Raw genomic sequence first — 43,210 nt, 5'->3', positions numbered from 1 at the left:
CAAGGTGGATGTTGAATCACCGGAGAAGCTCGTCGTCACATCACAATCGATTCATCGATCACGGGACGTGCTCTAGTTGCAGGCTCTACTCCCGACACGACGGACGTATACCAGGTCTGCAAGCCCCCGAACTCCGCAGAGGCGTTTGTCACACCCCAAGCACTACTTCCATCCGGTTAGGATGATGGAGGGCGAGGGGGAAATGTCTGCCAACTGGCGCATTGCAGAAGTGGCTCCGAACCTGATCGACTTCCGGAGAGCAACCCAAAAGCGGACCTCGTGAGCCATGCATAACGTGTTTATGTGTCGCGGCCTAATAGTGAGGAAAGGTTTTCACGCGTTTCGAAAAATGCCTCTTCAGGCAGACAAATAAGCTTGGATCCATGCCTTGGCCAACCGGGAATAGGGCGCATTGGGCTTCACTAAATCGCGCAACCTCGAGCGGATTTCGTCGATAAAGTACCCGATTTTTTTTGCGATCTTGGCGTCAGTATCAATGTCGTGACGAAGTTCGGCGCGCATTTCCGCCGACACAGTCGCGAGTTTCGCGTTCTGACGACCGATCCGGTCGTCCAACTCGAAAGCAACTTCCCCAAGACTAAGAGCGAGATCGAGGAGGAATTCCATATCGTGCAAGAGTCTCGTGCGTGCCTGGACTAGCCCGAGCCGGTTCAGACCGTAGACTTGAATTGACACCATCCCCATAGGACTGATCCCAGCCTCCTTGGCGGTAGCGGCAAGGCGCTCAGGATCATTGATTGCGTCGGGGAGCAGCGCTGTTTGCCCTACACCAAGCGGCTTTGGATAAACGAGACTGACGAGATGCTCTCTGTCGACATGAAACACAAGATGCTCATCCGGATCATCGCGGCAGGGGTCCAAGAGGAGACGCCTTTCCGCTTCTAGATCCTCGCCTCGTATCATAGCGCGGACTACCCCGCCGATCAGTGGAAACGCACTTTCCTTACCCGTGAGGAGGCTCTTGGAGCGATCAAATTCGCCATTTTCGAGCAACCCGGGTCGACCGTCGGCGCGGGGGCTGGGAATCTTCTGCAGTCGGCGGCGGTTACAATCGATGCAACTCGGCAAAAGGTTCTGCCAATCCATTGCAAGCCACCAATATCCTCGATGGTTTTCAACTCGATCCACCTCGCCCTTGGGCCGATAGTGTTCGACATCGACAGGTTGTGTGCTTCCGAAAAAGGTTTCGCAGTAAGCGCATTTACTGTGAAAGAGCCGTTCGAGGGCGGTCTTGACAGTCGCGTCCTTGTAGCGGCCGAATTCGAACGTCGACCTCATTCCCAACCCTTCGTAGTGTTCGATCGCCAATTGCAATTCGGTTTTGCCGTCGGAGGGACGCGGCTTGTTCAGGTTCGCTGGTTCTGGAACCGTGGTTCGATCAACCTTCCTCATTCAACCAATCCCCGTAGGTAGGCTGCAATTTTTTCCTTCGCGTAGTCGCGAGCTTTGATCGCCGACAGCTTGTCCTTACTCCGTCGCTCCGCCACGTAGCTGGCCACAGCCTCTCGGACGACTTGCGTAATTTCTGTGCGCCCGAATGGCAGCGCCTCTTTGATTTCGTCGACGAAACGCTTCAGCGCAGCATCTTCCTCGCCGCTAAGACGTGGCCCATTTTCCTCGTCCGCTAGCTTTTTCTTTGCAAGGATCGTCGGGATGATGGAAAATGCATCGTCTGTCCAACGATCGTCTGTCGAGAACAGCTGGAACAGGTTCGAAGTCAGTAATTGTTCGACGGTAAGTTCTTCGATGTTGTCGAAATCTGCGACGCGCTCGACGATTTCCGGTAAATTGCTTACATGGTTCGTGCCGTCGTTCTGATACCGGTTCAGCATCATGACTTCGCCGTTGAACATCCCCCTCAGGCAGAGCGGATCGTGCGACGTGACCACAAAGGTCACTCTCGGCATCGCTCGTCGAAGGCCGGCCATGATATTGAGCTTCCAGCGTGGGTGTAGGTGGGCCTCGATCTCATCGATCAGGACGATCGCCTCAGACAGCCGTGCAGTGTGCGCTTCCGCCGAATCCAATTGTTTGCCCAATCCCTGCGGGCGTTCAGACAGGCGCGCCTCCATAAGACCTTGGAGAACGTCACAAACGAGGGCGAGGACGGCGCGGTATCCAGACGAGGCGATGTCGAGACGCTGGCGGACGGTGAAGGTCGAACGGTCCTGCCTTTGCTTTTTGATATTGATGTAGCAATGATCCGCTTCGTCTCCTGGTGCGCGATCGATTGCGATGTCTTCGAATTCCCCATCGATCTGGATAATGTGACGCAGCGCGCTGACGACCTCATTCAGCACCATAGGCTGGGCCTTGGCGAGAGACTGCAACCAATCTGTGGGATTCGAGATCTCGCGATCCTGGCGAAATAGCGTATCGACATGGCGTACTTCTCCCCGCCGAGCCTTTTTGCCGAAGAGCCGATGCGAGCCGTAGGCGAACAGCCTCGGTCGCGGTAGGTTTTCGGGTGACGGATAGACGACGCCGTCCCTTCCCAGTGTTGAGTTGAGATGCGTATCGTTATGAAAATTCACGAGAATTTCCGACGTGACGGCGGTAGTTCCTTCCTCCGCTCCCATATAAAGGGGGTTGAGTGTTAGCTTGGCGGGCTCAAGTCCGAGTTTATCCAACGTTGCCTGGGGCAGACAAGCGATCGCAATTGCCTCGAGAACGCTGCTCTTGCCCGTCGCGTTTTCCCCCAGGATCAGCAGGCATGGGGCCTCAGGCGCATCGCTCGCCGAGTGCAAGTTCGGCAGAAGAGGCTCTCGCTTATGCAATTCGCGTGGAAGCGAGAAGGATATGTTCTCCAAAGACTTATAGTTCTTGATTTCTACCTGCCGCAGTCGGGCAAGAGAGGTGCCGGCAGCCGGAATGGTATCCACCCCGCGATCGAAAGAGAGCGATGGAGTCGCCGCTCGCTCGTCTTCTTCGCGAATTCGCTCGACCGCTCGCGGGTGCCACAGACCTAGATCGGTCTCGGTCGACCAAGCCATCAGTACACCCCTGACAGTGTCGGCTACCCGCGGTACCGGAACCGCTTTCCGGATCCGGCGTGGCAGATGTCCGGAAATCCGACGCAACAGAAGCTGGTGAGCACCTCCGAATTCGGCTTCGGAGAACGTGAGATCTGAATCGGCGAGGGTCGGCGTGGGGCTAAAAAGCAAGTTTACCTGTCCCTCCAGTGCCTCCTTTCGCCGCCTGACGAGATCATCGCGGTTCAAGTTGAAATGTTGGATCGTTTCTGCGGCCCTTTTGCCTTTCGCAGTAAGTACCCCATCGAGTTTTATGCCAAAAGATCGCCATGCATGCCGAGGCTCACCGGGATAGTAGAGAATTGCTCTTTCGCCCTTAGCAGGTTCGAGGGCGAACAAGAGCTTCTCTGGTTCTTTCCACGATGCCGGCACCCGGGCTCTATTCCCCGAGACCGGAAAGCTGGCCTTGTCAGATGGAAGGCAGCCTTCGCAAATCGGAAAGAAGTTGTTCCAATTGAAAGCGAGCCAGAGATAGCAGGATTTGTCGTCCGGACCTTTGCCAGGGCGCGCGTAGGCGGGCGGACGGAAACGGTAGGTCTGGAGCACGACGGACTTTTGTTCGCAAAATGCGCATTTCCCATGAGACAGCCGAGTCAGTTCAGACAAGATGTCGCTGCCTAAAGGCTGTTTCCACACTGGCGGAACGTCCGTCTGACGCCGCTCCCCACTCGCGAGAGCGTAGTAGTTCAAAATCTCACGAACCGGCGCACCCAGAGCGCTCACATCGAGCGAGGCTGGCCTTTGCTGATTTCGTCCAGCATGATCGAAAAAGAACAATTGCGGCCTCCGTTACAAGATAGGTTCTCTATCCTTTGCCGGACCCCGATCGGTATCAGTGATCAGGCGCAGGCGAGAATCCACGGTGGGAACATTGCCCTGGCGAACGGTGAGCTTGCCACCCAACTCAGAGCTCTCTTCGGCGTCGGTCCCGATTGTCGCAAGCGATCGCGCAAAACGCGAAAGAACGCCCTCGCGCCATCTATTGCTGTTCTTGTAGGATTTGGTTTCGGTCCTGGTCAGGACCTCAGCATAGGTCAGCGCAGCATCTTCCGACCCGGCGGATGGTCGATCATAATTTTCCGCGAACGTCAGCAATGTGTCCTCAAGTTCGGGCAAGAGCGAGAGGGCGCGACGCCATCGATGTTCGTCGAAATCAAATGTTTCGACGAGGAGCCGTCCGGCTTCACGCCCGTATCTGGGGAGAGTTGCTCGATTGTAGTCGCTTCCATTGCAAGGTTCAGTCCGCCCTCACGTGAATTGTCGAGGCGAATTTCAACAATCCGTTCGGCGTAGCCTGGAAGGAGGGACTGGAGCGTGTCTTGCCACTCCCTTGCGGTTCCAAAGATTGCGTCGAGGAATTGAGGTAGGTTTCTTATCGGTCCTATGCGCAGATCTGTGCTTTGTCGCCATTTGTCGGGAAGCGACACCCGTTGGTCGGCATGCCGTTCCGCATCCCACGCGACCAACGTGATGCCAAAGGTCGGACGGTTCGGCAAAAACGTGTCGAAGAAGTGAATAGGAAAATTGCTTGAAATGCCACCGTCGGAAAATAAGCAGCGCCTGACCTTCTCTGCGCTGTTCTTCAATTGATCGTCGTACCGGTAGAGCGGAACCGCGCTAATAAGTCCTGGAAAGCTTAGGCTCATGCGGGCGACAAGCAAGACGGGGAAATCCGGACCGATGGGAAGTGGGTAAAGGTCCTTAGGAATATCGGAGCCCGCCACGTCGAGGGGCGATTGATCGCCGACGAGGTAGTCGATCACCCGCTTTGGGAGGAGCGCTTCGAATTCTTCCTTGCTAAAAAAGTGATGAGCAGTTTTGAGAGGCAGTTGGAACGGCCGTCGCGACGAGAGATCGGTCGTCACCGCGGCGACGGTGATGCCCCTTTGTTCCAGTTGGCCGACTGTAAGAGGATTCCCAAGACAGCCGGCGGGGGCGTTTCCCGCTATCCGATCGATCTTGTCGCTGAGCCATTCGGTCAGAGCCGGTTTCTGGGATTGTGCAAGCCCAGAGCAAATCCCGAAATCATTTCTTGGCAGGTCAACGAACACCGCACGGCCAATGGCAAGGCATAGTGCGAGCCCGGTGACGAAGAACGCTGTCACGATGCCGAGGATGGCAAGGGCCAAGTCGCCTCGCAACCAGCCCACGAGTAGCATTGCGAGACCAGCGGTGACGGGCGCTAGAATGTGCCAAGGGTAAACCCTAAGGACGGCAGCGGCGACCGCAGCTACTTTGGTACGTCTTTTCGAAGGTCCGACGGTGGCCAGCAGAATCTCAAAAAGCGGAGCAAGTCGAGCTGTCGGTTGAAAGAGGTCCCGCATGTTAACCGCGAGCTCCTCGGCGAGATCGCGTATCTGCTCGAAGCCCGTAAAGTCATTGCCATTCAATGAAGATTGCCGACAATGCTCGGCGGCAGCTGCAACTACAGCGGCAATAGCACCTGCCGAGGTGCCGCCGACGTTGCGCAGCCGGTATTTCCCAGCGATCTCGACGACAGGCTGTGGGTATACAACTCCAGAGGTGATGCCACCTTTCATGATCAAATCACACTCGATCATAGGTACCCCTCAACTATCTGTTCTGATCAGATACTTCTTTGGACTTGTTGTCCATTCCAACGCACGTTTTGGTCAATTCCAAAATCATCGTCATCATCGACCAGGTGCTGAAGAAATCTGCTCGTGGGATGCAGACGCACGGTGGATCAACCTGCAACAATTGATGTCGTCGGGCTCGCCAGCTCTGTTGAAAAATCGAGAGCCAAGTTTAGGGACACGGGGATCACCGCACCTGAGTGCGTTCTTCCCGACAGCGGATGAAGACTTCCTAGGACGTAGACTCATTCCCGCAGGCTAAGGCGGAACTTTTTCTCGCCCGCCACGATGATCGAAGCTGCAATCTCAGCGAGCTTTGACTCAAGCTTGGCGTCACCGTCATCCTGCCAAGAAACCGTATTCTTGCGGTCGAAACCAGGATCGATCCGCAAAGCAAGCGGGGTTGATGCTGACAGGTCTGGTGCCGGCCGCAGTTACCCCTGCTGACGGACGGTGCGGTGGTTGCCGACTATTCCAATGTCCAAACCGACACATGTGTCTCCGATGGCTGCTCGCGCGTGAATCTCTCCATCGCGCTCGTAGGCATCACCGTCATGGTAGCGCTTGCTGAGCGCCAAAAACAGCGCATTGAAGATTTTCAGCCGCCGCTTGCCAAGTGGATTTGACCTGCCACCGGATTTTCATCCAGCCACAATTAGAGCCTCGGCGGGTTTTACGCCGTATGGCGCGGGTTGAGCAACGGGCGATCGGCGGAGCTGGTCGGGGTTGCGCAGCCGATCGTCCGTTGCGGTGAGATTGACGGCATAGGCCGCGGGCGTGAGATATCCGAGCGCTGAATGTGGGCGTGATCGGTTGTAGTCGTCCCTCCATTCGGCAATCGTCGTGCGGGCATGGTCGAGGCCGAAGAACAGGGTCTCGTTCAAGAGTTCATCCCGCATACGCCCGTTGAAGCTCTCGCAGAAACCGTTCTGCATCGGCTTTCCCGGTGCGATGTAGTGCCATTCCACCTGGTGGTCCTTCGACCAGGCGAGCATGGCGTTCGAGGTGAATTCCGTGCCGTGATCGGAGACGAGCATGCCGGGCTTGCCGCGGCGGGCGATCAGGTCCGTCAGTTCGCGCGCCACACGCCGGCCCGAGATCGAGGTGTCGGGGATCGCCGCCAGGCACTCTCGCGTCACGTCGTCGACGACGTTGAGAATGCGGAAGCGCCGGCCACAGGCGAACTGGTCGTGGACAAAATCCAGCGACCAGCGCGCGTTCGGCTTCGCCTCAACCAGGATCGGCGCCCGGGTGCCGACCGCACGCCGTCGCGCACGCCGTTTGCGCACCGCCAGCCCTTCCTCGCGGTAGAGCCGGTAAATGCGGTTGATCCCCGCCGGCTCGCCATCCTGCCGCAGCAGGATGAACAGCCGCCGGTAGCCGAAGCGGCGGCGTGCGTTGGCGAGATCACGCAGCCGGCCGCGCAACTCCGTCTCCGGCGGCCGCCGCGGCCGGTAGCGGATCATCTTGCGCTCGGCGCCGACAATGGAACAGGCCCGACGCTCCGACAGACCCAGCACGGTCTGCAGATGCGCGACGGCTTCGCGCTTGGCGGCGGACCCTACCATTTTTTTGACAGGAGCTCGCGCAACGCCGAGGCTTCCAGCATCTGGTCGGCCAGAAGCTTCTTCAGCCTGGCGTTCTCCTCCTCCAGCGCCTTCAGCCGCTTGGCGTCGGAGATCCTCCATGCCGCCATACTTCGCCTTCCAGTTATACAGCGTCGCCTCGGAGATCCCGTGCTTGCGGGCCACATCGCCCGCCTTCGCCCCCGCCTCGTGCTCGCGCAAAACCGCGATGATCTGCTCTTCCGTAAAGCGCTTTCTCTTCATCTGTCCGTCCTTCAATCAGGCCGGACTCTAATCAAAGCCGGAGGAAATTACCCGTGGCAGGTCAGATTGTCGAACTTGGGTTCGTCAAAGATCCACTCGCGTTCTGCATTTTTTTCGCGGCGACGCTGCTCCTGCTTGAGCAGTTGAACGAGCCCTTTGTGGGGCCTGTCCAACGTCTGCGGGACAGAAACTTTGCCAATCACCTTCAACTCTTGTGCGTGGAGTTCGTCGAGGTCTTCTGGAACCAGAGCGGATGCAAATGGCCCATTGGATGCAGAGGGGCTGCAATCGACAGCACCTTTTTGAAGCGGGCGTCGACACTTGCTCGGCCCATTTCACCGGGGCGCCGCGGTGGCGCCTTGGGTAGTGCTGGCACCCTCTTTCCTGCACGGATTTTGTTCCAATAGCCTTGCGGCGGCGACGCTACCCCGCATCGCGTCAGCAGCTTCTTCAGGCCGACGTCGGACAGTTCGAGCTTCGCCGCCAAGTCCCGCATCGGTGCAGACCAGGCGAACGCAATCAGATCGTCGGGCAACACAAGAATGTCTTTCTGCCACACGTCGGCTTACCTCCATTTGTTCAGCCAGGTCGCTTCCGACACGTCTTCGCAGTGTCGATATGACAGGGCCAGCCACTCGCACTGGAGGTCAAGCCTGGCATTTCCAACGCGCACTCGACCGTGCCAGGAATGCGCTTCTATCATCAAACCAGCGGCAGATCGGCCGCAGCTGCCGCTTGCCAGCGATCGGGCTCAATGCTGCTTCTGTAGGGGATACCTTGCACCAGCCATGTCCGTCCAAGCGAAAGACACGCCGGTTTGTTGCAGAAGAGTTTGAAAGCGCCGCCGTGTCGCTCGAATCAGTGCCGAGGTGGGTACGACTCCGTCGACCACAGAAATGAAGATCTGGCGGGCGGACCTCATTCGGATCGTGCTGCACTAGTGGCTGGAACGAACGCCTCTTCCGGTTCGAACGATCGACGAGGATCGGTTTTAATCGTCCGAACGAACCTCGCCGCCAAACATTGTATTGAACCTGGTTAGACAATTCGTAATCGCAGGATTGGCCGTCGTCATGACCGAGTAGGGACTGGTTTGCCCCGGAAGCAGAGGCTGGTATTCGACCATAGCGGTTGCGGATTTCACATAATCTCCATTGCTGGAGAACATGCCGACCGCCATCAGATTATCAATTGGCCGGTTCGTCTTATTGGTGACCCTGCCGGTGATTTTGATGAAGCCGTATTCCACCTCACATCTCGATCCTTCGATCTTGAGATCAGGCCTTGCCGCGATCCGTTCGGCCTCATTTTTGGCGTTTGCTCTAGCTCCGTTCTCTTGGGCAATTTTTGCTCTTACATCGGACATCATCCGCTGGAATTCAGCAGCTTCAGCAGCTTTTTGTTCGGATGATTTCAGGCTCTCGGAAACGCGGAAGGTGATGACCGGGAGCGTGATCATCGCAATCACGACGATCGCGGCAATTCGTGTCCAATCAGCCGTCAGGAAATCGAAGATGTGGCGAGGGGTCGATCTGGCGACGGGACTATTCGGCATCTGTACCAGGACGGGCAAAACCGGCGCTGCCGTAGCCCCGCGCCTTCCGAATGATCCCCTTGTCTCGTCCATGTCCAGACCGCCGATTCAACATTTCGGCCAGATTATCCCATACGCGTAAATGGCACCCTAAGCTGGACGATAAAGATGTACTTTCAAGGGAAGTATGTTGTGGAGGGCGACCAAGCTGATGCAGGCCCTTCATCCGGCCGGACTCTCAGCCTTCTAACAGCAGTCGAGAAAAAGCGACTTGACCAAAAATAGATGGTCCGAATTCCTTGCGCCATCCGACTTTCCTTAATACGAAGGAGAGGGGCAACAAAGGAGTTCGAAGCATTGACTGAAGAAGCCGATCGCCGTAATGCAGAATTGATTGAATTAACTGCGGATATCGTCGCCGCGTTTGTCCAGAACAACTCGGTTCCCGTGGCGGGACTGCCTGATCTCATTGCTTCTGTGAATTCTGCCCTCTCGGCGCTCGAAAAGCCTGCAGTCGTTGAGCCACCAGTGCAAACGCCCGCGGTCAATCCGAAAAAGTCGGTGCTTCCCGACTACATTATTTCTTTGGAAAACGGTCGCAAGTTCAAGTCGATGAAACGCCACTTGGGCTTGCTTGGAATGACACCCGACGAATACCGGTCCAAATGGGGACTGGCCAGAGATTATCCAATGGTGGCGCCAAACTACGCCGCACAGCGATCGGAACTGGCGATATCGATCGGATTGGTCGGAAACCTGGTGCATCGGTTAAGAAGGCGCCAGCGAAGCGGAAAGCGAAGGTTTAGCCCGACCTTTCGTGATCGCGCAATTATTTGGAATAGCTAACGCTGGTATCTTTCACGGTGGCGGCCCCCACTCGCTAGGCTGGCGGCTATATAGGCTTCCTACCCCACCCGCCCCCAAGAGGCATCGGCCACCTTCCTTTTACTATAGGTCGGGAACTTGGCAGCTTACTTTAAGGTCGGGAACTTGGCAGCGTCCGATAGACTAGGTGTAAGGCAAGGAAACGGAGAACGAAAGGCGACGGCACTCAACCCCGCGGATCTCGTTCAGCCAGAATGGCTGGCTCGATCGCCGCATGGATGAACGCCGCCCGGGGCAAAACGCGCCTCCTCAGCGCCGAGACAAACTATCCAGGCCGCGAGGTGCATTTTGCCGGTCTTTGTCGATACACTAGCGGCGTCGTCGTTTCCCTGATGCGACGCCAGAAGTAGAAGAATTCCGAAAGTCTGAGCCGTCGGGCCAACCGCGACGCTACCAACAGCAGTTGCGAGCAGAATCCGGAAAAGTAACTTCGGCAACGACAATCGCCGCGGAGCTACATTGCCAAAATCACACACTTGAGCGATGATGGCCCAGAAGAGGATAGGGGGCTTCATCAACTTTTCCTTAATCCGGTGCCGGTCAGGCGTTAGGATTGCATTGGAATCGCGTCTACCTTCTTTATCGCCGAAGCTGGCAATTAGAGTTTATCGTTTGGAAAGCTGCGGCTGAGCATAGGGGTAACTCGAGGAGGGAGTATATGCCCCCTTCCCGAAAAGCTTATACGTTTTTAGGTCTGAGCATTGGGGGATCTATGTGCTTCTGGCGCTGCGTGCTGACGTCTGTCTTCTGCCTTGCCCTTGCCAACTGCGGAACGTACGTTCCGAGCATTCGCGAATGGCCCAACGCAAACACGCTTAAAGAAAGCGACATGATCAGCACGATCATCAGAAGCGTTAGCTGCGAGCTTAGTTACACCGTAACGCAAGTGATAGAGAATGACAGAAGGGACGCAAAATATCGAAAGACACATCAGACCTATACGGATTTCCTCAACAACTGGGGCGTTGAGGTCGCGATCAACCTCACGGTTGTCGAAAAGACGTCGGTAAACCCGACGGTCCTTCTTACCCCACCTTCGGCCCCGTCATCGATATTTACTGCGGCTGGCGGACTAACGGGTTCCGCTGAAGCGACCCGTCTGCAAAAGACGAACGTCTTTTTTACCGTGGCGGATTTGTACAGGCCCCAGTTTTTTTCCGTCGACTCCACCAAAAGAGGGTGCCGCGACCCCCGTGGAAACAAGGAGGGCTCCCTCCTTGTCGACAGTGACTTGAGGCTGTCCTCACTTCTTGAAGGTCGAATCGGCGCCACGATACTCAATGTTGCTGACAGCCCGGGATCTAGCGTGCCGATCACCGGACAGAAAAACGTGCTTTCGCAAACCGTGTCCTTCAAGATCGTCACTTCCGGCTCGATCACGCCGACCTGGAAGCTCGTTCGGGCGAGTGTGAACCCCTCCGGAACATTCTTCAGCACAAATCGAGACCGTACCCACGAACTCGTGTTCACGTTCGGCCCGCTTGATAAATCGGTCAAGGGTAGGCCAACGGGCCTTACGCCTTTGGCTGAGGCTACGCATCTCAATACTCAGCTTCAGACCGGGCTCAGAGGCCTGGTTAGTCCCCTCCAGTGAAGGTGTTGTTCGATGGGAAAATCAAGGAAAACAGTTCCGGAAACGCAGAAAGCTGACAAAGCCAAACGATCGAGTAAGTCCCGTACAAAAGACGACAAGAAGACAAAGAGCCAGGAACGTCTACATTTTGAAGCGTTGGTCAGTGTCAGCGCAGAGGACATAGGCACCCCTGACCAGATTTCTATGATCAAGGAGGCTCTGAGTACCAATCAGCTTGATGAACGCGTGATAACGGAGCTCATGCTTCATTGCGCTTCGGTGTTGGCCTTCAGGCGCTCTCAGGCAATTGGGTTGAAAGAAAAGACTTCGCCGGTCGATGGCAGTTGCTACAAGGGGGTAGGCGGGAGTGACCAAGTTACCATCTGGTCGAACGGGTTTGCAGTCGAAACCTGTTCCCGACAGGAGGCAAGAGATCGGGGAATCCCCGCCTGCGGATAGTGCTTAGGTGTTCGGACTGGCGTTAGGAAGATGAGAGGCCCGAATTGAGGGAGCGTCTTTGCTGAAGAATAAGCCTTTCGGCTCGGGCAAATGAACAATCATGTTGCCGCTCGAGATTGATCTTTTCAGATACAGCCAACCTCACTTTGCTTCAATTACGCGGCCCTCGCTGCTCGGATAGTGTGAAGCATTTCCGGCTTGAGATGTGTATATCGTCGCAACATCTTCCAATCCTTGTGCCCCGTGACCAGCGCGACTTGTTAAATTGTGAACCCAGATTCGAAAAGGCGGCTTGTCCCTTCGTGACGCAAGTCATGGATATGAAGGTCATAGATCTTCAGTTCTGCGCACCCTCGACGAAATGCGGTGCCGACTGACCTGTGATTGAAAGGGAAGTTCGATCATCGTCATTGCTGCGCCTTGCCCGCTGCTCCTCAACAATGGCCCATGCATCGTATCCGGTTGCCGCAAATAGCGGTATGCGCTGATTGTTGCCTTTCTTGTTGCGCGGGTCTTTCCGGTCGCGGATGAGAAGCATCCGCGTGCGAGATTCCAGGTCAGACCAACGCACCTTGCAGATTTCCTCCTGGCGCATCGCGGTCGCGACGGCGAAACGTATGATCTGGCTAACCGGTGCTATCTGACGAGGGTTTGCAGCGAAGTGACCGATGAGTCCGCTGCTTCTCAGCACGCGGTCGGCCAGTTCATAAGTGGAGTTCTGCACATAGAGTCGATGCGTAGCGTCGCTGTTGATGCTCTGATGCTGCACTTTTGCATTCTGCTGACGAAGCATATGAACGCCGGTCAGCCAAATTGTCACCGCGTCGAACGGGCCGGAGGCCTGTAGCGCGGGGAGCAGGTACGGATCGTTGCAAACATCCGACTCCACGAGGACGCAAGAGGCGCCCACGGGCAGCGTCAGAGGGCCGGCCTCGTGTATATAGGAACCGGCCATCCGCTTGACCGTCATCCGGCGAACTGTCGGTGCGTCAATGCCGGCTTTGCGCAGCGTTTCTTGCGTTTCGCTCAGGCAGGCGGCATTTTCGTCCAAGGCAACGATTTGCAGATCGGGACCGAACATCGCGCGTAGCGCCACAAGTCCGTGACCGCTGCCACAACCGATGTCGAGTATCCGTCCGGGTTTCGCCGTAGCGAGCAATTCGGCCAGCCAGTGGTACACGCCATTGTCGAAGTGATGCTGCGCCGTCGGCCTCCCGTTACGGGCATACACCACCTGCGCTGCCCTGTACTTCTCGTCGTGCTTGGCCTCGTCGATCGCGAGATGGCATTGCTTGTATTTACGGCCGCTGCCACACCAGCATTCTTCGTTTCGGCCAGGCGCCATGCTTTCTCTCCTGTTTCCTGAGTCGGCCGCTGGCCGCTCGTCATTGCATAAGCGAAGGGGAGCGTCTTCAGCACCAATTTCCGCCGAGGGAGGCAAAGGCATGCCCCGCAAGTCCGGAGTACCTGCATTCTCCCAAGAATATTGGAGCTGCGAGTCAAATACATTTGTGAAGGACTTTGTCCTAAGTAAGCAAAAACTCTGGGGCCGGCCATTTCCTAAATCAGTCGCATTCGGTATCGTTCTTGAATGGGACGACACAGCCAGGGCCAAAATGAGAGGCGTACCATTTCGCACCTATCAGCGTCCTAACCAACGGATTTCGGAGTGGGCGGAAGCGGAACTCTCAGAGCCGACTAAGGACGCGATAGCCAGACGCACACGAGGGCAGTTAGTGACGGTTTCGCCTTGCAGGTTCGTAGCGCTCCCTCAAGAGATCGAGCCGGGTCGCGTCTGTCGGGCAATTTCCGACCCGCGACCGATGCCGAGTAAACAGCTACCGGCGTGGCCGGCGAGCGGGGGGACGTGACACAGGACGTTCGTATCGAGGATCTTCGCCCGCAGTTGGTTGTCGTCCCCTATCGCGTGGCGGACGGCGTGAGTGCGGAAGCGGTCATTGAGGCGGTGTCCGATCGCTGGGATCATCTCATTGGCGTGAACTCGGCGACGGGAGGCATACGCAAGGACGTGAGCAACATCACGACCATGCCGTCATGGTCCAGCGAGGGGTGGCTCATCACGGCCGCACACTATGCAGTAGAACGACCACCAGCGTGGTTGCGGCGCCATCGTGGCGCAGCCGAAGCCAATGACGAACCGCCTCTCGTCAATCGCACGCACCACTTGGCGCTCGTTGCCGTGCAGGATGGCCTCGCGGCCATCCACGCGACTGAGGATACCCCGGTCACGAACCTCCGCCTCTGGCTCGCCGACGGGCTCGTCGGGGACGTCTTTTCGGCGGATGTGCCGCTCGCGCTCGTTCAGCGCGAGTTGCTCGAACGGACGTTCATTCGGGGCACGTCGAAGCAGCTCTGGATGCAGGGCATCCACCAGCCGACGACGTTCAAGCCCGACCGGAAAATCATCTTTGGCCGCGATCTGCGCGACGCCATCGACTCCTATGGCGACCAGACCTTTGATCCCAGTGGCGTCATCTCCGACATCACTGCCGCGGACGCGGCTGGGATAGTTGCACCTGTGGTCATGGAGGACGGCGAGGAATGGAAGCCGCCCCGACGGATAGGCCTCGCATTTGAACATGGAAAACTGTGGACGACGGCGCCTGCGTCGTTTGCAGGATTTCGACGGAGTCTTGGCGACCTCTTCAATCGGATCCGAGCCACAGAGGGGAGTCCGTTGGTGGCCGAGCAGGGCCGCAACCAGCACGGCTTTCGACTCCTAGCGCAGTCGAGACCGAATAGTGAGCTTGTGCTGGCGCACGAACCCATTGAGGTTTACCTTGGCGCGCTCGCCGACGAGAACGTGCGCGTCACCGCCTATGGCGACCACAATCGTGAAATCGAGGAAAGGTGGGTCGAGTCTGGCAGGGTCGAGCTCGCCGCGCCTAGTGTAACCGCCGAATTTACGATGGCGGTCTATATGTCGGACCGCCGCCTGGTCGACCTGCTCGTTCGCCCGGTAGTGATTGGCCGTGACAGGATCGGTTTTCAGGTCGCGGCAGACCACTATCACGTTGAGCCGGACGATCGCGATCTTGTCCTTTTCGATGAACTGCAGCGCGACCTCGATCGTCGCCTTGCGATCTGGTATGCGAGCGGTCACGTCATCCAGAGCGCCAAACTGTTCAAGCCGGAGTGGCGTGATGTGCCGTTCGATTCCTGGCTCTGGTGGTCTTTTGGGCGGAACGGCAAGCCGTTTGACGTCAGCAAGGAAAAGCCGTCCGCAGGACTGAGCGCGATCGGCAAGGATAATTCACTGTTCGATTTCATTGTTGCCACAGCGAAGCGGTGGTTCGAGCCCCAATCAGACTGGCTCGCGATCTGCGACGATGCGGCTGGCGAAATCGCCGACTTTATCCTGCTGGAGCCGGAGCGCCGGCGCTTATGGCTGATCCACGCAAAGGGCGCATTCTCGGACCGCGAGGGACGCGAGATCGCGGTTGCGCCTTTTGAACAGGTTGTGAGCCAGGCGAAGAAGAATGTCCGATTCTTCGACGCTGGGGCGCTCGCCGCAGAACTCGGACTCCGACTGGAAAGCATAACACCCGAACGGTCGGGACCGCCATGCTGGCGCAATGGCGCGCCCGCGGACACAGACAAGGTGCTGAGGGAAGCCATCGCCTTTCTCAAGTCACGGCCGGCGCTAAGGGAGCCGACGGCGGTGGTGCTGCAACCCCATGTTCAGCGGGGGGCGCTTGAGGATGCAGAGCTTGCCCAGGAAAAGGATCCTGGAGGATCAACGAAGGCTATGCTGCTCCTGCGGCTCAAGTCCCTGCTGGCTGACACCGAGATCACGTTCGAGCGTCTCGGCGTACGCCTGCGCGTCTTCGGGGACGAGACTGAGCGAAGCGCGAGAATCTCCCGAACGCCCACCCTCTCACCACCAGCTAAGAGGAGGCGGAAGTCGGCAAAGGCTACCTAGACGCCGAGGACCTTGCGCGCGGCCGCTGCCGCTCCGGCAGCGTCGAACATGAGAGACGAGTAGCTCAGCCGACGGAGATAAGGGCTCAACAGGTAGTCGAACTTCTCGACGCGTGTGTCCTTGACGTTTCGCGCGAGTTCGGCAACGGGAGGCAGGCGGGTATCAGGTGCCTCCCAACCGGCAATCTGCTCGAGTGCAGGGCCGAGGGCTCCCGCATTGTCGACTGTGATGGCCGTGGCGATCGGAGATGCCGAAAGCCCTAGAAAGCGCAGTGCGGCAATAAGAGTCCGCTGGGCGGTCGCGCCGGCCCACGGAAAGACAATCGCGCCACTACCCCGTTCCAGTACGCCATTCTTGTCTAGACGGAACTCGCTGAATGCACGTCGTCCTGCGTCGAGGCACGCGGCGGCACGCTTGCCGAGCCTGACGTTCAGCTGTGCTGAGAGATGGGAACTCTCAAGGTAGAGTTGCTCCATCCGAGCCACAATCTGTTGCGAGGGAGGAATCGGAGAACCTGCAAACCGCGGCGCGTTACCGCCCTCGCCACCCTCTACGTACACCGTTGGCGGGGAATTCTGCACACGTTGAACGGTCCACTGACGGCCGGCGAAAAGGATTCGCTCGCCCGCCTGAATGCCATGTCCGGCGGGGATCGTTCCGAGTTGAGTGGGCCCCGCCCGCACGACATAAGTGGGACCCGACCGGAAGGCCGCGTAGAGTTGCGGTCCCTTGCGGAGCGACTCCATTCCCGCTGCTACCCGCACGAGAGGGTCCGCGTCCGCTTGCTCCACGGCGATCAGGTCCCTCGTCGCTAGGCTCGCAAGAACCGACCGGAGCAACTCGCCGTCGATAGCCCTGAACGGGCCTGCGCCGATGAGGCGGTCGGACAGCTCCGACAGGCTAATCTCTCCCTCGCCGATGACGACCGATAAGGACTGCTGAATCAAGGTGGACAAGTTGGGCAGATTTTCAGGGGGAGCCTCGAAGCGACGCTCGCTGGCGAGGGCAACCTGGGCAATCGCCTGTACAGTCGGAAGGTGCAATCGTTCGATGGGGTGAAGGTCCTGACCGGGTGCGGTCTCGCGGATATACATGCGGAGGGCGCTGACCTTGCCGGACTTTCGTCCCGATCGTCCTAGTCGCTGGCGTAGCGATGCGACGCTTGGGCCAGCGTCAATTTGGCCGACCTGCTCGATGGCGCCGATATCGATACCGAGTTCGAGCGTCGGCGAGCATACAACAACAACCTTTTCGCGCTTCTCATCCCGCAATGCGCCCTCGGCATCACTCCGAATGGCTCGCTCGAGGGAGCCATGATGCGGATAGACCTCGCCTCGCGATGGATCATCCCCAGCGGCCTGCTTAATCGAAGTAGCAATGAACTCCACGAGACTACGCGAGTTGGCAAAGATTAGACTCTTCCCGCGTCCGAGAAAGTCCTCGGCAACTGCGCTTGCGATCTGCTCAAGTGCACTTGGTTCCCGCTCGCCATCTGGCAGAACGCGCGCTTCCGGCTGGTAGTATGCTTCGATGTGGTAGCTGACCTTGGTGAGAGCGGTCTGGTCGGCGGCGATTTCGACGGATAGCGGGTGGTCGAGCCGGAGAAAGCGTTGGACGTGCGGAAAGATGTCCGGATCGAGCGTTGCCGAGATACCGACCCGGCGAATGCTGCGGCCCAATTGAGTTTCGATTCTCGATATGATCGACTGAAGCTGCACCCCTCGCGCTGTTCCGAAGAAGGAATGGATCTCATCGATCACGATTGCCTGAAGGGGACCGAAGAGCGTCGTGATGTCCTCTCCTGGGCGGATGAACATCGCCTCCAGCGATTCCGGGGTGGTGATGAGCACACCATTCGGAAGGCGCCGCGCCCGTTGCTTGGTGGCGCTGGTAATCTCTCCATGCCACGGCGTCACCTTACGGTTCGAGGCGGCGATCATGCCGCGTAGCCGCTCGTGCTGCTGGTTTATCAGTGTTTTGAGCGGACAGATGTAGAGGACCTCGAACCCATGAGGAACTGGTTTCGAGACGAGTTCGGAAAGGAGCGGCAGAAAGACAGCCTCAGTCTTTCCGGTGGCCGTCGGTGCGGTTACGATCAAGTCGCTTCCCGGCTTCAGGGAGAAGTGTTCGATCACTTTAATCTGAATCGGTCGGAGTTTCTGCCAAGCCTGCTGCGCCGCCCAGTCCCGCAAAACGGGGTTGAGCATGGCCAGCACCTGCAGATCCTGTCGACGCATCAGCCTCATCCCCCCTCAAGAGTCGCACTTTCATCCTACAGCCGCTGTGATTCAATGGCAGCGACTCCACTTCCCTAAGTAATGGCAGTATAGCTTCAACTGTTACGGGGAGGGCGAAGTGGCTTTCGTATTGCGAACGCGGGATGGAACGCTCGACGACGAGGACATGGCGATCTTTGACGAGCTCAAGGGCGCGCTCTCGTTGCCCTCGCCACAGATGCTGTTGCATCTGCATGGCGGGCTGGTTGATGAGGCCAGCGGTAAGGCCACCGCACAGCGTCTGGCGGGATCGGCACCAGACGGGTTGGGGCTTGGCCCCGAATGGCAGCAGGTTTTCGTCGTGTGGCGCACAGGTGCGTTCGAAACTGTGCGCACCAACTGGACGGATCTTTTTGACAACGACGCGCTATACCGGACGCTGCTCAGGCGGCTGATCGGTTTTGCAGCGCGCAAGATCATCTTACCAGCAACGGCCGGTCGTGCCCCTGGCGCGAATGCTGGGCTGCCGCGTGCCGAGATAGCGGCTCGGCTGGACGCGAAACCTCACGGAGACCCATTCGCAGATATTGGGCAGCTCGTCGATGCCGCGACAGCGGGACCTGGCCGTGCGCTCTTTGCACCGCAAGAATCGGAGTACAACCTTTCTCGCGAGTTCCAAAGGGAGATGGAACGGGACCGGGAGTTCAATGATGCTGCAGCAGCCCTGGCCGCGGCGGTTTCAAGCGCGCAAGGCCGGGGTGGCATGATTGCAGATGCCAGCGCGTCGGTTGGTGCGGCCAGTTTGAGGCGTCTGTCGCCCGAAATCCGCGGTGAATTGGACGGCCGAGCGCACGACGTCGAGGGTGGACGCGGCGGCACCATTGCGGTTGCCTTCGCGTTGGTCAAGCATGCCGGCAGCATTGTGCTCCGGATTGTGCGCCGGATGCGGGCCCAGCGTGATCATGGTTTCTACGCAACCATTGTCGAGGAGCTGGCGCGCGAGCTCTATGGCGATCTCGTCGGCAGTGCAGTGTGGTCGATGATGAAGCAGGACGCCGCCGATCATTTCGTTGGAGGACGGCTGGGTCACCAACTGCTCAACGCCATTCCTCCCAACTGTCGCCTGATTGTGACGGCCCACAGCGCCGGCTCGATCTGGCTGGCTGAACTTCTCAAGGCTTTACCCGCTTTGCGCCCCGACGTTCGTATGGACGTCTTGCTGCTCGCGCCAGCTGTACGCATGGACCTCTTTGCGGAGTCGCTGCGTGTCGGCGGTCCAGCGATCGCGCGCCGCCGCATCTACACCATGTCGGATGAACTCGAGAGGGCGGATGCTGTGCTCGGTCATGACAAGGGCTATATTTACCCATCGTCATTGCTCTATCTGGTTTCGGGTCTGTTCGAACAGGAGGGAGCGACGGCTTTTCCGGACGCCCCGCTCGTTGGCATGCAGCGCTTCCTTGCGGGAAACACGCCCTGGCTAACCGAAGAGGGGCAGGCCATCGCTGCCGATGAGGTTATCCGCTTCTTTGCTCCTCCAACAGAGGCGATCGTCTATGCGCCGACTGTCGCCGCGAGTGCTGCCGGATTCCGCACGCAAGCCAACAGCCATGGCGGGTTCGATGACGAGGCCGAGACGATCGCGAGCCTTGCAACCTTCTTTGCCTGAGGGGCGTGGCCTTGAGCAACTTCGCGGTGGTCGTCGGTATCAACCAGTACCCTGCGAGTGCGAACCAGCCGCCGCTGTTTGGGGCAGTGGGTGATGCGGCTGACTTTGCCGAATGGGTCCTGCACCCGGACGGGGGCAACGTCCCGCCGGCTCGACTCTATTACTGGACGTATCCCGCCACGGCAGCCGCGCCCGGATCGCGCCTTGCCCAATTCCTCGCCGCACCGACAGCTTGGTGGAACGGGGCGCCCGTCGTTCCAGACGGGACACGGGGACCAAACGTCGACGAGATCTTCGAGACAGCAAGTGAGGCAGCAGGAATTGCGTACCGAGAGCGCGTCGACCAGCAGCAGGATGGGCGGCTGTTCGTCTTTCTCGCCGGTCATGGTGTGCAGGCGAAGACGAGGGTCGACGTGGAGCCTCAAACCTGCTTTCTAGCCAGCGACTATCAAGGGAACTTGAATGCGATCCGCGGACTGCTGCCGACAAAGGATCTGAGGGTCGCGATGGTTAGCCTCGGCTTCGTCGAGGTGTTCATGTTCCTCGATTGCTGCCGGCTGAACCTTGTTCGAGCAAATCGCGTTGTGCGTGCGCTGAATCCAGACGATACGCCGTACCCCGACGATGCGGTATGGGGGGCTGGCTTCGCCGCTGACAAGAACAGCGTCGCCTGGGAAACGCCAGAGATCAATCCGACCCGGGGTGCATTCTCGAAAATCCTCATCGAAGGCCTGCGGCGGGTGCGCGACGCGAACAACCGGCTTACCGTCCACGCGCTCGAAGACTACGTCTTCAATCGCATTGATGCCGTCGTCCACCCGCGTAGGCAGAAACCGCTCTTCATCGGCGATAAGGCGCTGCGGGATCTGACGCTGGCCAGTGCTCCGGCCATCCCGCTGGATACCGTCAACGTTACAGTCCATTTTGGCACCCTGACGCCAGGAACAAAGGTGCTGCTGAAGGATGCCGAGGGCCAGACGCTCGCGACGTTCTTTGCCACTGTGGCGGACCAGCAATGGCCGCTCGAGGTTGGGCGGCTCTATTCGCTCGAAACCGAGGATGGTGCGGTCGAAACGGGGTTCCTGCACGGTGACGAGGGGGGCAGCTATGTCATCCTCTGATGCCAGCGCACCGCTGACCGGCATGTTGATCGTGCAGGGGCATCCAGGTTCGGAAATTCGCGTTCTGGGCCAGGATTTCGCCGTCCAGGGTAGGGGGACCGTGTCCCTGACGCTTCCGCTCAAGCCCGGCCTCTACGTTGTCAACTGGAAGACTGCCGAGGTTATCCAGAAGGAAATTGTCCGTGTTCACGCGGGGCGAAAGCGCATCGTCGAAGCACCCGTCCCCGCCAGTATCGTGCCCCCGGTGTCCGGCGAGACGCGGGCGGACCTCGAGAAGGCTCTGAGACCCTCCGAAATCCGGCGCGGGCGGTCGGACGTGGTGGTCCTACTCGACGCGCCGCCGGGTCCAACTGTCGACCTCGGAATTCGGCTGTTTGCCCCGGACAACATCGGGACCGCGATGCGCTCTGACGGGCGAGGCGTAAGAGAGGCGCAGGAACACGCGAGCGAAAGCCTCGTTGCACGTATTTATCACGTTCGTCCCGGCGTTTATCGACTCCAGTATCGAAGCACGGCTGGCGAACTCCTCAATCAGAGCGTTCCCGTCATGTCAGGGCGCCAGACGATTGTCTTCATCCGGCAGGCCGAGGGCCACGTCCTCATGCAGGATGGGGACGGTCTCGCCATGCGTAGGCATCTTGGCGTTGAGCCCGGGTTGACGACGATCGTGACCATTCCGCGTCGGGAGCCGATTGAGACCCATCTCTACACAACAAGGTTCGCCTCGATTCTGCTGAGTGACCTCGCGAATAGCCGGACCTCGCTTGGCGCCGATCTGATGACAACGGTTGAGGCTGCGGATTGCGATCCGCTGGTTAAGCTTTATGCCGCCGCAGTGATTGCGAATCGCCTAGAACTCGAGACATCCCCCAGCCTCGACGTCCGTTATCCAGAAAAATCGGCCGAGCAGCGCCGATTCAGGAATGCTTGGTTGCGTCGGGCGCTGGCGCTAGTCACACGACGCGCCGTGAAGGGACTTCCGGAAGACTTTCCCATCGTTCGGCGCCGATGCAAGGACGGACTCGGACGCTCGGAAAGGGTGCCGGCGCTATCCAGTCCGCCGATTCTACAGGTCAGCTGGAAGTGGGCCATTGCGCGCAGTTTCAATCAGCCGCAACTGATCCCGCAGAGCTACAGTTTCCGAGGTGCCGAGCACGGATCGGTCACGGCGCCGCCTTGGCTGATCTGGAGGCCCGCTGCAGCCAAGGCCGGTCAGCCTGAAGGCGGCACTGCGAGTGCGGCAAGCTTGCAGGAAACTCTCGGCAGGCTCGTGGAGACCACTTCTGCCCTCCTCAGGACCGGCGACGGAACGAGGGTCCAGCTGGAGACGCTCGATGCACTGCCGCTGGAATCAGGAGCGTTTGCCAATACGGCAGTCCAACTCGCCACACGGGCGCATTCCGCGCCTGACGGATTGGCGCGCGAGCTTGCTGATACCGTGCAGGTCTCAGCGAGAACCCTGCACTCAGTGGCTACCCAGGCTTTGCTCGATGTCGAGGAGGCGCTGAGCGTCGTCCAGGGGACAAGCACCAAAAGGAGTGCTCCGCCACCGGGTTCGCCGGTTCCACCTGCGCTGTCCCGGCCGGTTGCCGACCCTGACGATCCAAACCGCGGGCGTTTTGGGGGCAATTCCGAGGTGGCGGGGGCAAGGCTGAGCGCGACTTTTCGCTCGGTAGAGGGAAGCACGGACTGGGTCGACCTCTCCCTAAAGGTGACGCATGAGCAACCGATTTCAGGCGAGGTTGCGGAGTTCTTCCTGCATGAGACCTTCGATCCAGACCACGTGGTGGTGCCGTTTGCGGGCAAGACAGCGCAAATTCAACTTGCGGCCTATGGCGGGTTTACGGTCGGAGTCTGGCTCCCGTCCAAGCAGGTTGAACTGGAACTGGACCTTCGCACCGTACCAAGGGCTCCGAGCATCATCCGCAACCGATAGAGATCGCTCTCAGATGGGCGCCGTGGCGGGATTGGATAGTAAGGGAGGTGACATCAACATGCGATCAAGCGGTCCTGAGAATTCACTCATAAGTCAATTGGTGACCGACGGTAGCCACCCCGAACTTCAGGCGACAGGGGGCGGAAACGCTACCGCCGCTGGCGTCCTTTTTCAGCAGAGTCTGGCTGCGATGGTCGGCACATGGATGCTGGCCGATGCGCCGATCGACCCCCATTTCGGCTTGGGACAACCCAAGCCAATCTGGTTACGGCTTGAGACCAACGCCCCGGTCGACGACCTGCTGGTAGCGACGTCGGATGAGGGATACCTGGCGTTCCAAGCGAAAACCTTTCTTTCACTTTCCAGGAAAGCGGACAGCGCATTCGCGAAGACGGTGGGACAGTTTGCCCGGCACTGGCTTGCAGCGAAGTCGGGAACTGGTGCCGCCGGGTGGGATCGACCGCTCGATGCGGCGCGCGATTGCCTCGTACTAGCGGTTGGACCAACAACGCCTGCATCAGTGCGAGTTGACCTTGCCCAAGCGCTCCGGGCGCACGCGCAGCCCGGCGCGGCAATTATGACTAAGCAGCAAATCAAGGCCTACTCGGACTTCGACTATTGCTTGCGCTCCGTATGGTCCACGCTGACATCGGATGCACTTACGGATGAGATCATTCTTGAGATAGTAAGGCTGCTCAGGATCTACGTGTTCGATCCCGAAGGGCACGACCGCGTCGCCCTCGTTGCCATGTTGATGACTGCCGTACCGAATCCCGCTGAGGCCCCGGCGGTCTGGAATCTTTTGGTCAAGCTGAATGCCGAACTGATGTCGGCCCGTGGGGGCGTGACATCAGATGAACTGCGCAGCACCTTGGCTTCAAGGGGAGCCAAGACGGTCGCGCGAAGAGATCCCAGCGTTGATGCCATAGAAAAAGCGCTTCGTGGGATCGCTCCATTCCTGGTCCTGCCGGGCGTGCTTTCTGTCGCAGCGTCACTCCAGGGGATCTATGTTTTCACCGACGTCGTGGCAGGAGTCCTCCGCCAGTGGGCAACCTTCGAGCAGTTGTTCTGGTCAGAGGCGTTTGCACCGCTCTTGGCCCTTTTCGATCTCAAGCTTCAAAGCCAGTTGTTTCGGGGGCTAACGATCCCGACTGTGTGGGCCCTAATTGGAGTGCGGCTCTATGTCTTTGGGTCGGCCAGATCGAAATCAGCATGGGAGAGCCTACCTGCGCGGACCCCTTGGTGGTTGAAGGCTGCTAGCGTGGCTGCGCTCGTCTATTTGCCGGCGAGTTTCTACATTTCACTCAACCTTCAGGGGATGTTTGAAGGGTATCTGGCGCCTGACCCGATGATGACGGTTGGGATGACCCTTCCGCTGTTCTTGACGTTCCTCGTTGGTCTCGGAGGATTGTACTGGCTCATAACGAGGGTTGTCGGATCGCTACCCTTCTCATGGCCAACGTTGCTCTTTCTGGGATACGCCTTCCTGTTGCTCGGTTTCTTCTTGCAGTACCAGTCGTACCTTTCCGGAGCAGCGGCATCCTGGACGATTTTTGGGCTAGACAATCCATTTGAAGCTCCAGCCTTGGCCGAGGTCGATGAGTATGTAGTGCTGTTGCTCTACATACTCTTCGCGATGCCAATATATCTCGTTGGTCGAAGAACCGGTCGTCCCGTCGCCATCGTCGCTTTGGGCGTGATCGGCATTTTGGGTCTCGACGTGGTCCTAAAGGCATTGGTCGCCGCAACAGCCGGAATTACAGCGACGTAGGTCGATTGCGGGGTGCTGGTCAGAGTCAGCTTTTCCGTTAGCGGGCCGAACTCGGCGGACACATGATGGACTGGACGGATAGGAATTAGAAACAAGTGGTTAAAGCCGAGCAGGCGCTCGTTCGGCTCGATCTCGCAGGCGATATGGTGCCTTCCCTCGATTGGTTCATCTATGCCTTCGTGCGCAAGGAGGCAGTGATCTCGTCGCAGATCGAGGGCACGCAGGCATCACTCGTGGACCTTCTCGCTTTCGAGGCCGACGAGGGGCCGGCACCCAATGCCGATGTGGAAGAGGTCACGAATTATCTCGACGCGCTCGCCTATGCCCGCGACCAGCTTGCGTCGAAGGAGGGGCTGCCGATTTCCATGCGGCTCCTGAACGAGGCGCACAAGCGATTGATGCGCGGCGTGCGCGGTTCGAGCAAGCAGCCCGGAGAAGTGCGCCGCAGCCAGAACTGGATCGGGGGGAGCCGGCCAGGCAATGCGGCCTACGTCCCGCCGCCACCTGATAAGCTTCCCCAGCTTCTCAGCGAATTTGAGAAATACATCCATTTCGACGACCCGCTACCGAAGCTGGTGCGGGCGGGTCTTCTCCATGTGCAGTTCGAGACCATTCATCCCTATCTCGACGGCAACGGGCGGATAGGGCGGCTCCTGATCGCGCTGCTCTCGCAGCACTGGGGCTTGCTGAAGGCGCCGCTCCTCTATCTCAGCCTGTTTTTCAAACGCCACCGGGAAGAGTACTACCGGCGCCTCAATCTGGTCCGGCTGGAAGGGGACTGGGAGGGCTGGATCGACTTCTTTCTCGATGGGGTCGCCACGATTTCAGATGAAGCCGTCGCCTCGGCGCGGGAACTGTTCAATCTCGTATCTGCGGACCGGGTGCGACTACTCGAAGCCCAGTCCGCCTCCGTCTCGGCCGTCAGACTGTTCGAGCAACTGCCGCGTCATCCGATCGTGAGTGTTGCCTCGACCATAAGGTTGATCGGCGCAAGCAAGCCGACCGCGATCCGTGCGATCGCGGCTCTTACCGAAGCCAACATTCTCAGGGAAACCACGGGGAGGAAGCGCGACCGCAGCTTCGCCTATCGCGCCTATCTGGAGTGCCTGCGAACCGGAACGGAATTGGACAGCGGCGGCTGATCGCTAACAACCGCTAAGTCACACTACACAAAGCTCACATCCTAGGACCGCTGCATGAAAGCCCCATCGTGTGCAGCGTCCTTGCTTAGGCGCGGAACCCTACGGAATGATACGGGAAGAGTTTTGATTTTGGCCCACGAAAAAGCCAATGAAATCAACGTTCCGGGCACATCCTCCGGGCCCACCAAAATTATTCAATATCAACGAGTTATGGTCAACTTCGCTTAGAAGTGGGCCAATCTAGATTCTATGCCCCAGGAGTCAGGTGCATCGACTCAATCCATGAGCGGGAAGGGCGACTTTTGCCTGCTCTTCAATTCTATTGTCGTCCTGTTCGTCAGTCGGGTTTGTGCAGCCATGTATAGTCCAGCTATTTCAAGGCTGGAAAGACGCTTGGGCGACGCGTGCGGCAAAAGGCGGTAACGACGTGCGAATGGGATGGTTGGCGCGACCGATCGAGAATGCCGCGGCGGCAAGCAAGCTGGTGTCAACACAGCTGGGCGTACTGCCAGCAGTCGAGAGGCACAGCCGTTGCTCGCTGCTCAAAGCGGCGTCTTCCGACGTTCGCGGGATATCACCCATGCTCGCAACGGGTCTGCCATAGACTTTCGCATCGCCTGACCGATGCTTCCGTCCGATGGTGGCGCAGGCCGAGGCGGCGCAACTTTCCTCCGTAGACGCCAGGTGGCGGTCCATGGAGGCTCATGCCAGATCCACGGACGCCAGCGGCGGAGGTGGCCGATACGGCCGTGGTCAGCAGGAGACAAACATGAGCCTGGACAACATTTCACACCCCTCGATCCAGCACTGCGCCGACAGCCTGACGGCGAAGCACGGCAACGGCAGGCCGGAGCCCGAATTGGTTCCGTCGCGCTACGCGCTGCAGGTCGGCGACATCGACGTGCTGATCGTCAGCGATGGAGTGCTGCCGATACCAGCCCCGGTCATGGCATACAACGTCGACCCGGCCGTCAGGGCGGCCTGGCTGGACGAGATGTTCCTGCCGCCGGACGTGCTCGAATGGCCGCTGAACGTGGTCGTCGTGCGCAGCGGCGGCCGGACCATACTCGTGGACGCCGGGTTGGGGGCGGACCCGGACTTGCACTTGCCGCGGGCCGGGCGGTTGGTCTCGCGACTGGAGGCCGCCGGCATCGATCTCGCATCCGTGACCGACGTGGTGCTGACCCATATGCACATGGACCATATCGGCGGGCTGCTCATCGACGGGGTGAAGGACCGGCTGCGTCCGGATCTGCGGATTCACGTGGCGGCCGCCGAGCTCAAGTTCTGGGAGGCGCCCGATTTCTCCCGCGCCTCCATGCCAACGGGGTTCCCGGATGCGCTTCGGCGGGCGGCCAAGCGGTTCGTGAACGAGTACCGCAGCCAGTTGCGGCCGTTTGAGACGGAGCACGAGGTGGCGCCGGGGGTGGTTGTCACGCTCACTGGCGGCCACACCCCCGGGCACAGCGTGGTCCGCCTGGCGTCCGGCGGCGATAGGCTGACCTTCGCCGGCGACGCCGTGTTCCAGGTCGGGTTCGACCAACCCGACTGGCACAACGGCTTCGAACACGACCCTGAGGAGGCGGCCCGCGTCCGCATCAATCTTTTGCGGGAGCTGGCCGCGACCCGTGAGCCGCTGGTGGCCACTCACCTGCCATTCCCGTCCATCTGCCATGTGGCGGTGGACGGCGACGTCTTTCGTTGCGTACCGGCTGTCTGGGACTACTGACCCGCTTGTCGGGTCAGAGCCGCACCAGGTCGGATCGAGACTTATCGCGCCATGATCGTGTGCTCGTGCAATGTGTTGAGCGATCAGGATGTCCGCTCCGCCGTCAAGGCGGAGCGGACGTGCTCGATCCGCCAGGTCTATGGCTGTCTCGGCTGCAGCGCCCAGTGCGGCCGTTGCGCGCGTACTATCCGCCGCATCATTGACGAGGCGCTCGCCAGCGCTCGTGCGGCATCCTGCAACGGCCGCGCGCAGTCCTGACTCGGCCGCCTCGGCCGTCCGGCGCAGCCTTTCAGTCAGGAACCCATAGACCAACGTATCGGATGCATGCGTCCTCGGCATGATAGTTCGAACACTGGAAAGGCTGGCATGCTTGGGTCCTCCACAACCCCAACCAAGGAGCATCGGAAATGACGCTCGGATTCGTTCTTTCGAGGATGCTGCAGATCTTCCTGAGGGTCTGGGCCGTCGACACGACGGCGCAGCCGGTTAGGCGCGGCGGTAACGGGTTTGCGCGCGCGATGGTCCGGCCGATCTACTTACGCGTCCCGTCGAGGAAGGTTCGTGACCGCGAGTGAACCCGCCATCCGTGTTAAAGGACGGCTGGCCAAGGAGCGCCGACCGATATCAATACCGGCAATTTCAAAACCAGAGGCACTCCGATGAGCGGTGGGCATTCCACCTATATTCCCAAGACCAGGATCGGACGCTGGTTCGACGCCCGCCTGCCGGTGCCGCGCCTGGTGCATGATCAGTTCATCGTCTACCCGGTTCCGCGCAACCTGAACTACGCCTATTCGTTCGGCGGCATCCTGTCGATGATGCTGGCCGCGCAGATCGTTACCGGCGTCGTGCTGGCCATGCACTACGCGGCCGACACGACACTGGCCTTCAATTCCGTAGACAAGATCATGCGCGACGTGAATTCCGGCTGGCTTTTGCGCTACCTGCACTCCAACGGCGCGTCGTTCTTCTTCATCGCGGTCTACGTCCATGTCTCCCGTGGCCTCTATTACGGCTCCTACAAGGCGCCGCGCGAACTGCTGTGGGTCCTCGGCTGCACCAACCTTCTGTTGATGATGGCTACGGCGTTCATGGGTTACGTGCTGCCCTGGGGACAAATGTCGTTCTGGGGCGCGACCGTCATCACCGGCTTCTTCAGCGCCATTCCGCTGGTCGGCGAATGGATCCAGCAGCTTTTGCTCGGCGGCTTTGCGGTGGACAATCCAACCCTAAACCGCTTCTTTGCGCTGCATTACCTGCTGCCGTTCATGCTGACGGGCGTCGTCATCCTGCACATTTGGGCGCTTCACGTCGCCGGCCAGACCAATCCGGCAGGCATCGACGTGAAGTCAAAAACCGACGTCGTGGACTTCACGCCCCATGCCACAATGAAAGATGTGCTCGGGGCCGTGGTGTTCCTGCTCGCCTTTGCGTACTTCGTGTTCTACGTGCCGAACTATCTCGGGCATCCAGACAACTACACCGCCGCCGACCCGTTGAAGACGCCGGCGCATATCGTGCCCGAGTGGTACTTCCTGCCCTTCTACGCGATCCTGCGCGCCGTCACCTTCAACATCGGGCCGGTCGACTCGAAGCTCGGCGGCGTGCTCGCCATGTTCGGCGCCATCGCCGTGTTGTTCTTCGTGCCCTGGCTCGACACGTCGAAAGTGCGCTCGGCCGTCTACCGGCCTTGGTACAGGCGGTTCTTCTGGCTGTTTGTCGCCAACGCCCTCTTCCTTGGCTGGCTGGGGTCCAAGCCGGCGGAAGGCTGGTATATCCCCGCCATGCAGGTGTCGACCCTCTACTACTTCGCGTTCTTTCTCGTCGTCATGCCGCTGCTGGGCGTGATCGAGACGCCGCGCCGGCTACCGAACTCGATAACCGAAGCGATTCTGGAGAAAGGCAAGGATTAACACCGAAGGATCGCTCGTCAGGCTCCGAGGCGAGGATTTGTGCGAGGATTTTATGGATTCTTATCCGGTCACGAGCTGGTGGAATGCTCCCCATCTCTACATGGTGCTGGTCGGTCTCGCCGGCATAGTCGTTTGGCACGTCATTCCGCGGCGGCTCTCCACCACCAGGCTGATTGTCCAGATCGCATTCTTCCTTACCATGTCGGTCCTGCTGCTTGACGGAGCCGTGCTCCCCTACGAACCGACACGGGGCACCGAGACAACCGCTAGCGCAATCCTCGTCGGTTCGGCCAAGTTGCTGTGGTGGGTTCACCTCGCCTGGGCGCTGATCGGGTTTGTCCGCATCTATCTCGTGTTCGAGCGAAAGCCGCGCGAGGCGCGCCTTCTGCAGGACCTCGTCGTCGGCGCCGTCTATGTTGGGATGCTGCTGTCGATCCTGGCTTTCGTCTTCGGTGCGCCGGTCGGAACGCTGATCGCCACCTCGGGCGTCTTTGCCATCGTACTCGGACTGGCGCTCCAGAATACGCTGAGCGACGTCTTTTCGGGCATCGCGCTCACCCTCGGCCGACCTTATGTGCTTGGGGACTGGATCGTTTTGAGCGACGGCACCGAAGGCCGCGTCGTGGAGACCAACTGGCGATCGACCCACCTGCTCACTTTGGCGCATAACGTGGTGGCGCTGCCGAACAGCTTCCTCGCGAAGCTAGGGCTGACCAATGTCAGCAGCCCTGAGGAGAGCCATGGGCTGTCCGTCACGATAAGATTGGCGCCGACCAAGATGCCGGCGATCGTCGCGGACGTCATGAACGCGGCCTTACAAAGCAGCAACACAATACTGAGGGAGCCGCCGCCAGTGGTCGCCATCAAAGCTCTGGATGCGACGGCGATCGAGGTCGATTTGTTTTTTCGGGTCGCAAATGTTGGCCAGCGTATTCCAGCGACGAACGAAATCTTCGATCTTGTCTACCGTCATTCCAAGTCCGCGGGTTTGCGGCTGGCAACGCCACCCTCCTCTTCGATTCTCATGAATGACTTGCCGAACGAAGAGACGGCAAATCTCCCAGAAGTCACGCCGATCAAGCTTATAAATGCCATACCAGTATTCTCGGCGTTGACTGACAACGAGAAAAAAGCCCTCGCGGCAACGGTTACGGTGCGCACCTATCGCAAGGGCGACATCATAGCACGACAGGGAGAGATGCTGCCCTCCCTCATGATTGTTCGGACGGGCATCATTGTCCGAGAGCGCGGCGAAGATGACGCCCATCCGCAGGAGATCGGCCACCTCGCTCCCGGCGACTTTTTCGGAGAGACGGGTCTGCTAGCAGGCATCGGCGAGACCTCGACATTGCGCTCAAAGAAACACGTCGTGGTCTACGAGATTGACCAGCAAAGCTTCGCGCCCCTGCTGCTCGACCGGCCCGAAATGGCCGAAGATCTTGCGGCGGTCCTCTCAGCCAGGATGTCCCTCGGCGGTAGCCGCACCGGACAAGAGCACACGGATTCGAAATTCGCGCTGCTCAAGGCCATGCAGACGATCTTTCACCCAGCACCGTTCCGGCGCGTTTCGAGCGCCGGCAGACCGGGCCTACAAGAAGGGAGGTAGCCATGAGCATCCGACAACTGGTGTCGCAGATATCGATTTGCCGGTGTCAAGTGAACCTGTGAGCGGTTTCAAGGTACGGCGCGTATTGCCCTCCAGGGGCGCGCTGTGAGCCGGCACCCTATTGGCTTGCAGTTAATCCTGCCGGGCCTCCATGGCGGGCAGGCGCAATATCACTGTCGTGCCCGAGCCGACGGCGCTTTCGATATCGACGCGCCCGCCGTGGCGCTCGGCAAAATGCTTCACCATCGGCAGGACGCCGCCCAGGCCCGTGCCCTTGGTGGTGAAAAAGAGATCGAAGGCGTGGAGCACGGTCTCCCGCGTCATTCCGATTCCACTGTCTTCGATACGGAGCTCGACGACAGTGCCAGGATCCAGAACGACCGCGGCGGCGTTTATCGAGATCAACCCGCCGTCCGGCATCGCGTCGCGCGCGTTGAATACGAGATTCAAGACCGCGTTCTGCAAACCCAGCGGATCGCATTTTGCAGCGGGTAGATCGCGTCCAAGGCGAACTTCGAGACGAACGTTCGTCTCCCATGCGCTTCGGACAAGGTTTTCGACCTCGGCCAAGCAGGCGCCCACGCTTGCATGTTCCGGCGCTCGATGACTTGCCGCGGCCCGGCCGACCGTCTCCCTGACAAGCGCGGCGGCTTGCTGCAGGGCGGTCCTGGCGCTGGCGATTACGGAGTCGAGAGCTGGAGCCGTCGAGACGCTCGGGTCGCGGGCGACCTGATTCAGTGCAGATGAAGCGACCTGAATTAGATTGCCCAGATCATGAACAATGCCGGCCGTCGACTGCTCTGACGGCGGGTCGGACAGGGGAACATCAGTAGTCCGGTTAAAGACATGATTGTCGGCCGTGCCTGATCTTGTTTCCGCGCCTGACATTTTCATGCCCTCTTTTGTTCGATCGACCCCTGGCAATCCGGTCGTGTGAGGACACTATATTGAGGAGCATTTCCGGGTCGATTGGATGGAGGACGAGGGCGAGCCATACGGCGGTATATGTCTCGCTGCAGTTTTCGCCGATTGATCGCCATGGCACTGACAGCCGACGCCAGTCGGCCGCGCACTCCCTGCCGACCTTGGGCGCGCTGCCTGGGAACGTCGGCGCGGCCGGCGATGCGTTCGATCGATGCCGGGAACCTACCCGTGCGCCGACCACCGGCTACAGCTGCCACTCCCCCGGGTGCATCATCCTAGACTTTCGGATCGCCTGACCGAGCCGTCCGTCGAATATTTTCGCGCGCCAAGTGGGCGCATTCTTCTCGGTATCGGACGACCCGCCGCACAGGAGAAGACACGTGCACAAGATCATCAGAGCTCTGGCCCTTGTTTACGCATGTTGCGTGTCAGACAGCGCGACGACGCAGGCCGCGGACCATCAGGCAAAACCGACGATCGTGCTGGTGCACGGGGCCTTTGCTGAATCGTCGAGCTGGAACGGCGTCATCGCCGAGCTCAACCGGGAGGGTTTCCGGACCATCGCTGCGGCCAACCCACTTCGCGGCGTTGCAAGCGATGCGGCCGCCGTATCGGCCGTCATCGGATCCATCGGCGGACCGGTCGTCCTGGTCGGCCATTCTTACGGCGGGCCAGTCATCACCGAGGCAGCTAACGGGAAGAACAATGTGAAAGCGCTGGTCTATGTGGCCGGATTCGCCCCGGACAAAGGCGAGTCCAGTCTCACGCTTTCGGGGAAGTTCCCAGGCAGCACGCTTGGCGAGGCGCTCCTGTCGGTGGCGCGGCCGGATGGAGGACAGGACCTCTACATCCAGCCGGAAAAGTTTCACCTGCAGTTCGCGGCCGATGTGACGGCAGCGCAGGCCAGCCTGATGGCGGCGACACAACGCCCGGTGGCTGACGCCGCCCTGGCAGAACCCTCCGGCGCGCCTTCCTGGAAGACAATTCCATCCTACGCGATCTACGGCTCGGCGGATCGGAATATCCCGCCGGCGGTCATGAAGTTCATGGCCGAGCGCGCGCATTCGGTGAAGACCATCGTCGTCGAGGGCGGGTCGCACGCGCTTATGGTCTCGCGTCCAGAAGCGATCGCCTTGCTCATAGAGGAAGCCGCATCGGCGCAGTGACGAAACCGGCCGCCTCGCGCCGGCTGCATTCAACAAGTGCAAGCCCCAGGAGACATCGACATGAAAATCGTGGTCATTGGCGGCACTCGGTACATCCGGTTAGCGACCGTCGAGAGGTTGCGTCAACAGGGGCACGACGTCGTGGCGGCGTCGCCGCAACGTCGAGCCCTCACAACAGCGGCACCTCATGATCCCGGCCACGCTGGCAGACCTCTTCGGGAATTCCTCGAGAACACCGCCTCCGTCCTGCGCCACCTATGGCACGGCCGACAGCTTTGGCTTCGGCTACTACGGCAGCGCCTCGGAGGTCGTGGGTCGGGGCCAAGCGAGGGAAGGCTGCGAAGACAGTGTCGCTTGAGCCAAGCCCTTGCGCTGGCGGTCGAGCGAGTCGCGGACGCGCGTCGCTCTCATCGAGGAATTCAGGGCCGGCACGGTTAGAGCCACCGGCGTTGTTCCAAGTAGATCTTTTCGAAGTCAGAACAGGAGAATGAAATGAAAATCGTAATCATCGGCGGCACCGGACTTATCGGCTCCAAGACCGTCGCAAGGCTGAGCGTGAAGGGCCACGACGTGTTGGCGGCGTCGCCAAGTGGCGGCGTCAACACCTTCACCGGTGAAGGATTGGATAAGGCTCTTGCCGGGGCGGAGGTTGTCATCGACCTCGCCAATTCGCCGTCGTTCGAGGACAAGGCCGTTCTCGAGTTCTTCGAAACAGCCGGAAAGAACCTGCTCGCGGCGGAGAAGGCCGCCGGCGTGAAGCATCACATTGCGCTCTCGGTAGTCGGGGCGGAGCGCCTGCCCCGGAGCGGCTACCTGCGCGCCAAGATGGCTCAGGAGAAGCTGATCAGGGAGTCGGGAATTCCCTACACGATCGTTCACTCGACCCAGTTCTTCGAGTTCCTTGGCGGCATTGTGCAGTCGGCAACCGTCGGCGACACGGTCTCGGTATCGTCGGCCTACTTCCAACCCATCGCCGCCGACGATGTTGCAGAGGTGATGGCTGACGTGGCGCTCTCCCAGCCGATTAACGGCGTGATGGAGATCGGCGGCCCCGAGCCCTTCCGCATGAACGAACTGGTCTTGCGTTTTCTGCAGCTCGCCAACGATCCCAGGAAGGTGATCGGTGATCCTCATGCGCTCTATTTCGGGACCGAGCTAGACGACCGATCGCTTGTCCCGGGCGCGGGTGCCCGCATCGGTTCGACGCCGTTCGAAGACTGGTTCGACCACGCCCCGTCTCGGCGAAGCGGTGTTGCGGCGTAACGGCGGCATCTGAAGACAACCCGCAAGGGAAACGACGATGGACCACAAGCTGCCCATTGCGCCTCAGGCAAGTCGCCGAGCCCTCCTCCTCGGCGCAGCGGCCGCCGGCATTGCAACCGGCCTGCCCAAATATGCGCTCGGGCAAGGGACAGCCGGCCAGGAATCGAACTCATCCATCTCTCAAGAAGGATCGAAAGATATGAGCACTACCACCACCAAGGATGGCACCGAGATCTACTACAAGGACTGGGGTCCGAAGGATGCTCAACCGATCGTCTTCCACCACGGCTGGCCGCTCAGCGCCGACGACTGGGACACGCAGATGCTTTTCTTCGTCGGGCATGGATATCGCACCATAGCCCATGACCGGCGCGGGCACGGCCGTTCCGCGCAGGTGAGCGACGGTCACGATATGGATCACTATGCTGCCGACGCGGCGGCGGTGGTCGAGCATCTCGGCCTGAGGGACGCAATCCACGTCGGCCACTCGACCGGCGGCGGCGAAGCCGCTCATTACGTCGCCCGCCACGGCAACGGGCGCACCGCGAAGCTCGTCCTCATCGGCGCGGTGCCGCCAATCATGGTGAAGACGCCGGCCAATCCTGGCGGCCTTCCGATCGAAGTGTTCGACGGGCTGCGCAAGTCGCTCGCCGACAACCGCGCGCAGTTCTACATCGATTTCCCATCGGGCCCTTTCTACAGCTTCAATCGGCCGGGCGCGAAAGCGATCCCGGGCATCATCCAGAACTGGTGGCGGCAGGGCATGATGGGCAGCGCCAAGGCGCACTACGACGGCATCAAGGCCTTTTCGGAAACCAATTTCACCGACGACCTCAAGATCATCGACGTGCCGACACTCGTCATGCACGGCACGGACGATCAGATCGTGCCCATTGCCGATTCCGCGCCGTTATCCGCAAAGCTTCTGAAGAACGGCAGGCTCAAGATCTATGAGGGCTTTCCGCACGGGATGTGTACCACGCATGCCGATGTGGTGAACGCCGACTTGCTCACCTTCATCAGGTCCTAGGCTCGCGCCGTGTCCTGAGGCGAGAGCCCGATCGCCGGCCGTCCTCCCCTCCGGCCGGCGATCACCCCAATCTCAACCGCAAACTGGAGTCAGACAAATGATCCGGAGCATACTCTACAGCACCGCCGCTCTCGCGGCGTTCATCGCCACCGCCGCGCTGGCCGACAATACGGCTGGCGCTTTCAAAAACGTGAAGCTCGTTTATGATCAGCCGCTTCCGAACGTGCCCGGCAAGAGCATGAGAGGTGTGCTTGTCGACTATGAGCCAGGCGGCAACTCGCCCGCGCATCTCCATCCCAAATCTGCCTTCATCTACGCCACGGTTCTCGAAGGGGCGATCAAGAGTCAGGTCAATGATGGCCCGGTGGTCACCTATCGCGCCGGCGAGAGCTGGTCCGAATATCCCGGCGATCGTCACCGCGTCAGCCAGAATGCCAGCGCGACTGACCCCGCCCGGCTGCTGGCCGTCTTCATCGTCGACACCAGCGAAACCGAACTTGTGCTCCCCTACGAAGAATGAGGTCGAATCTATCGCCCTGTTTGAACAGGAAAGCGCCGCGCCGCCGTTGCGTTTGAAGCGCTCCTCGGCACGGCGCGCAACCAAGGACGGCGCAATGCTCATCGACAAACTGCATGCCTTCACGTCGTCGCGGCTGGCCGTGATCGACTTGGATGCAACGGTGCAAGAGGCCGCCCTTTCACTGTCCAGGCCTGGCATCGGCCTCGTTGTGGTATGCAATGCAGGCGGAGGCGCGGAGGGTGTGCTCAGCAAATCCGATCTCGTGCGCCATCTCGCCGGCCCGGGGTCCAAGACACCGCCAGTGTCCGACCTGATGAACAGATCCATTGTCTCCTGCAGTCCGCAGGACGATGTCCACGACGTATGGCAGACCATGGCGGCGCGAAGCTTGCAGAACATTCCGGTAATCGACGTCGGCGCCAGGCCTCTCGGCATACTGGACATACGCGACGCGATGAAAGTGTTGTTCGAGCAGGAAGAAATGCAGGAGCGGATGCTCTTCAATTATGTCGCCGGCGTCGGCTACCGCTAACGGTTTTTGCCGCGCCTCCTCCAGGCATATCCCGAAAAGGATCGTGAACATGAAACTATACTACAGCCCGCTTGCGTGCAGTTTGGCCGATCACATCGCCCTACTCGAAGCTGGCGCGCCATTCGAGCGGGAGAGCGTCAACCTGAAGACCAAGCGGACGGCATCGGGGGCCGATTTCAACGATGTAACGCGAAAGGGCTACGTTCCGGCGCTGGTGCTGGACAACGGAGAAATCCTCACCGAGAACATCGCCGTCCTCGATTGGCTCGCTACGGAGTATCCAACGCTCGGTATTCCAGGAAACCTTGGCCGCACGCGCGTGTTAGAAGCGCTGGTTTTCATCTCGACCGAGGTGCACCGCAGCTTCAAGCCGATGTGGCATGCCAGCAGCGAAACCCAAAAGGCGCAGGCAAAAGCGACGATCTCCAAGCTGCTGGACATACTTTCCGAGAGGCTTGCGGGCAACTACCTGTTTGGCGCAACGCCCAGCGTCGCGGATTTCTATCTGTTCGTTATGCTCTTGTGGGCCGAGCGCTATGATGTCGGCATTCCCGCGCCATTCGTTGCATTGCGTCGCCGCATGGCGAGCCGTCCGGCAGTGCAAGCGGCCATGCGGCAAGAGGGCCTGATCTCATTGATAGACAGTGAAGCGAATGCTCACACCCGTGAAGAGCGCGATCATGTCACTGGATAACAAGGTTGTCATCGTCACCGGAGGAAGCTCCGGCATCGGCCGCGCCGCAGCCCTGAGCTTTGCCAGGCAAGGTGCGAAGATCCTCATCACCGGACGCCGCCCAGCAATGGTGGAGGAAGTGGCCGCTGAGCACCCGAATATAATGAGTCTCGTCGCCGACGCTGCGAAGCCCGAGGATGCCCCTCGCACCATTGCGAAGGCAATCGACACATGGGGACGTCTGGACATCCTCGTAAACAATGCCGGCGCTGGCGCTCTCTTGCCTCTGGGCGATGCTACCGCTGAGCGGATCGCGGACATCTTCGCGGTGAATGTCGTTGGCCCAAGCCTGCTGGCGTCGGCAGGCCTTCCGCATCTGACGGCGGCGAAGGGAGCGATCATAAACATATCGAGCACGTTCGGTCACAAGCCCGCGACGGGTCTGTCCCACTACGCCGCCAGCAAGGCAGCGCTCGAACACCTGACGCGCTGCTGGGCGCTCGAACTCGCGCCACAGGGAGTGCGGGTCAACGCCATCGCTGCCGGTCCAACCGAATCGGGAGCACTGACGGGTATGATGGGGCTCTCTCCGGAACATGCAGCGGTTATCGAGGAAGCGGAGCGAGAGCAGATACCGCTCAAACGACGTGGCAGTCCGGACGACGTAGCCAGGTGGATCGTGCATCTCGCCGATTCGGCGTCCGAGTGGGTGACCGGGCAGGTAATCGCCGTGGATGGGGGCCTTGGCCTCACATGACGGACGTGCCGACGAACAGCCGTTCGAAAATCGCTGAGGAGACTATAGACATGAACCGAGCCAGCCGTCGAATCCTTGGAGGGGTTTTGGTTCCCGATACGCCGCTTGTGCAACGGGCCCTCGACTATGCTCGGCGCGAATGCGAATCCTATCTGTTCAATCATGTCGTCCGTTCTTGGCTATTCGCGGCGCGGATTGGACAGCTTCGGAACATCGATCACGACGCGGAAGTCGTCGCCCTGGCGACGCTGCTGCATGACATCACGCTCAACGAGCGCTTTAACGGCCCGCGCCGCTTCGAAGTCGAAGGCGCCGACCTAGCCCGGATCTTCGCACAGCAAGGCGGTGTCGACGAGCGCCGAGCCCAGCTGATCTGGGACAGCGTCGCCCTAAACTCGACACCGTCGATAGGCCTCTACAAGGAGGCGGAGGTGGCGCTCTGTACTGCCGGCATCTGCCTGGATGTGATCGGCCTGCAATACGAGCTTGTCCCTGCAGCGGAGATCGCAAGGATCGTCAAGGAATTCCCGCGGCTCAAGATGAAGCGTCGCATGACCCGGTGCTTCTGTCACATCGCCGAGACCAGGCCGGAAACGACCTACGACAATTTCGTCCGGGATTTCGGTGAACGCTATGTATCTGGATACCGAGCTCCTTCTTCCGTCGATCTCGTGTCGAACGCGCCATTTGAAGGTTGAATACGGCTGGAGCCGGATTGTCCGGATTCGTCGCACCCGGCGAATTCGGCTGTCTACCTTCGCCCGTGGCCGGCGACTCGTGCCCTTCCGGTGAGCCGCTGCCGGAACTGTTTCATGCCGCTGTCCTGGCCCCGCCGACCTCGCGCATCGGCGCGGGCAGAGTTTCCCATTCCCGGATCAACTCACCGATGGAAGCGGCCTCCATCTTGCGCATGACGTTGCCGCGGTGCAGCTTTACCGTCACCTCACTAATGCCGAGGTCGAAGGCGATCTGCTTGTTGAGGCGTCCCCGCGCAACCTGACAAAGAACCTCCCGCTCGCGTGGCGTTAGCGTCTCAAAGCGTTCGACATTGCGCTTGACGACCGCAGCTTCCGCCCGCAGCGCGGCATCCATCGCAATGCCCGCAATAACAGCGTCAAGCAGCGTTTGGTCCCGCACCGGCTTGGTGAGAAAATCCACAGCCCCGGCCTTCATCGCCTGGACGGTCATCGGAATGTCGCCATGCCCGGTCAGGAAAATGACTGGCTTGGGATTGCCGCTTTGGGCCAGATGCCGCTGCAGATCGAGACCGCTCGCTCCCGGCATGCGCACATCGAGGATCAGACAACCGGCGCTATCCAGTACGTCGGCATCGAGCAATTCGCGCGTCGAGCTGAAACAGACATGCTGGAACCCGGCGGAGAGTATCAATTCGGACAGCGCCTCCTGAACAGACGCATCGTCATCCACAATGATTACGAGTGGCTGCTCCGCGTCGCTCCTGCGCTGCGATGACGACGGCGCCGATCTCCGTAAGTGCGGCAGCTGCTCAACTCTCATGTTCACCTCCATTTTTCGATTTGCGTAATGCATTGCCGATGGTTGCCAGCATGTCCTGCGCATCGAAGGGCTTTCGGAAGCACCCGCTGACGCCCTGGGCTCTGTCCGCATCGGCAATCTCGTGGCGCCCGGTGATCAGGAACACCGGCAGGTCCGGGCGCACCTTCTTCACCAGACCACAAAGTTCGAAGCCGTCCATGCCGGGCATCCCGATGTCGGTTATGAGCACGTCAAGGCCGGATAGCCCGCTGATGAGCAATGATCGCCCCGACGAGAAGCTGCGGGCCGCATAGCCGGCGGACTCCAGCAGATCCTCCAGCGACTCGAGTAGCCTTGGATCGTCATCGACAACGGCCACGACAGGTCTTCCCTTGGTCACGCCCGGTGCCCTCCCGCTCGGCGCGAGTGGGTGATCGGTATCTCCAGTCGCTGCGCGATACGTACGAGATCGGCGAGCGATGACGCCGCCATTTTCTGCATCACGTTCCTTCTATGGATCTGCAACGTGACCTCGCTGATTCCGAGTTCAGCGGCTGCCTGTTTGTTGAGAAGGCCGCTCACCACGAGCGGCAGCACCTCGCGTTCGCGCGGCGTCAGGTCGAGATAGCGTTGCTTCAGCGCCACCAGTTCAGCACGCGCGGACCTCCTTTCCCGATCCTCGGCGAGCGCCGCCTGGATTGCAGCCATGAGATCCGCATCACTGAAAGGCTTGGTGAGAAAGTCCACGGCGCCATGCTTGATCGCCTGGACGGAGGACGGGATGTCGCCGTGCCCTGTTATGAAAACGATCGGCGGATGATCTCCCTTTGATATCTGCCTCTGCAGATCCAGGCCGTTGATGTCGGGCAGCTCGACGTCGAGGATGAGGCATGCCGGGATGTCCGGCTTGTTTGCACCGATGTATTCGCTGGCCGATCCGAACGCAGCGGCGCGGATACCGTGCGAATCCAGCAGCTCGCTCAGCGCCTCCCGCAGGCGCGCATCGTCGTCCACGATGAAGACGATATGGTCATCTGTGGTCATGGCGCCGCTTTCACTTCAATCGGCAAGGTGAAGACGAACGTCGCCCCCTGTGGTTCGTTCTTCTCCGCCCACAGGCGTCCGCCGTGCGATTCGACGATCGAACGGCAGATCGCGAGCCCCATGCCCATTCCGTTCCCCTTCGTCGTGAAGAACGGTTCGAAGATGTTGTCGGGAAACTCGATCCCCGCGCCACGATCGCTGATCTGCGTCTGAACCACATCGCCTATGCGGCGCACACGGACCTCAAGAACCCGGTCGCCCGTAACGGCGTCCATGGCATCCATGCCGTTGCGAATGAGGTTCACCAGAACCTGCTGGATGTGTACGCGGTCCAGCGCGACGAGCGGCAGGTCGCTTTCGACATCGATATCCATGCGGACGCGCCGCCGCGCCGCTTCCTCGGCCATGAGGTTGCGCGCCTCGACGATAACGCCACTGAGCGCCGTAGAACTCCTTGCCTCGCCGGACTGTTTGAACAGAGCACGGATGCGACTCACGACGTCGGCGGCCGCATTTGCGTCACGAATAATGCGCTCCACCGTCTTCTGCGCACGCTCGAGATTTGGTGGCTCAGCCATAAGCCATCGCTGGCAGGCATGCGAGTTCGCCACCACGGCCGCCAGCGGCTGGTTCACTTCGTGCGCGATGGAAGCAGAGAGCTCGGCAAGGCTCGCGGCCTGACTCGCTCGTGCAAGGCTCTCTTGCGCCAGCCGCAGCTCTTCCTCCGCCCGAACCTCATTTTCAACGTCGAGGCAGATGACATTCCACTGCACGATAGTCCCTTCGGTATCGCGCATCGGCGCGGCGCGTGTCTCAACCCAGCGATACTCGCCGTCGAACCGCCGCAGGCGGTGCCTGCGCGCATAGGGCTCGCCGGTGGACAACGAATGAGCATATCCTCCCTTGACCTCCGCCAAGTCGTCGGGATGCACACCGGCGTCAAGCGTGCCGGCCAGCCGGGACTTTCCGGTGCCGTCCAATCGCTCAAGCTCATACCCCAGGAACTCGCGGAGCTGTTGGCTACGATAGACCGGCTCGCCATCCGGCGCCGCGCAATCGATCATTGCCGGCAGCGTTTCCACGAGTTGCCAGAGGAAGCGCTCCCGCTCTTGCAGCGCTTCCTGAGAAGTCACGAAATCATGGATATCGACGTTGGCGCCGAACCACCGGATGATGCGGCCGCTCTCGTCACGGAGTGGTTCAGCACGCCCCTCCGTCCAGCGGTATGAACCATCCCACCGGCGGTTGCGAAACTTCAGCTCGAACGGTTCGCCCGTGCTGAAGGAATGGGTCAAGGCCTGCAGCAAAGAGGCCCTGTCTTCTGGATGGACGATGGTCCGGATCGCACTGGGCAGGCCTCCGTCGGCATCAAAATCATCCAGCTTCAGGCCGATATAGTCCATCATCGTTTTGTTGATGTATGCAGGGTCCCCGCCAGGCGTGACGCACCAGATCTGCACGGGCACGGTGTCGATGAGCTGTTGAAGCTGACGTTCCCGGTCGCGCAGCGCTTCCTGCGCGCGCATCTCATCGTCGATGTCAATGGAAATGGCATACCATTGCATGATCGCGCCGCTTTGGTCCCGCACCGGTTCCCCGCGGCCGTCCACCCAACGATACGCGCCATCCGCATGACGCATCCGATACTTCATGGAGTAGGGCTCCCCGGTGGCGAAGGAGTGGCGGACGGTCTCCAGCAGACGTGCGGCATCTTCCGGATGGACGAGGGTCGTTATGGCTGCCGCCAGTCGGCTCATGTCCGGCTTGTCCAATTGGGCCAGGTCGTTCAAGCCGAAGAAGTCGAGCAAGCGCTTGTTGAAGAAGGTCGGCTCGCCTTTCGGCGTCAGACGCCTGATATGGACGGGAACCATATTTACGAGCTGCGAGAGCTCGCGCTCCCTGTCGCGCAAGGCTTCCTGCGCACGCACCTCATCGTCGACGTCGAGCGAAACGCCGTACCATTCCGCGACCTCACCGTCTTCGTTACGCCGAGGCTCTACCCTGCACTCCGCCCAGCGGTACGCGCCGTGCTGTTCGCGCCAACGAAATCGCATCGTGGACATGCCACCGGTTTCGAAGCAATTCCGTAGGGTGTTCTGTACCTCGGGAGCATCTTCGGGATGGATCAGTTCCTGCAGCAGTTGCTCGATGCGCGGCTCCCCGAGAGCTTCGAAATCCGCAATGACGGAGCGGAAATGGTCCTGGTAGCGCTTGTTGAAGTAGACCGGCCCGCCCGTAGGCTTTGCGCTCCAGATCCGGACTGGTACGGCATCGATCGTCTCCTGAAGCTGCCGCTCGCTCCGCCGCAGCGCCTCTTCGGCATGCATCTGATCGTCTATGTCGTGACAGAGCCCGTACCACTGGACAATGCGCCCGTCCTGGTCCTTCATCGGCTCGGCGCGGCTCGACATCCAGCGGTAGACCCCGTCTTGACGGCGCAAGCGATATCGCATCGCAAGGACCTCGCCGGTGGCGAGACAACGGCGGAGCGTGTCCGAGAACGCTGCTCTGTCGTCCGGATGGACGCCGGCCTCTATCATCACCGTCATGCGGCTCATGCCCGGCTTGATCGTATCCGCCACGTCCAGGCCGAGAAAATCGACCATGCGCTTGTTGAAGAAAATCGGCTCGCCGTCGGGCGCGAGACGCCAGACGTGGCTTGGAACCATATCGACAAGCTGCGAAAGCTCCCGCTCCCGGTCGCGCGATGTGACCAGCGCCAGCTGACGCTGCCGAGATATGGCCGCTACGATGAGCGCCGAAAATGCCGAGATTGCCAGGAAAAGCTGCAGCATGACCTGCCTTTCCCTCTGGAACTCGGGAGCGCC

Annotated in this window: 36 protein-coding genes and 1 pseudogene (1 of these 37 running past the window's edge); 23 read left to right on the top strand and 14 right to left on the bottom strand. The window is 59.9% G+C overall.

Features of this window, described 5'->3' with window-relative positions:
* Positions 1–357: 357 nt before the first annotated feature.
* Genes AC0L2A_RS20200 through AC0L2A_RS20185 form a run of 4 tightly spaced genes read right to left on the bottom strand, consistent with a single transcriptional unit; the run spans position 358 to position 5,614 of the window.
* Positions 358–1,413 carry an HNH endonuclease family protein gene (locus AC0L2A_RS20200; RefSeq protein WP_473610298.1) on the bottom strand — a complete coding sequence of 352 codons (1,056 nt, stop codon included), beginning with the start codon at positions 1,411–1,413 and terminating at the stop codon, positions 358–360.
* Positions 1,410–3,830: an AAA family ATPase gene (locus AC0L2A_RS20195; RefSeq protein ID WP_473610296.1), complete on the bottom strand. Its 2,421-nt coding sequence runs from the start codon at positions 3,828–3,830 to the stop codon at positions 1,410–1,412. The genes AC0L2A_RS20200 and AC0L2A_RS20195 overlap by 4 nt, the downstream gene beginning before the upstream one ends.
* Positions 3,831–3,842: 12 nt before the next feature.
* Positions 3,843–4,148, bottom strand: coding sequence for a hypothetical protein (locus AC0L2A_RS20190; RefSeq protein ID WP_473610295.1), 306 nt, complete (start codon positions 4,146–4,148; stop codon positions 3,843–3,845).
* Entirely contained in the window at positions 4,142–5,614 is a 1,473-nt protein-coding gene (locus AC0L2A_RS20185; RefSeq protein WP_473610294.1) for a hypothetical protein, read from the bottom strand. Before AC0L2A_RS20185 ends, AC0L2A_RS20190 begins: the two co-directional genes overlap by 7 nt.
* 494 nt (positions 5,615–6,108) lie before the next feature.
* On the opposite strand from AC0L2A_RS20185, the gene AC0L2A_RS20180 reads away from it, so the two are divergent.
* Complete coding sequence (locus AC0L2A_RS20180) at positions 6,109–6,276, top strand: hypothetical protein (protein WP_473610293.1); 168 nt, start codon at positions 6,109–6,111, stop codon at positions 6,274–6,276.
* 15 nt (positions 6,277–6,291) lie between these two features.
* Here the strand turns inward: AC0L2A_RS20180 and AC0L2A_RS20175 are convergent, their stop codons facing one another.
* The 3 genes from AC0L2A_RS20175 to AC0L2A_RS20165 form a co-directional block, all read right to left on the bottom strand.
* Positions 6,292–7,479 (bottom strand): IS3 family transposase, encoded by a 1,188-nt coding sequence (locus AC0L2A_RS20175; RefSeq protein WP_473610292.1) that lies wholly within the window; start codon positions 7,477–7,479, stop codon positions 6,292–6,294.
* A gap of 205 nt (positions 7,480–7,684) precedes the next feature.
* A complete protein-coding gene (locus AC0L2A_RS20170) occupies positions 7,685–8,038 on the bottom strand; it encodes a hypothetical protein (protein WP_473610291.1) in 354 nt (117 codons plus the stop codon).
* A 432-nt stretch (positions 8,039–8,470) separates the two neighbouring features.
* Positions 8,471–9,106, bottom strand: a complete 636-nt coding sequence (locus AC0L2A_RS20165) for an FxLYD domain-containing protein (protein WP_473610290.1) — start codon at positions 9,104–9,106, stop codon at positions 8,471–8,473.
* A 264-nt stretch (positions 9,107–9,370) separates the two neighbouring features.
* On the opposite strand from AC0L2A_RS20165, the gene AC0L2A_RS20160 reads away from it, so the two are divergent.
* Positions 9,371–9,859, top strand: a complete 489-nt coding sequence (locus tag AC0L2A_RS20160) for a Ros/MucR family transcriptional regulator (protein ID WP_473610288.1) — start codon at positions 9,371–9,373, stop codon at positions 9,857–9,859.
* A gap of 868 nt (positions 9,860–10,727) precedes the next feature.
* Positions 10,728–11,492 (top strand): hypothetical protein, encoded by a 765-nt coding sequence (locus tag AC0L2A_RS20155; RefSeq protein ID WP_473610287.1) that lies wholly within the window; start codon positions 10,728–10,730, stop codon positions 11,490–11,492.
* A 775-nt stretch (positions 11,493–12,267) separates the two neighbouring features.
* Here AC0L2A_RS20155 and AC0L2A_RS20150 read toward each other — a convergent pair.
* Complete coding sequence (locus tag AC0L2A_RS20150) at positions 12,268–13,275, bottom strand: SEC-C metal-binding domain-containing protein (RefSeq protein ID WP_473610286.1); 1,008 nt, start codon at positions 13,273–13,275, stop codon at positions 12,268–12,270.
* A gap of 522 nt (positions 13,276–13,797) precedes the next feature.
* Here AC0L2A_RS20150 and AC0L2A_RS20145 point away from each other — a divergent pair.
* On the top strand, positions 13,798–15,873 hold the full coding sequence (locus AC0L2A_RS20145) for a hypothetical protein (RefSeq protein WP_473610285.1): 2,076 nt from the start codon (positions 13,798–13,800) through the stop codon (positions 15,871–15,873).
* Here the strand turns inward: AC0L2A_RS20145 and AC0L2A_RS20140 are convergent.
* A complete protein-coding gene (locus tag AC0L2A_RS20140; RefSeq protein ID WP_473610283.1) occupies positions 15,870–18,110 on the bottom strand; it encodes a DEAD/DEAH box helicase in 2,241 nt (746 codons plus the stop codon). The two genes, AC0L2A_RS20145 and AC0L2A_RS20140, sit on opposite strands and share 4 nt — an antisense overlap.
* A 118-nt stretch (positions 18,111–18,228) precedes the next feature.
* Here AC0L2A_RS20140 and AC0L2A_RS20135 point away from each other — a divergent pair, with 118 nt between their 5' ends.
* The 10 genes from AC0L2A_RS20135 to AC0L2A_RS20090 all read left to right on the top strand — a co-directional run bounded on the left by AC0L2A_RS20135 (position 18,229) and on the right by AC0L2A_RS20090 (position 30,976).
* The gene (locus AC0L2A_RS20135; RefSeq protein WP_473610282.1) at positions 18,229–19,758 is read left to right on the top strand and encodes a hypothetical protein; all 1,530 of its coding nucleotides are present in this window, start codon (positions 18,229–18,231) and stop codon (positions 19,756–19,758) included.
* An 11-nt stretch (positions 19,759–19,769) separates the two neighbouring features.
* Positions 19,770–20,879, top strand: coding sequence for a caspase family protein (locus AC0L2A_RS20130; protein WP_473610281.1), 1,110 nt, complete (start codon positions 19,770–19,772; stop codon positions 20,877–20,879).
* Positions 20,866–22,815: a pYEATS domain-containing protein gene (locus tag AC0L2A_RS20125; RefSeq protein ID WP_473610279.1), complete on the top strand. Its 1,950-nt coding sequence runs from the start codon at positions 20,866–20,868 to the stop codon at positions 22,813–22,815. The genes AC0L2A_RS20130 and AC0L2A_RS20125 overlap by 14 nt, the downstream gene beginning before the upstream one ends.
* Before the next feature lie 100 nt (positions 22,816–22,915).
* On the top strand, positions 22,916–24,586 hold the full coding sequence (locus AC0L2A_RS20120) for a hypothetical protein (RefSeq protein ID WP_473610278.1): 1,671 nt from the start codon (positions 22,916–22,918) through the stop codon (positions 24,584–24,586).
* 95 nt (positions 24,587–24,681) lie between these two features.
* Positions 24,682–25,728, top strand: a complete 1,047-nt coding sequence (locus tag AC0L2A_RS20115; RefSeq protein ID WP_473610277.1) for a Fic family protein — start codon at positions 24,682–24,684, stop codon at positions 25,726–25,728.
* A 769-nt stretch (positions 25,729–26,497) separates the two neighbouring features.
* On the top strand, positions 26,498–27,457 hold the full coding sequence (locus tag AC0L2A_RS20110; protein WP_473610275.1) for an MBL fold metallo-hydrolase: 960 nt from the start codon (positions 26,498–26,500) through the stop codon (positions 27,455–27,457).
* A gap of 51 nt (positions 27,458–27,508) precedes the next feature.
* Entirely contained in the window at positions 27,509–27,715 is a 207-nt protein-coding gene (locus AC0L2A_RS20105; RefSeq protein ID WP_292188178.1) for a (2Fe-2S)-binding protein, read from the top strand.
* Between the two features lie 149 nt (positions 27,716–27,864).
* Positions 27,865–28,032, top strand: a complete 168-nt coding sequence (locus AC0L2A_RS20100; RefSeq protein ID WP_292545199.1) for a hypothetical protein — start codon at positions 27,865–27,867, stop codon at positions 28,030–28,032.
* Positions 28,033–28,116: 84 nt separating this feature from the next.
* Positions 28,117–29,370 (top strand): cytochrome b, encoded by a 1,254-nt coding sequence (locus tag AC0L2A_RS20095; RefSeq protein ID WP_473610274.1) that lies wholly within the window; start codon positions 28,117–28,119, stop codon positions 29,368–29,370.
* Between the two features lie 52 nt (positions 29,371–29,422).
* Positions 29,423–30,976 carry a mechanosensitive ion channel family protein gene (locus AC0L2A_RS20090; RefSeq protein WP_473610272.1) on the top strand — a complete coding sequence of 518 codons (1,554 nt, stop codon included), beginning with the start codon at positions 29,423–29,425 and terminating at the stop codon, positions 30,974–30,976.
* Positions 30,977–31,108: 132 nt separating this feature from the next.
* On the opposite strand, the gene AC0L2A_RS20085 is transcribed toward AC0L2A_RS20090, so the two are convergent.
* Positions 31,109–31,864, bottom strand: coding sequence for a sensor histidine kinase (locus tag AC0L2A_RS20085; RefSeq protein ID WP_473610271.1), 756 nt, complete (start codon positions 31,862–31,864; stop codon positions 31,109–31,111).
* 416 nt (positions 31,865–32,280) lie between these two features.
* Here AC0L2A_RS20085 and AC0L2A_RS20080 point away from each other — a divergent pair, with 416 nt between their 5' ends.
* The 9 genes and pseudogenes from AC0L2A_RS20080 (at position 32,281) to AC0L2A_RS20040 (ending at position 38,539) form a co-directional block, all read left to right on the top strand.
* Entirely contained in the window at positions 32,281–33,066 is a 786-nt protein-coding gene (locus tag AC0L2A_RS20080; RefSeq protein ID WP_473610270.1) for an alpha/beta fold hydrolase, read from the top strand.
* Between the two features lie 60 nt (positions 33,067–33,126).
* Positions 33,127–33,222 (top strand): annotated as a pseudogene (locus AC0L2A_RS20075) (NmrA family transcriptional regulator); the annotation flags it as partial.
* A 336-nt stretch (positions 33,223–33,558) separates the two neighbouring features.
* Complete coding sequence (locus tag AC0L2A_RS20070; RefSeq protein ID WP_456008406.1) at positions 33,559–34,329, top strand: SDR family oxidoreductase; 771 nt, start codon at positions 33,559–33,561, stop codon at positions 34,327–34,329.
* Positions 34,330–34,528: 199 nt separating this feature from the next.
* Complete coding sequence (locus AC0L2A_RS20065; RefSeq protein ID WP_473610268.1) at positions 34,529–35,359, top strand: alpha/beta fold hydrolase; 831 nt, start codon at positions 34,529–34,531, stop codon at positions 35,357–35,359.
* A 97-nt stretch (positions 35,360–35,456) separates the two neighbouring features.
* On the top strand, positions 35,457–35,879 hold the full coding sequence (locus AC0L2A_RS20060) for a cupin domain-containing protein (protein ID WP_128166215.1): 423 nt from the start codon (positions 35,457–35,459) through the stop codon (positions 35,877–35,879).
* A 94-nt stretch (positions 35,880–35,973) separates the two neighbouring features.
* Positions 35,974–36,411 (top strand): CBS domain-containing protein, encoded by a 438-nt coding sequence (locus AC0L2A_RS20055; protein ID WP_473610267.1) that lies wholly within the window; start codon positions 35,974–35,976, stop codon positions 36,409–36,411.
* Between the two features lie 49 nt (positions 36,412–36,460).
* Positions 36,461–37,105, top strand: a complete 645-nt coding sequence (locus tag AC0L2A_RS20050; RefSeq protein WP_473610266.1) for a glutathione S-transferase C-terminal domain-containing protein — start codon at positions 36,461–36,463, stop codon at positions 37,103–37,105.
* Positions 37,092–37,841: an SDR family NAD(P)-dependent oxidoreductase gene (locus tag AC0L2A_RS20045; RefSeq protein ID WP_473610264.1), complete on the top strand. Its 750-nt coding sequence runs from the start codon at positions 37,092–37,094 to the stop codon at positions 37,839–37,841. Before AC0L2A_RS20050 ends, AC0L2A_RS20045 begins: the two co-directional genes overlap by 14 nt.
* Before the next feature lie 50 nt (positions 37,842–37,891).
* Complete coding sequence (locus AC0L2A_RS20040) at positions 37,892–38,539, top strand: HD domain-containing protein (RefSeq protein ID WP_473610263.1); 648 nt, start codon at positions 37,892–37,894, stop codon at positions 38,537–38,539.
* A gap of 112 nt (positions 38,540–38,651) precedes the next feature.
* Here AC0L2A_RS20040 and AC0L2A_RS20035 read toward each other — a convergent pair whose 3' ends face one another.
* The 4 genes in view from AC0L2A_RS20035 to AC0L2A_RS20020 are tightly spaced (each overlapping or abutting the next) and all read right to left on the bottom strand, a layout consistent with a single transcriptional unit that may run on beyond the window.
* Positions 38,652–39,359, bottom strand: a complete 708-nt coding sequence (locus tag AC0L2A_RS20035) for a response regulator transcription factor (RefSeq protein WP_473511214.1) — start codon at positions 39,357–39,359, stop codon at positions 38,652–38,654.
* Complete coding sequence (locus tag AC0L2A_RS20030; protein WP_128177265.1) at positions 39,349–39,738, bottom strand: response regulator; 390 nt, start codon at positions 39,736–39,738, stop codon at positions 39,349–39,351. The genes AC0L2A_RS20035 and AC0L2A_RS20030 overlap by 11 nt, the downstream gene beginning before the upstream one ends.
* Positions 39,735–40,382 carry a response regulator transcription factor gene (locus AC0L2A_RS20025; RefSeq protein WP_473610261.1) on the bottom strand — a complete coding sequence of 216 codons (648 nt, stop codon included), beginning with the start codon at positions 40,380–40,382 and terminating at the stop codon, positions 39,735–39,737. Before AC0L2A_RS20025 ends, AC0L2A_RS20030 begins: the two co-directional genes overlap by 4 nt.
* A protein-coding gene (locus AC0L2A_RS20020; RefSeq protein WP_473610260.1) for a PAS domain-containing protein crosses the window boundary here: on the bottom strand, positions 40,379–43,210 show its 3' portion. Its footprint extends 780 nt past the window's final position; the window shows 2,832 of its 3,612 coding nt (coding positions 781–3,612); the start codon falls outside the window, past its right edge; the stop codon is at positions 40,379–40,381. The genes AC0L2A_RS20025 and AC0L2A_RS20020 overlap by 4 nt, the downstream gene beginning before the upstream one ends.

The sequence above is a fragment of the Mesorhizobium sp. WSM4844 genome (assembly GCF_055811775.1).
Note: the sequence above shows the minus strand (reverse complement) of the source record. Positions and strands in the feature narration are given on the sequence as shown.

Coding starts and splice junctions, on each gene's coding strand:
- AC0L2A_RS20095 (WP_473610274.1), top strand. CDS start 28,117: ATGAGCGGTGGGCATTCCACCTATATTCCCAAGACCAGGATCGGACGC.
- AC0L2A_RS20060 (WP_128166215.1), top strand. CDS start 35,457: ATGATCCGGAGCATACTCTACAGCACCGCCGCTCTCGCGGCGTTCATC.
- AC0L2A_RS20165 (WP_473610290.1), bottom strand. CDS start 9,106: ATGGACGAGACAAGGGGATCATTCGGAAGGCGCGGGGCTACGGCAGCG.
- AC0L2A_RS20175 (WP_473610292.1), bottom strand. CDS start 7,479: ATGAAGAGAAAGCGCTTTACGGAAGAGCAGATCATCGCGGTTTTGCGC.
- AC0L2A_RS20025 (WP_473610261.1), bottom strand. CDS start 40,382: ATGACCACAGATGACCATATCGTCTTCATCGTGGACGACGATGCGCGC.
- AC0L2A_RS20110 (WP_473610275.1), top strand. CDS start 26,498: ATGAGCCTGGACAACATTTCACACCCCTCGATCCAGCACTGCGCCGAC.
- AC0L2A_RS20185 (WP_473610294.1), bottom strand. CDS start 5,614: ATGATCGAGTGTGATTTGATCATGAAAGGTGGCATCACCTCTGGAGTT.
- AC0L2A_RS20065 (WP_473610268.1), top strand. CDS start 34,529: ATGAGCACTACCACCACCAAGGATGGCACCGAGATCTACTACAAGGAC.
- AC0L2A_RS20050 (WP_473610266.1), top strand. CDS start 36,461: ATGAAACTATACTACAGCCCGCTTGCGTGCAGTTTGGCCGATCACATC.
- AC0L2A_RS20035 (WP_473511214.1), bottom strand. CDS start 39,359: ATGAGAGTTGAGCAGCTGCCGCACTTACGGAGATCGGCGCCGTCGTCA.
- AC0L2A_RS20045 (WP_473610264.1), top strand. CDS start 37,092: ATGTCACTGGATAACAAGGTTGTCATCGTCACCGGAGGAAGCTCCGGC.
- AC0L2A_RS20085 (WP_473610271.1), bottom strand. CDS start 31,864: ATGTCAGGCGCGGAAACAAGATCAGGCACGGCCGACAATCATGTCTTT.
- AC0L2A_RS20140 (WP_473610283.1), bottom strand. CDS start 18,110: ATGCGTCGACAGGATCTGCAGGTGCTGGCCATGCTCAACCCCGTTTTG.
- AC0L2A_RS20090 (WP_473610272.1), top strand. CDS start 29,423: ATGGATTCTTATCCGGTCACGAGCTGGTGGAATGCTCCCCATCTCTAC.
- AC0L2A_RS20070 (WP_456008406.1), top strand. CDS start 33,559: ATGAAAATCGTAATCATCGGCGGCACCGGACTTATCGGCTCCAAGACC.
- AC0L2A_RS20105 (WP_292188178.1), top strand. CDS start 27,509: ATGATCGTGTGCTCGTGCAATGTGTTGAGCGATCAGGATGTCCGCTCC.
- AC0L2A_RS20125 (WP_473610279.1), top strand. CDS start 20,866: ATGTCATCCTCTGATGCCAGCGCACCGCTGACCGGCATGTTGATCGTG.
- AC0L2A_RS20150 (WP_473610286.1), bottom strand. CDS start 13,275: ATGGCGCCTGGCCGAAACGAAGAATGCTGGTGTGGCAGCGGCCGTAAA.
- AC0L2A_RS20055 (WP_473610267.1), top strand. CDS start 35,974: ATGCTCATCGACAAACTGCATGCCTTCACGTCGTCGCGGCTGGCCGTG.
- AC0L2A_RS20100 (WP_292545199.1), top strand. CDS start 27,865: ATGACGCTCGGATTCGTTCTTTCGAGGATGCTGCAGATCTTCCTGAGG.
- AC0L2A_RS20040 (WP_473610263.1), top strand. CDS start 37,892: ATGAACCGAGCCAGCCGTCGAATCCTTGGAGGGGTTTTGGTTCCCGAT.
- AC0L2A_RS20200 (WP_473610298.1), bottom strand. CDS start 1,413: ATGAGGAAGGTTGATCGAACCACGGTTCCAGAACCAGCGAACCTGAAC.
- AC0L2A_RS20155 (WP_473610287.1), top strand. CDS start 10,728: ATGATCAGCACGATCATCAGAAGCGTTAGCTGCGAGCTTAGTTACACC.